The sequence below is a fragment of the Streptomyces sp. MRC013 genome (genome assembly GCF_023614235.1).
GTDB lineage: Bacteria > Actinomycetota > Actinomycetes > Streptomycetales > Streptomycetaceae > Streptomyces.
Map to the genome: position 1 here is coordinate 2,740,040 of NZ_CP094264.1, position 56,666 is coordinate 2,796,705.

The following is a 56,666-nucleotide window of genomic DNA, read 5'->3' on the forward strand; positions in this document are numbered from 1 at the left end:
GAGCCGGATGCCGACGCGCAGCACCGGGTCCTCACCGGGGCCGGCGGCGCGCGAGCAGATCGAGTACGTGCGCCGGATCTCCTCGCCTTCGGCGGAGGTCCGGCGCATCGTCAGGTGCTGGCCGGGGACGTGGCGGAACGCCTCCCGCAGCTCTGGCGGGACGGCGAAGGTGACGGCCACCGAATCGTCCGTGAGCCGCTCGACCTCGCTCACCCGGAGCGGATGGAACATCTACAACTCCTTGAAGTGGTCGAAGGGTTCGCGGCAGGAGGCGCAACGGCGCAGCGACTTGCACGCGGTCGAGGAGAACCTGCTCAGCAGCTCGGTGTCGGTCGAGCCGCAGTGCGGGCAGCGGATGGCGAGGGTGAGCGGCACGGGTCCGTCGGACCGCTGCCGTCGGGGTGGTGCTATGCCGAACTCGGCGAGCTTGCGACGCCCCTCGTCGCTGATGTCGTCCGTGGACCAGGCGGGGGAGAGGACGGTGACGACCGAGACCTCCTCGACGCCCCGGTCGTGGAGGATCCGCTCGATGTCCGAGGACATCGCCTCGATCGCCGGGCAGCCCGTGTACGTCGGGGTCAGCTCGACCTCCACCCTGCCGGGACCGAGGACCCGCACGCCTCTCAGCACACCCAGGTCCTCCAGGGTGAGCACGGGCATTTCGGGGTCCGGTACCGAACCGGCAAGCCGGCTCAGCTCCTCCTCGAGCGGCGTCATGGTCACCATGACGCTCCCGGGTGGCTGCGGTGCAGGTGCTGCATCTCGGCGAGCATCCGCCCGAACGACTCGGTGTGCACGCCCTGTCGGCCGGCGCCGGCGCTCCACGCGGTCGTCCGGGGTCCTTCGGGAAGGGGGGAGGGTGGCCCGGGTCAGCACGGCGGAGACCGAGGTCAGCCAGTCGGACTCCAGCTCCCGCCAGTCGATGTCGAGGCCCTCGACGGGCCGGAACATCTCCCCGGTGAAGCGCCACAGCGCGTCGCAGGCCGTTCGCATCCGGCCGTGGCTCTCGGGGGTGCCGTCACCGAGGCGGAGCGTCCACTGCTCGGCGTGGTCCTGGTGGTAGGTGACTTCCTTGACGGCTTTCGCGGCCAGGCCGCGCAGGGCCTCGTGGACCTCGTCGTCCGGGCGCGCGTCGGCGGCGGCGAGGCGCCCGTACAGCAGGCGCTGGTAGGTGGAGAAGTACAGCTGGCGGGTGATCGTGTGCGCGAAGTCGCCGTTCGGCTGTTCGACGAGCTGGGTGTTGCGGAACGACCGCTCCTCGCGGAGGAAGGCCAGCTCGTCCTCGTCACCGACGAGGGAGAGCAGGAAGCGGGCCTGACCGAGCAGGTCCAACGCGATGTTGGCGAGGGCGACCTCCTCCTCCAGCACGGGCGCGTGGCCCGCCCACTCCCCCAGCCGGTGCGACAGCACCAGTGCGTCGTCGCCGAGCGCGAGGGCGGCGGTGTTCAGGGAGGTCGTCACAGGTGCTGCACCCCCTCGGGGATCTCGTAGAAGGTCGGGTGCCGGTAGGGCTTGTCGGCGGACGGCTCGAAGAACGGGTCCTTCTCGTCCGGTGACGACGCGGTGATCGCGGTGGCCGGGACGACCCAGATGGACACGCCCTCGTTGCGCCGGGTGTAGAGGTCCCGGGCGTTGCGCAGAGCCATCTCGGCGTCCGGGGCGTGCAGGCTCCCCGCGTGGGTGTGGGACAGCCCGCGGCGCGAGCGCACGAACACCTCCCACAGCGGCCAGTCGCTGGTCGTCATGCCGTCGCCTCCCCGGTGTCGCCGGACTCGTCGCCCTCGTTCCGATCGGTGTGCTTCGCGGCGTACGCGGCCGCGGCCTCCCTGACCCAGGCGCCCTCTTCGTGAGCACGGCGGCGCTGGGTGATCCGCTGTTCGTTGCAGGGGCCGTTGCCCTTGAGGACCTCGCGGAACTCCGTCCAGTCGATCACGCCGAAGTCGTAGTGGCCCCGCTCCTCGTTCCACCGGAGGTCCGGGTCGGGGAGGGTCAGGCCCAGGGACTCGGCCTGCGGGACGCAGATGTCGACGAAGCGCTGGCGCAGTTCGTCGTTGGAGTGCCGCTTGATCTTCCAGGCCATGGACTGCGCAGAGTGCGCCGACTCGTCGTCGGGCGGGCCGAACATCATCAGCGACGGCCACCACCAGCGGTTGACGGCGTCCTGCGCCATCTCATGCTGGGCCGGCGTGCCCCGCGAGAGGGCGAGCAGCGCCTCGTACCCCTGGCGCTGGTGGAAGGACTCCTCCTTGCAGACCCGGACCATCGCGCGGGCGTACGGCCCGTAGGAGCAGCGGCACAGCGGCACCTGGTTGGTGATCGCGGCGCCGTCCACGAGCCAGCCGATCGCGCCGACGTCGGCCCAGGTCAGCGTCGGGTAGTTGAAGATCGAGGAGTACTTCTGGCGGCCCGAGTGGAGCTTGTCCAGCAGTTCGTCCCGGCTGACGCCCAGGGTCTCGGCGGCGCTGTACAGGTACAGGCCGTGGCCGGCCTCGTCCTGCACCTTGGCCATCAGGATCGCCTTGCGGCGCAGCGAGGGCGCGCGGGTGATCCAGTTCGCCTCGGGCTGCATGCCGATGATCTCGGAGTGCGCGTGCTGGGCGATCTGCCGCACCAGGGTGGCGCGGTACGCCTCCGGCATCCAGTCGCGCGGTTCGATGCGCTCGTCGGCGGCCACGGCGGCGTTGAACACCGCCTCGTAAGCCTCCTGCGAGTCCGCAGTCACTGCCGTCATCGGGCCCCCTACCGACCGATCGTTCGGTTGAATGGCTTCAATGGTGAGTCGACGGCCCGTATGGTGTCAACCCTGTGGATAACAGGGGCGGAGAGACGCGGAGCGGGGCGGGATGGAGTCGTACGACAAGTGGCGCGGACGCGCCCGGGGCGATGCCGGCGGTGAGAGCCCCGACCGCACCGGACTGGCGGCGCTCTCCCTGCCGTACCAGGTGGTGGGAGCCGTCGCCCTGGCGGTGATCGGACTGGTCGCCTGCTTCCACGTGGGTGTGGTGTTCCTGCACGTCGCACCGTCGAACACGCTGTCGAAGCGGTACGGCGGAACCGTCGACGACTGGGTCATGCCGGAGTTCGAGCAGAACTGGAAGCTCTTCGCCCCCAACCCGCTCCAGCAGAACGTCGCGGTCCAGGTCCGCGCCGAGGTGGCCCGCGACGGCACCCGCGAGGTCACCCCGTGGATCGACCTGACCGCCGAGGACGCCGCGGCGATCCGCGGCAACCCCTTCCCGAGCCACGTGCAGCAGAACGAGCTGCGCCGCGCCTGGGACTTCTACGCCAACCAGCACGACGGCGACCGGGTGGACGCCCTGCGCGCGGGCCTCTCCGAACGCTACGTACGGCGCATCGCGATGATGCGGCTGGAGGAACACCGGCTGGGCGGGAGGATCGAGCGGATACAGGTGCGCTCGTCGACCACGAGAGTGGCCGCTCCGCCCTGGAGCCGGGAGGAGACCGACACGCGGCCGTACTACCGGGTCCAGCCCTGGTGGACGGTGACCGCCGCCGACCTGCCCGGTGGCGTGACCGGTGGCCGCACGGTGGAGGGGGTCCGGTGAATCCGGGCAGCGCACTCCCGTCCGCGGGCCGCCGCGAGCGCCCCGACCGGCGTCTCGCCAGGGCCGTCCAGCGGCTCACCGGGACCGTCCTCGGCCCGTACCAGAGCGCCGTCGTCCGGATCGGCTTCGCCGCGACCTGGCTGGTCTTCCTCCTCCGCGAGTTCCCCCACCGCCACGAGCTGTACGGGCCCGAGGGCCCGTGGGGCTGGCACATGGCGCGGCAGCTGATCGCGGACAACCACTCCTTCAGCGTCTTGATGTGGACGGACTCCGTCCTGTGGTTCGAGGCCGTCTACGCGGCCGCCGTGCTGTCCGGCGCGCTGCTGCTGGTCGGCTGGCGCACCCGGGCCACGTCGGCGCTGTTCATGGTGGGGGTCCTCTCGCTGCAGAACCGCTCCGTCTTCATGGGCGACGGCGGCGACAACGTCATCCACCTCATGGCGATCTACCTCGTCCTCACCCGCTGCGGACGCGTCTGGTCGCTGGACGCGCGCCGCCGGGCCCACCGTCCCGCCGGGACGGGGGCCGACCCGGCCGGGGTGGTGCTGTGGACGGTGACGGGCTTCGGTCTCGTGGCGGTGCTGCTGTTCCGCGACAGGAGCGGCGAACCGTGGATCGTCGTCCTGCTGTGGCTGCTGTGGCTCGCCCAGGGCGCGTGGTGGCTGGTGTGCCGCCTCGCCCCCGGCCAGCCGCGCGTCCTGCTCGACGTCCTCGCCAACCTGCTGCACAACGCCACCCTCGCGGTGATCATGGCCGAGGTGTGCCTGATCTACGCGACGGCCGGCTGGTACAAGATCCAGGGTTCGCGCTGGCAGGACGGCACCGCCCTGTACTACCCCCTGAAGCTGGACTACTTCAGCCCCTGGCCCGCCCTGTCCGGCCTGCTGGCCAGTGCCAGCCTGGTGGTCATGGCCATCACCTACGGCACGGTGATCGTGCAGGTGGCCTTCCCGTTCACCCTCTTCAACCGCCGGGTCAAGAACGTCCTGCTCGCGGTGATGATGATGGAGCACGCGGGGATCGCGGTGCTGCTCGGGCTCCCCGCCTTCTCCCTCGCCATGATCACCGCGGACGCCGTCTTCCTGCCGACGGTCTTCCTGCTGTGGCTGGAGGGCCGGGTCCGCCGCCTCGGGACGCGGCTGCGCCCCGGCCGGACGGCGGCGGGACGGGACCCGGCACCGGACGCGCCGGCCCCCCGTACCCTCGTCGGGTGAGCAGCGATCCCCGGACGGACGTCCCCCTCCAGTACGACGACGGCTACGGCCCCGGGGTCGGGGTCGGGCCGCACCCCCGGCCCTGGCCGCAGGACGAGCGCTACGACCCCGAGCTGCTCGCCGGGGGCGACCGGCGCAACGTCGTCGACCGCTACCGGTACTGGACGCGTGAGGCGATCGTCGCCGACCTGGACACCCGCCGCCACGACTTCCACGTCGCCGTGGAGAACTGGGGCCACGACTTCAACATCGGGTCGGTCGTCCGGACGGCCAACGCCTTCCTGGCCAAGGAGGTGCACATCGTCGGGCGCCGCCGCTGGAACCGGCGCGGCGCGATGGTCACCGACCGGTACCAGCACGTGCGCCACCACCCCGACACCGCTTCGCTGACGGCTTGGGCGGAGGCCGAGGACCTGCCGATCATCGGCATCGACAACTTGCCGGGCGCGGTGCCGCTGGAGCGTACGGAACTGCCCCGCCGCTGCGTGCTGCTGTTCGGGCAGGAGGGGCCGGGCCTCCTCGGTGAGGCCCGGAAGCACGCCCGGGCGGTGTGCTCCATCGCCCAGTTCGGCTCGACCCGCTCCATCAACGCGGGAGCGGCCGCCGCGATCGCCATGCACGCCTGGGTGCAGCGGTACGCCCGGATCGAGGACTCCCCCGCCTGAGCGCGGAGGAGCGGGGGCGCCCGGTGCGGCCCCGCCGCCCGGGTCACACCGAACGGAACGCCGGGGCCGCATGCGGGGGCCGCCGCGGGCGGCGGGTCACGCCGCCCGCCGCAGGATCACGCCGGGCGGCGGACCTCCACCACCCGGAAGCGGTTCGCCACGAAGGCGCCGTCGCACAGGGCGGCGTTCGCGGCGGGGTTGCCGCCCGAACCGTGGAAGTCGGAGAACGCGGCGGTCTGATTGACGTAGACGCCACCCGTCAGGTTCAGCGACAGCTGCGCCGACTCCTCCAGGCAGACCTCCTCGACCGCGCGCTCCACGTCCGGGGAGGTCGTGTACGCGCCGACCGTCATCGCGCCCTTCTCGCGGACCGTGCGCCGCAGCAGCTCCAGCGCGCCGGCGGTGGAGTCCACGGCCACGGCGAAGGAGACGGGGCCGAAGCACTCCGACATGTAGGCGGCCTCCGCGTCCGGCTTGGAACCGTCCAGCTTGACCACGAGCGGAGTGCGCACGACGGCGTCCGGGAAGTCCGGGTTGACGACCTCGCGGGAGGGCAGGGCGACCTCGCCCAGACCGGCGGCCGCCTCCAGGCGGGCCTTCACGTCCGGGTTGACCAACGCGCCCAGCAGGCCGTTCGCCCGGGCGTCGTCGCCCAGCAGGCCCTCCACGGCGGCGGCGAGGTCGGCGACCACCTCGTCGTACGACTTCGGGCCGGCGTCGGTGGCGATGCCGTCGCGGGGGATCAGCAGGTTCTGCGGGGTCGTGCACATCTGGCCGCTGTACAGGGACAGGGAGAAGGCCAGGTTGGCCAGCATGCCCTTGTAGTCGTCGGTGGAGTCGACGACGACCGTGTTGACGCCGGCCTTCTCGGTGTAGACCTGCGCCTGGCGGGCGTTGGCCTCCAGCCAGTCGCCGAACGACGTCGAACCCGTGTAGTCGATGATCCGGATCTCCGGGCGGACGGCCAGCGTCTTGGCGATGCCCTCACCGGGGCGCTCGACGGCCAGCGCCACCAGGTTCGGGTCGAAGCCCGCCTCGGCCAGCACGTCACGCGCGATCCGCACCGTCAGCGCCAGCGGCAGGACCGCGCGCGGGTGCGGCTTGACCAGGACGGCGTTGCCGGTCGCCAGGGAGGCGAACAGGCCCGGGTAGCCGTTCCACGTCGGGAAGGTGTTGCAGCCGATCATCAGGGAGACGCCGCGGCCGACCGGGGTGAAGGTCTTGCGGAGCTCCAGCGGGTCCCGCTTGCCCTGCGGCTTGGACCACCCGGCCTCCTGCGGCGTCCGGGTCTGCTCCGCGTACGCGTACGCCACCGCTTCCAGGCCGCGGTCCTGCGCGTGGGGGCCGCCCGCCTGGAACGCCATCATGAACGCCTGCCCGCTGGTGTGCATCACCGCGTGCGCGAACTCGTGCGTGCGGGCGCTGATGCGGGCGAGGATCTCCAGGCAGACCAGGGCGCGCGTCTCCGGGCCGGCATCCCGCCAGGCTCCCAGGCCGGCGCGCATCGCCGGCAGCAGCACGTCCGCGTCGGCGTGCGGGTACTCCACGCCGAGCGCCGGGCCGTACGGGGAGACCTCCCCGCCGGTCCAGCCGTCCGTACCGGGCTGGTCCAGGTCGAAGCGGGAGCCGAGGACCGCCCGGTGGGCGGCGAGGCCGTCCGCGGCGCTCAGCGAGCCGTTCTCCCCGTAGGCCTTCGGGTGCTCCGGGTGCGGGGACCAGTAGGCGCGCGTACGGATCGCCTCGAGCGCCTGGTCGAGCGTGGGACGGTGCCTCTCGGACAGGTGGGCGGGGGTCAGCTGCGCGGCGGCCATGGCGGACCAACTCCTCGATGAGCTGGGCAGGGATAGGCGGACAGAGCTAGAGTAACCGAACGATCGGTCGGGACAAGGGGGTCTCTCCGACCTGTGGAGGACCCATCGGGGAGGATCACTGACATGACCGGCACCGAGGCCAACGCACAGACGGCCGGCACCGCCGTCGGCCGCGACCGGGCCGTCGCCGTCGTCGGCACGGGCACCATGGGCCAGGGCATCGCGCAGGTCGCGCTCGTCGCAGGTCACCCCGTGCGCCTCTACGACGCCGTGCCGGGCCGTGCCGGGCAGGCCGCCGAGTCCGTCCTCGCACGGCTGGACCGGCTGGTCGCCAAGGGCCGCCTCACCCGGGAGGAGCGGGACGCCGCCGCCGCACGCCTCCACCCGGCCGCCGCCCTCGGCGAGCTGGCCGACGCCGCGCTCGTCGTCGAGGCGGTCGTGGAGCGCCTCGCGGTCAAGCAGGAACTCTTCGCCGCCCTGGAGGAGGTCGTCGGCGACGACTGCCTGCTCGCCACCAACACCTCCTCGCTCTCCGTCACCGCCGTGGGCGGGGCGCTGCGCCTCCCCGGCCGCTTCGTCGGCATGCACTTCTTCAACCCGGCGCCGCTGCTCCCCTCGTCGAGATCGTCAGAGGCTTCGCGACGGACGCCGCCTCCGCCGCGCGCGCCCGCGAGACGGCCCGCGCCTGGGGCAAGACCCCGGTCGCCTGCGCCGACACCCCGGGCTTCATCGTCAACCGCCTCGCCCGCCCCTTCTACGCCGAGGCGTTCGCGGTGTACGAGGAGCAGGGCGCCGATCCGGCCACCATCGACGCGGTCCTGCGCGAGTCCGGCGGCTTCCGCATGGGCGCCTTCGAGCTGACCGACCTCATCGGCCACGACGTCAACGAGGCGGTGACCACGTCGGTCTGGGAGGCGTTCTTCCAGGACCCCCGGTTCCGCCCCTCGCTCGCCCAGCGGCGCCTGGTCGAGGCCGGGATGCTCGGCCGCAAGTCCGGCCGCGGCTGGTACGCCTACGACGAGGGGGGCGCCCACCGCCCCGAGCCGCACACCGCCGAGCCGGCCGACCCGCCCGCGTACGTCGTCGCCGAGGGGGACCTCGCCCCCTGCGGCGAGCTGCTCGACATGATCCGCGAGGCCGGGATACCCCTCCGCGAGGAGGAGGAGGACCGGGGCACGCGCCTGGAGCTGCCCAGCGGGGGCCAGCTGGCGCCGGCCGACGGCCAGACCTCCGTCGAGTTCCGCGACGTCGTCTACTTCGACCTCGCCCTCGACTACCGCGAGGCGACCCGCATCGCGCTCGCCGCCGGCCCGGACACGTCACGGGAGACCCTCGACCAGGCGACCGGCCTCTTCCAGGCACTCGGCAAGAAGGTCAGCGTCATCGGTGACGTACCGGGCATGATCGTCGCCCGGACCGTGGCGCGCCTCATCGACCTCGCGCACGACGCGGTCGCCAAGGGCGTCGCCACCGAGGAGGACGTCGACACCGCGATGCGGCTCGGCGTCAACTACCCGCTCGGTCCGATCGAGTGGAGCCGCAGGCTCGGCAGGAACTGGGCGTACGGCCTCCTGGAGGAGCTCCACCAGCGCGACCCCTCGGGACGGTACGCCCCCTCCCTGGCGCTCTACCGCCACTCCTACGCGGACGGGGAGGGGGAGAGCGGGCGATGACGACCGTCAGGCGCGACACCTACACCCCCGAGACCCTCCTCTCGGTCGCCGTCCGGGTCTTCAACGAGCGCGGTTACGACGGCACGTCCATGGAGCACCTCTCCCGGGCAGCCGGGATCTCCAAGTCCTCGATCTACCACCACGTCGCCGGCAAGGAGGAGTTGCTGCGGCGGGCGGTCAGCCGTGCCCTGGACGGGCTGTTCGCCGTGCTCGACGAGGGGCCCGCCACCCGCGGCCGGGCCGTCGAGCGGGTCGAGTACGTCACCCGGCGCACGGTCGAGGTGCTGGTCGACGAACTGCCGTACGTGACGCTGCTGCTACGGGTGCGCGGCAACACCCGGACCGAGCGCTGGGCCCTGGAGCGGCGCCGCGAGTTCGACCACCGCATAGCCGATCTGATGAAGGCGGCCGCGGCGGACGGGGACCTCCGCTCCGACATGGACATAAAGATCGCGACCAGGCTGCTGTTCGGCATGGTGAACTCGCTCGTCGAGTGGTACCGCCCGCAGCCCGGCGACGGGGCCGGCCGCCGGCAGGTGGCGGACACGCTGGTCCGCATGGCCTTCGAGGGCCTGCGCACCGGCCACTGACCCCCCGCGGCGCAGCGGGCCCCGCCCGGGGCGGGGCCCGCTGCGCCGCGCCCCTACACCCCGTCGGCCGTGAGCCTGCGGTTGAGGTCCGTCTCCTCGAACACCAGCAGCGTGCGCGTGGACAGCACCTCCGGGATCGCCTGCAGCCTGGTCAGGACCAGCTCGCGCAGGGTGCGGTTGTCCGGTGTGTGCACCAGCAGCAGCACGTCGAAGTCTCCGCTGACCAGGGCGATGTGCGCCGCGCCCGGAAGCGTCTGCAACTGCTCGCGGACGGTGCGCCACGAGTTCTGCACGATCTTGAGCGTGATGTACGCGGAGGCTCCCTGGCCCGCCCGCTCGTGGTTGACGCGTGCGCTGAAGCCGCGGATCACCCCGTCGTCGATGAGCCGGTTGATGCGCGCGTAGGCGTTCGCGCGCGACACGTGGACCCGCTCGGCCACCGACCGTATCGACGCCCGCCCGTCCGCCTGGAGGATCCGCAGGATGGCGCGGTCGACGGCGTCGAGCGGGCGGGGCGCCGGAGCGCCCTCGCCACCCTGCGAATCCTGACCCCGACCGTTGGCCATTTGTTCAGCGTCCATATCCCCCCACCTTTCCTTCGTGGACGAGATGCCCTGTCCCCGGGCTGTGCAAAACCGTTTGTCCACAGGATCGGGGGCCCTGTAGCCAGAATGGCTCCACGACCGAACAATCGGTAGGTGAGGCGTGCCACATTCGCGCCGTCCCCGGGGCTTACGCCCACTCCCACGAGGAGGTGCTGTCATGACGGTCCAAGAGCTGCCCGGCGCGGCCTCTTACCGTCCCGGTCCGCCGCCGGCGTGGAAGCCGCGCACGGACCCCGCGCCGCTGCTCCCGGACCCCGAGCCGTACCGGGTGCTGGGCACGGACGCCGCCGCCGACTTCGCGCCCGACGTCCTGCGCCGGCTCTACGCCGAGCTGGTGCGCGGCCGCCGGTACAACACGCAGGCGACCGCGCTCACCAAGCAGGGACGGCTGGCCGTGTACCCGTCCAGCACGGGTCAGGAGGCCTGCGAGGTGGCCGCCGCGCTCGTCCTGGAGGAGCGGGACTGGCTGTTCCCGTCGTACCGGGACACCCTGGCCGCCGTGGCGCGCGGACTGGACCCCGTCGAGGCGCTGACGCTGCTGCGGGGCGACTGGCACACCGGATACGACCCGCGCGAGTGCCGCATCGCCCCCCTGTGCACCCCGCTCGCCACGCAGCTCCCGCACGCCGTGGGCCTGGCCCACGCCGCACGCCTCAAGGGCGACGACGTCGTGGCGCTGGCCATGATCGGCGACGGCGGCACCAGCGAGGGCGACTTCCACGAGGCGCTGAACTTCGCCGCCGTGTGGCAGACCCCCGTCGTCTTCCTCGTGCAGAACAACGGCTTCGCGATCTCCGTGCCGCTCCACAAGCAGACCGCTGCCCCGTCGCTCGCCCACAAGGCGGTCGGTTACGGCATGCCGGGCCGGCTCGTCGACGGCAACGACGCGGCCGCCGTCCACCAGGTCCTCTCCGAGGCGGTGGCCCGCGCCCGGCGCGGCGGCGGCCCCACGCTCGTCGAGGCCGTGACGTACCGCCTCGACGCCCACACCAACGCCGACGACGCGACCCGGTACCGCGGGGACGCCGAGGTCGAGGCGTGGCGGCGGCACGACCCGGTCGAGCTCCTGGAGCGGGAGCTGACGGAGCGCGGCCTCATCGACGAGGAGGGCATCCGGGAAGCGGCCGAAGAGGCCGAGACGATGGCCGCGCGGCTGCGCGAGCGGATGAACGCCGACGCCCGGCTCGACCCCGTGGACCTGTTCACCCACGTCTACGCGGAGCAGACCGCGCAGCTGAGGGAGCAGGCCGCGCAGCTGCGGGCCGAGCTGGACGCCGAAGCGGAAGGCGACGACCGATGACCACCGTGGCAGCCAAGCGGGCGGCCAAGCCCGCCACCATGGCGCAGGCCCTCCAGCGGGCCATGCGCGACGCGATGGCCGAGGACCCGACGGTGTACGTCATGGGCGAGGACGTCGGCACGCTGGGCGGCGTCTTCCGCGTCACCGACGGACTCGCCGAGGAGTTCGGCGAGGACCGCTGCGCGGACACGCCGCTCGCCGAGGCCGGCATCCTCGGCACGGCCGTCGGCATGGCGATGTACGGGCTGCGGCCGGTCGTCGAAATGCAGTTCGACGCCTTCGCCTACCCCGCCTTCGAGCAGCTCCTCAGCCATGTCGCCAAGATGCGGAACCGCACGCGCGGCGCGATGCCGATGCCGCTGGTCGTCCGCGTCCCGTACGGCGGCGGGATCGGCGGTGTCGAGCACCACAGCGACTCCTCCGAGGTGTACTACATGGCGACCCCGGGGCTCCACGTCGTCACCCCCGCGACGGTCGAGGACGCCTACGGACTGCTCCGCGCCGCCATCGCCTCCGACGACCCGGTCGTCTTCCTGGAGCCGAAGCGGCTGTACTGGTCGAAGTCCGACTGGTCGCCCGAGAGCCCGGCCGCGGTGGAGCCGATCGGCCGCGCCGTGGTGCGCCGCAGCGGCCGCAGCGCCACGCTGATCACGTACGGCCCGTCCGTACCGGTCTGCCTGGAGGCGGCCGAGGCGGCACAGGCGGAGGGCTGGGACCTGGAGGTCGTGGACCTGCGCTCGCTGGTGCCGTTCGACGACGAGACCGTCTGCGCGTCGGTGCGGCGCACGGGACGCGCGATCGTCGTGCACGAGGCCACCGGCTTCGCCGGGCCGGGTGCGGAGATCGCCGCCCGGGTCACCGAGCGGTGCTTCCACCACCTGGAGGCCCCGGTGCTGCGGGTGGCCGGGTTCGACATCCCGTACCCGCCGCCCATGCTGGAGCGGCATCACCTGCCGGGTGTGGACCGGGTCCTGGACGCGGTCGCCCGGCTCCAGTGGGAGGCGGCGAGCTGATGACCCAGGTGCTGGAGTTCAGGTTGCCGGACCTCGGTGAGGGGCTCACCGAGGCCGAGATCGTGCGGTGGCTCGTCTCGGTCGGGGACGTCGTCGCCATCGACCAGCCGGTCGTGGAGGTCGAGACGGCCAAGGCGATGGTGGAGGTCCCCTGCCCGTACGGCGGCGTCGTCACCGCCCGCTTCGGCGAGGAGGGCGAGGAACTGCCGGTCGGCGCTCCGCTGCTGACCGTCGCCGTCGGTGCCGCGGAGGCACCGGCCGCCTCCGGGGAGCCTAGGCAGCCGGATGCGACCCCGGAGGCGGAGACCGTCGGGGGGTGCGCCGCACCCGCCGACGAGGGCTCGGGGAACGTGCTGGTCGGCTACGGCACCAGCGCGGCGTCCGCCCGCAGGCGGCGCGTCCGCCCGGCGGCGCCGATCGCCGCGTCCGCGCCCCGGGCCGCCGTTCCCGCACCGGCGCCCGCCGCGCCTGCGGAGGGACCGGTCCCGGTGGTCTCGCCGCTCGTGCGGAAGCTCGCCCGGGAGCGCGGGGTCGACCTGCGGCGGCTGCACGGTTCCGGCCCGGACGGGCTGATCCTGCGGGCCGACGTCGAACGGGCCTCGGCCGCCGCCGCGGCCCCGGCGGAGACCGCCCCGGCGCGGCCCGTGCCGACCGCCTCCGCCGCGGGGGCGGCCGTCGCCGAGCGGATTCCGCTGCGCGGGGTGCGTGGAGCCGTCGCCGACAAGCTGACCCGCAGCCGCCAGGAGATCCCCGACGCCACCTGCTGGGTCGACGCCGACGCGACGGAACTCATGGCGGCGCGAGCCGCGATGAACGCCGCCGGGGGACCGAAGATCTCCCTACTGGCGCTGATGGCCCGGATCTGCACGGCCGCACTCGCCCGCTACCCGGAGCTGAACTCCCGCGTCGACCTCGACTCCCGTGAGATCGTCCGGCTGCCCGAGGTGCACCTGGGCTTCGCGGCCCAGACCGACCGCGGCCTGGTCGTGCCCGTCGTCCGCGACGCTCACACCCGCTCCGCCGAGGACCTCACGGCGGAGTTCGCCCGCCTCACCGAGGTGGCGCGCGCGGGCACCCTGTCCCCGGCCGACCTGACGGGCGGCACGTTCACGCTGAACAACTACGGCGTGTTCGGCGTCGACGGCTCCACGCCGATCATCAACCACCCCGAGGCGGCGATGCTCGGCGTCGGCCGGATCATTCCGAAGCCGTGGGTGCACAACGGCGGGCTGGCCGTCCGTCAGGTCGTGCAGCTGTCCCTCGCGTTCGACCACCGGGTGTGCGACGGCGGTACGGCGGGCGGCTTCCTACGGTACGTCGCCGACTGCGTCGAGCACCCCGCGGTGCTGCTGCGCACCCTGTAGGCCCGGGGCCCGGCCGTCCTCTCCCGGAGGCCGGGCCCCGTCAGGACGCCGGGGCGCTGTCCGCTCCGCCACGGCGGCGACCATACTGGGCACGTGACCCGATTCGACGCCGTCGTGCTGGCGGGAGGAGCCGCGAGGCGGCTCGGTGGCGCGGACAAGCCCGGCCTGAGCGTCGGTGGACGCACCCTGCTCGACCGGGTGCTGCACGCCTGCCGCGACGCCGGGCGGGCCGTGGTGGTCGGCGGCCGGCGGCCGACCGCCCGGCCCGTCGTCTGGGCCCGGGAGGAACCACCGGGGGGCGGACCCGTCGCCGCCCTGGCCGCCGGGGTGCGGCACGTCGACGCCGACGCGCTCGTCGTCCTCGGTGGCGACCTTCCGTTCCTGGACCGCGCGGCCGTACGGCACCTCGTCGGCGCTCTCGCCGCGTCGACCGCCGAGGCCGTCCTGGCCGTCGACGAGGACGGCCGCGACCAGCCCCTCGTCGCCGCCTACCGAACCGAACCGCTGCGCCGCGAGATCGCCCTCCTCGCCACCGAGCACGGTCCCCTCTCCGGGTTGCCCCTGCGTCTGCTGACACAGGAACTGGACCTCGCCCGGGTTCCCGCCCGGCCGCTCGCCGCCTTCGACTGCGACACCTGGGAAGATCTCGCCGCGGCCCGGGCCCGCATCAGGGAGCATGGGAACGTGCTGGACGAATGGATGACCACGGTCAAGGCCGAGCTCGGCATCGAACTCGACGTCGACACCACCCTGCTGCTCGACCTGGCCCGCGACGCCGCCCACGGCGTCGCCCGGCCCGCCGCGCCGCTCACCACCTTCCTCGTGGGGTACGCGGCGGCCAAGGCGGAGGGCGACGGACCGCAGGCCGTGGCGGAGGCGGCCCGGAAGGCGGCCGCGCTGGCGGACCGCTGGGCGAGCGAGGCCGACGCGGGATGACCGAGCCGGACGTCGACGGCGTCGACGAAGCCCTCGCCCTGGTCGGCAGAGCGCAGACCCGCCCCGCCGGGCCCCCTCCGCCCGGGCCCCGCGACACGCCGTGGAACCAGGCCCGCGCCGTCGCCGCCCGGGCCGGCCGCCACACGGCCCTCCGCACCCGCCGCGTCCCCCTCCACGAGGCGCTCGGACGGGTCCTCGCCGCGCCGCTGACCGCCCTCACCGACCTGCCGCCGTTCGACACCTCCGCCATGGACGGCTGGGCGGTCGCCGGTCCCGGGCCGTGGGAGGTCCGCACGGACGACTCGGTCCTCGCCGGCCGCGGCGGGATCCCCGTGCTGCCCGACGGCGTCGCGGTGCGCATCGCGACGGGCGCCCGCGTCCCCGCCGACACCACCGCCGTCATCCGCTCCGAACACGCCCGCGCCGAAGCGGCGCGCGGCGACCGCTCCGGCACCGGGCCGGGCGGCCACCTGCACGCGCGGTACGAGGTGGTGCCCGGCCAGGACATCCGCCCGCGCGGCCAGGAGTGCCGCAGGGGCGACGAACTGCTTCCCGCCGCCACGGTCGTCACCCCGGCCGCGCTCGGCCTGGCGGCCGCCGCCGGGTACGACGAGCTGGCCACCGTCGAACCACCCCGCACCGAAGTCCTCGTCCTCGGCGACGAGTTGCTCGCCTCGGGCATCCCGCGCGACGGGCTCATCCGGGACGTGCTCGGGCCCATGCTCGGCCCCTGGCTGCGCTCCCTGGGCGCCGAGATCGTCGCCGTGCGGCGCGTCGGTGACGACGAGGAGGCGCTGCACGAGGCCGTCGCCGGAACGAGCGCCGACCTCGTCGTCACCACCGGGGGCACCGCCGCCGGGCCGGTCGACCACGTCCGCCCCGTCCTGCTCAAGACGGGTGCCGAGCTCCTCGTCGACGGCGTACGGGTGCGGCCGGGGCACCCCATGCTGCTGGCCCGCCTCGCCGCCTCCCGGTACCTCGTCGGCCTGCCCGGCAATCCGCTGGCGGCCGTCTCCGCGCTGCTCACCCTCGCCGAGCCGCTGCTGTGCGGCCTCTCAGGGAGGGTCGCCCTGGAGCCACTCTGGGCACCCGTGCGCGACGAGGCGCGCGGCCACCCCCGCGACACCCGCCTGGTGCCCGTCGCCTTCCGCGCCGGGGAGGCCGTACCCCTCCGCTACACCGGTCCCGCCATGCTGCGCGGGCTCGCCGCCGCCGACGGGCTCGCCGTCGTACCGCCGGGCGGCGCCCGGCCCGGCGACGAACTGGAAGTCCTCGACCTCCCGTGGACGGCGTCCACCCCGACCCCGGCCCAAGGGGGGCGTTTCACGTGAAACATCCCAGCAGGGAAGCCCGCGCTAGCCAGGAGGAGGACCAGCTGGCCACCGGCCGGATCAGTCTGCCGAGGAGGATCGTCGAGCATCCGCTGAGGCAGGTGGGCCAGCGGCTGGCCCTCGCCCTGCTCGTCCTGCTCGTGACGGTCCTGATCGTCGTGGCCGACCGCAGCGGGTACAAGGACAACGTCGACGGGCAGGTCGGTCTGCTCGACGCCGTCTACTACGCCACGGTGACGCTCTCGACGACCGGGTACGGCGACATCGTGCCGGCGAGCGACGCCGCCCGGCTGGTCAACGTGCTGGTCGTGACCCCGCTGCGCGTGCTCTTCCTGATCATCCTGGTCGGCACCACCCTGGAGGTACTGGCCGAGCGCACCCGTGAGGAGTGGCGCCAGAAGCGTTGGAGGTTGGCCTTGCGAGACCACACGGTCGTCGTCGGATTCGGTACGAAGGGGCGCTCCGCGCTGGAGACCCTGATGGCCACGGGGCTGAAGAAGCAGCAGGTCGTGGTGGTCGACCCGAGCAGCAAAGTGATCGAAATGGTCAACGCGGAGGGGTTGACCGGCGTCGTCGGCGACGGCACCCGCAGCGATGTGCTCCTCCGTGCCGAGGCCCAGAGGGCCCGCCAGATCATCGTCGCCACCCAGCGGGACGACACCGCCGTCCTCGTCACCCTCACGGCACGTCAGCTCAACAGGGGCGTCAAGATCATCGCCGCGGTGCGTGAGGAGGAGAACGCCCCGCTGCTGCGCCAGTCCGGGGCGGACGCCGTCATCACCAGCGCCAGCGCCGCGGGACGGCTGCTCGGTCTGTCCGTGCTGAGTCCCAGCGCGGGAACGGTGCTGGAGGACCTGATCCACCAGGGCACCGGCCTCGACATCGTCGAGCGGCCGGTGACCAGGGCGGAGGCCGGCCGGAGCGTCCGGGACACCGAGGACCTGGTGGTGAGCGTACTGCGCGGCCACCGTCTGATCGGCTATGACGATCCGGAGGCCAGTCCGCTCCAGCTGACCGACCGGGTCATCGCGATCAAACGGTCGAAGGGGGCCAACGGCGTGGCGGCCCCGCTGAAGGGCGCGGCGTGGAACGGCTCCTCGACGGCCACACCGGCGGAGTAGCCTCGCGGCCATGCGTGCGATCACGATTCCCGAACCCGGCGGCCCCGAGGTGCTCGTCTGGACCGAGGTGCCCGACCCCGTCCCCGGAGAGGGCGAGGTCCTCGTCGACGTGGTGGCCGGAGCCGTCAACCGCGCCGACCTGCTCCAGCGGCGGGGCTTCTACGACCCTCCGCCGGGCGCGTCCCCGTACCCCGGCCTCGAGTGCTCGGGGCGGATCGCCGCGCTGGGGCCCGGCGTCTCCGGCTGGACCGTCGGCGACGAGGTGTGCGCGCTGCTCGCGGGCGGCGGGTACGCCGAGAGGGTGGCCGTCCCGGTCGGCCAGCTGCTTCCGGTGCCGAAGGGCCTCGACCCGGTGACGGCGGCGGCGCTGCCGGAGGTCACCGCGACCGTCTGGTCGAACGTCTTCATGGCGGCCCGCCTGCGGCCCGGCGAGACCCTGCTGGTGCATGGCGGTGCCAGCGGCATCGGGACGATGGCGATCCAGCTCGGCAAGGCGGTCGGCGCCCGGGTCGCGGTGACCGCCGGCGGTCCGGAGAAGCTGGCCCGCTGCGCCGAGCTGGGCGCGGACATCCTGATCGACTACCGTACCCAGGACTTCGTCGACGAACTGCGCCGGGCCACGGACGGAGCGGGTGCGGACGTCATCCTCGACATCATGGGCGCCAAGTATCTGGAGCCGAACGTCAGGGCGCTCGCGGTGAACGGCCGACTCGCCGTCATCGGCCTCCAGGGCGGCGTCAAGGGCGAGTTGAACCTCGGGGCGCTGCTCGCCAAGCGGGCCGCCGTGACGGCGACCTCGCTGCGCCAGCGGCCGCCGGAGGAGAAGGCGGCCATCGTCGCCGCCGTACGGGAGCACGTCTGGCCGCTCGTCGAGGCGGGCACGGTCCGCCCCGTCGTGCACCGCACGCTTCCGCTGGCGAAGGCGGCGGAGGCCCACCGGGTGCTGGAGGACGGCGCCCACGTCGGCAAGGTGCTGCTGATCAGGGACGCGGACGCCTGACGGCCGTTCGGCGGGCGGCCCGGCACACATGCCGTGTGCCGGGCCGCCCGTGATGCCGTGGGCTCACAGGTAGGGGCCGCCCGACCGGGCGCGGCCGTGCCCCTCGTCGTCCTGCGACACGGCCATGCCCGGGGGAAGGGCCCGACGCATCTGCTCCAACTGGGCGCGGGCCGCCATCTGCTGGGCGAACAGCGCCGTCTGGATGCCGTGGAAGAGGCCCTCCAGCCAGCCGACCAACTGGGCCTGGGCGATCCGCAGTTCCGCCTCGGACGGGATCGCCTCGTCGGTGAACGGGAGGGACAGCCGCTCCAGTTCCGCGACGAGCTCCGGAGCCAGCCCCTCCTCCAGCTCCTTCACCGAACTGTGGTGGATCTCCTTCAACCGGACACGGCTGGCCTCGTCGAGGGGGGCCGCCCGCACCTCCTCCAGCAGCTGCTTGATCATGCTGCCGATCCGCATGACCTTGGCCGGCTGCTCGACCATCTCCGTCACCGGGGTCTCGCGCGCCTCGTCGTCACCCTCGCCGCCCCCGCCGAGCGCCATACCGTCCTGCCCGACGATGAGGACCTGCGGAGTCTCCTGCGACCGTTCATTCCTCGGCATCTCCATGCCGCCATTCTCTCGTACGGACACGCCACCACACGGTGTGCCCCCGGGCGCGGACGATCCACCCCGCACAGGGGGCGCGAACCGGCGCGATCCGCACCGCACGGCCGCGCATCGGCCCGGGACGGCCGCGTACGGGGCCGAGGCGGTCGTACACCGGCCCGGGGTGGCCGCGATCCGGGCTGAGGCGGCCGCGATCCGGGCCGGAGCGGCGCCGCGCCCCCCCGCCGCCGGGAGGCCCGGCGCGGCGGGACGAACCCGCCACCGCGCCCCGGGGGCCGGCCCGGCGCTGGCCGGGACGTCAGACGTGGCGGACGCGGAGGCCGATGAAGCCCAGGCCGATGCCCATCAGGGTGAGTCCCGCTCCGAGCGTCAGGACGGGGACGCGCCGGTCGACACCGGTCTCGGCGGCCCGGCCGTGCGGCTCCCAGGCAGCCGTGGAGGGGCTGTCGTACGGCGGCACGGCGGCGGGGGAGCCGCCGTCCGATACGCCTTCCGGCCCCGGGTCCCAGCCGTCGTGGTGGCCGTGGTCCGTCGCCGTCCCGTCGCGCGTGCGGTCGGCGGCCGGGGAGGCGGACGGGGCGGAGGTGGGATCCGGCGACGGGGACTCGGGCCGACCGGGCCGCTCCCGTCCGGCTGCGGCGGGCCGTCCCGCGAGCGAGGGCCGCGGGCTGCCGGTGCCCGGCCGGGACGGGGACCCGGCTTCGGGGCCGCCGGGGCCGGGGGGAGGAGGGACCGGCCGGGGGGCTCGACGGGGAACCGGTCGGGGAGCCGGTGGGAGGACCCGGCGGGGTGGAGGCCCCCGGACCGGGCCGGCCCTGCGGACCGGACGCGGTGGGTGTCGGAGCCGTCCCCGTCCCCGGCGTGGGGACGGTCATCGCGGTGGGCCCGCCCGCCGTGCTCGACCGCGACGGGGACGCGCCGCCGTCCGCGTGTGCGGCGGGGACCAGGCAGCCCGCCGCGCACAGGAGGAGGGAGACCAGTGCGAGCGCCCGTCCGGCATGGACCCGTGGAGCCATCGGACGACTCCCTTCGCGCGGCGTTTCCCGTTCCCGCCCACGATCACACACGGCACCGCACCGGGGCCTCCCGAAACGGCCGAATGGACCAGTGCGCGCGGACGAACGCGGAACGAACGGCGGGGAAACCCCGCAGCGGCCCCGTCCGCCGGCCGCGGTCCCGCCCCCGCGGCTCCGCTACCGCCGGCCGCGGTCCCGTCGCGGTCGGCCGTGGCCCGTCCGCCGGCCGCGGTCCCGTCCCCGTGGGCCGCGGCTCCGCTACCGCTGGCCGCGGCCCGTGGAGACCTCCAGCGTGAAGCCGGCCTCGTCCGCGTTGATCTCGGTGTCCTGCGGCGGGTACTGGGTGAGGACCGTCCCGTCGCCGTAGACGTTCTCGTCCACCCGGATCTCCTTGGTGATCTTCCAGCCGGCCGCCTGGATGCACTCCTTGACCGAGGTGATGTTCCGGTACCGGAAGTCCGGGACCTTGAACTTCTCCGGGTCGTCGCCCTCGCCGGGATCCGTGCACTCCTTGGTCTCGATGCGCTTGCTGAGGTCGGGGCCCTTGTAGTCGGCGCCCTCGGTACCGGTACCGGCGCCGGCGCTCGGCTGCGTACCCGCCACCGTCGTGCCCGACGGGTCCTCCTTGTCGAAGGCGAGCGCGGTGATCGTCCCGCCGACCGCCACCAGCGCGGCCACGATCGCGCCCACGAGCAGCGGCGTGTTCCGACGGCCGCCCCCGTCCCCGGCACCGCCGGTCGCCGCCGGCTGGTAGGGGGCGGACGTCTGGTAGGCGGGCGCCGGGGCCGTCGGCTGGTGCGGGTAGCCGTACGCCGCCGGCGCCGGCGCGGGGGCCGGGGTCGGCGGCCCGTACGGGCTCGGCGCCGGTGCCTGGTACGGCGTCCGGACGCCCTGCGCCGCAGGGTCCGCGTGCGACTGGTCCAGCGGCGGGAACACCGTCGAGCCGACGCCCGCGCCGCTGCTGACCGGGGCGCCCGGGACGATCACCGGCGCGCCGGCCCGCCCGGCGGACAGCACGCGCAGGCACTCGTCGCGCATGGCGGCGGCGCTGGGGAACCGCTCGTTCGGGTTCTTCTTCAGCGCCCGCGCGACGAGCGCGTCCATCGCCGGCGTGATCGACCGGTTGACGGAGGACGGCGCGACCGGCTCCTCCTGCACGTGCGCGTACGCGATGGCCAGCGGCGAGTCGGCGTCGAACGGCAGCCGCCCGGTCAGCAGCTGGAACAGCATGATGCCGACCGAGTACAGGTCGGAGCGGGCGTCGACGCCGCGGCCGAGGGCCTGCTCGGGCGACAGGTACTGCGGCGTGCCGACGACCATGCCGGTCTGCGTCATCGACGTGACGCCCGACTGCATGGCGCGGGCGATGCCGAAGTCCATGACCTTGACGACGCCGCGCTTGGTCACCATCACGTTGCCCGGCTTGATGTCGCGGTGGACTAGGCCCATCTCGTGGCTGGTCTCCAGCGCGGCCAGCACGTCCGCGGTCACCTTCAGGGCCTTGTCGGCGGGCATCGCGCCGTACTGCCGGACGTCGTCCGCCAGCACCGAGCCGAGCGGCCGGCCCTCCACGTACTCCATGACGATGTACGGCATGACGCCGCCCTCGCCCATCGAGGGGTCGCTGAAGACGACCGTGTCCTCGCCGGTGTCGAAGACCGACACGATGTTGGTGTGCTGGAGCTTCGCGACGGCCTGGGCCTCGCGCCGGAACCGCTCGCGGAACGACTGCTCTCGGCCGAGTTCCGTGTGGAGGGTCTTGATGGCGACCTGCCGGTCCAGGGCGCTGTCGTACGCCAGGTACACCGAGGCCATGCCGCCTTCACCGAGCAGGTCGCGCAGCTGGTAGCGACCGTTCGCCACCGAACCGCCCGCATAGCGGCCCTGTGCGCCGTCCTGGCTCATCGTGCTTCCCCCTACGCGCGCGTGTCCGCGGTGATCCCGGATTTACGGGCCAAGTCTGCCCCAGGCCGCGGACACGTCAAGCCGGGCACCCGTTCCGTGACCGTACGCGTCGGAAGCGTCCCGGAAGCGTTACGCGGGCCCCGCCGAATTTGCACAGGCGCACGGGAAGCCGATTGGATGGCCGGTCCATCCCGAACCGGCGCGTCACCCGGAGGCTGTAGCGTGACGTGGCGAAGTACCCCTGAAAAGACGGCGGCACACCGCTCGCGGGCACAGCGCGCGGACAGCAACGGAAATGACGGCGAGGACGATGGCACCCGGATCCGAAGCAGGTGGTGGCGGAGTGTCGGACGACGGAGCGTCGGGGCGCGGTGACGCCGTCGAGTTCGGTGCCGGCGGCCTGGTCGGCGACGGCCGCTACCGCCTGACCCACCGTCTCGGCCGCGGCGGCATGGCCGAGGTGTTCGCCGCGGAGGACGTGCGGCTGGGCCGGACGGTCGCCGTGAAGCTGCTCCGCGCCGACCTGGCGGAGGACCCGGTCTCCAAGGCCCGCTTCACGCGCGAGGCGCAGTCCGTCGCGGGGCTGAACCACCACGCGATCGTGGCGGTGTACGACTCCGGCGAGGACGAGGTGAACGGCCAGGCCGTGCCGTACATCGTCATGGAGCTGGTCGAGGGCCGCACCATCCGGGAGCTGCTGGTCAGCGCGGAGGCGCCGCCGCCCGAGCAGGCGCTCATCATCGTGTCGGGCGTGCTGGAGGCGCTGGCCTACTCGCACCAGCACGGCATCGTGCACCGCGACATCAAGCCGGCGAACGTCATCATCACCGGCAGCGGCGCCGTCAAGGTCATGGACTTCGGCATCGCCCGGGCCCTGCACGGGGCGTCCACGACGATGACGCAGACCGGCATGGTCATGGGCACGCCCCAGTACCTGTCGCCCGAGCAGGCCCTCGGCAAGGCCGTCGACCACCGTTCCGACCTGTACGCCACGGGCTGCCTGCTGTACGAGCTGCTGGCGCTGCGGCCCCCGTTCGTCGGCGAGACGCCGCTGTCCGTCGTGTACCAGCACGTGCAGGACACGCCGGTGCCGCCGTCCCGGGTGTCCGACGGGGCCCCGCCGGAGCTGGACGGGCTGGCGATGCGGGCGCTGGCGAAGGACCCGGACGACCGGTTCCAGAGCGCCGAGGAGATGCGCGGGCTGATCCAGTACGGGCTGCGCATGCTCCAGGAGGAGGGCGGCCACACCGGTACGTGGAACACCGGCCCGATCGGCCCGCACGAGGACGGCCACACCCCCGCACGGCGGCGTCGCGGCGACCGCCGTGATGGGCGCGGCGGGCACCGGCGGCCCCTCGACGCCGCCCCGGCCGATGCCGCTGCACGGCGACACCTCGCAGGCCCCGATCCTGCCCCCGGTGAACCCCGACGACGGCGCCTACACGGGGGGGCACGACCGGGGGCGCGGGGGCGGCGGCCGCGGCAGGGTGCTGCTGTTCGTCGCGTTCGCGCTGGTCGCGGTCGTGGCCGGGATCGTGTACGCGGTCAAGGCGAGCGAGACGCCGACGGGCACGGAGATAAGGCCGAGCACCAGCCCGACGCCGTCCGTCTCGAGCAGCACCACGCCCTCGCCGTCCGCCTCGGAGTCCGAGGGGGAGACGCGGCGGCCCGACACGTCGACCGGCGGGAGCGGCGGCTGGACCCCCCCGTCGCAGAACCCGGCGCCGCCGTCGTACAGCCAGGACCCGACGCCCTCCACGAGCGGCGACACCGGCGACGCGGGCACGACCGGCGGCTCCGCCGACGGCGGGACGACCGGCTCGACCGACACGGGCGGCGGTACGACGGGCGGCTCCGCCGACGGCGGGACGACCGGCTCGACCGACACGGGCGGCGGTACGACGGGCGGCTCCGCCGACGGCGGGACGACCGGCTCGACCGACACGGGCGGCGGCGACAGCACCGGGACGACCGGCTCCGGCCAGCAGGGCGGGACCACGATGGGGACCGCGTCCGGCGGCGGCGGCTTCACCAGCGGCTGAGGCGCCGGCGCCCCCTCAGCCCGCGAACGCGTCGCACACCGCGTCGTACTCGCGGGTCCACCAGACCGCCAGGGCCGACGCCGCGGGGAACTGCGGGTCGGCCCTGGCGTCGTGCAGCTGGTAGTGCCACCGCAGTATCCAGAAGTCGTTGAGCCGCTCCCACCACACCCGGTGCACCGCGGCGGCCATCTCCGCCGCGTCGGCCCCGGCGGCCCGCCGGTAGGCGCGCGCGTAGGCCCGGACCTTCGCCAGGTCCAGCCTGCCCGCCGGCTGGACGTAGAAGATCATCGCGGCCCGGACCGCCTCCTCGGCGCGCGGCTGCACCCCCAGCCGGTCCCAGTCGACGATCGCGGCCGGCTCGGCCCCCCGGTACAGCAGGTTCAGAGGGTGGAAGTCGCCGTGCACCCAGCCGCCCGCCGCGGGCGCGGCCGGACGCCGGTGCGCGTGTGCGGCCAGCAGGCGGCGGCGCTCCAGGAGCCGGTGCTCGGCCAGCTCGTCGAAGGCGACCCGGCGGTGCCGCCTCCCGGCCAGCTCCAGCAGCTCGTCGATCAGCCGGAACGTGTCCTCGGGGTCGGCGCTGCCGTACGCGCGCGCCGGCGTCCGGGGCGAGCCGAGGACGCGTTCCAGGCAGGTGTGGACGAAGCCGAGCAGGGCGCCGAGCCGCCGTGAGCCGGACGCCGTGAGCCGGGCGCCGTCGAGGTGGTGCCCGTCCACCCAGGGGTGCAGGGCGTAGCAGCGGCCGCCGAGCCGGAAGACGGTGCGGCCCTCGGCGTCCGGCAGCGCGGGCGCGACCGGGACGCCGAGGGCGTGCAGCAGCGCGGTCGCGCGGTGCTGACGGGCGATGGTGGCCCGGTCGGAGGTGGGGGCGTCCAGGTGCTGCTTGAGGAAGAAGGTGCCGCGCGTGGTGGTGAGGCGGTAGCCGCGGTTGAGGAGGCCCTGGGCGACCGGCGTGCAGGAGAGCGGCTCGCCGTACCCGCGGTAGTGGCGCAGCAGCGCGGACACCGGAGGGAGGGGCGGGGCCAGCGGTGCCCGGGGGGCGCGGGGCGCGTCCGCAGCGGCGGGCGGAGCCGTTACACGTGAGCGCGGCACTTTTCGGATGTTAGGTCACTATGAGATGACCCGGGTCACATCACGGTCCCGTGAACTCTTCCCGACGACGGGGTGGGCGGGATAACGTGCCGGTGTCCCGGCAGCCTGTGAGGCTGTTACCAGTGAGTTGCCCGAGCCGCGTCGCCGACGAGACCGGGCACGGCCCCGGCATTGCCCGACTTACTTGGAAATCCAAGGAAAATCGCAGGTCAATAGGGGTTCGCGGATTGCCGCCCACTGGGTAACGTGCTCACCACAGGGCGCTCGCCGGGACACTGTCACGCCTGTCTCCGGCCGAGGGCACCCACCCCGTGCACCGCGCACGGACCAGGCGAGCCGCTTTCCCGAGCTCCACAGGAGCGGGGAACCCCAGGCCACCCGGCGGATCCCGGGAGCCCGGACAGACGGAGGAGCACGCACGTGACCGTGGACAGCACTGCCGCGCGCCAGCCGCGACGCAGCAGCGGCACCAGCAGCGGCGCCAAAGCCGCTGCGGGCGGTGCCACCAAGCGCGCCGCGCGCGCGAAGAAGCCGCGGAGTTCCGACTCCGAGCCGCCGCTCGTACAGCTGCTGACGCCCGAGGGCGAACGCGTCCAGCATCCCGAGTACGACGTCGACCTGACCGCCGAGGAGCTGCGCGGCCTGTACCGCGACATGCTGATGACCCGCCGTTTCGACGGCGAGGCCACGGCGCTCCAGCGCCAGGGCGAGCTGGGCCTGTGGGCCTCGCTGCTCGGCCAGGAGGCGGCGCAGATCGGCTCCGGCCGGGCCCTGCGCGACGACGACTACGTCTTCCCGACCTACCGCGAGCACGGCGTCGCCTGGTGCCGCGGGGTCGACCCGACGAACCTCCTCGGAATGTTCCGCGGGGTGAACAACGGCGGCTGGGACCCCAACGGCAACAATTTCCACCTGTACACGATCGTCCTCGGCTCGCAGACCCTGCACGCCACCGGTTACGCCATGGGCATCGCCAAGGACGGCGCGGACTCCGCCGTGATCGCGTACTTCGGGGACGGCGCCTCCAGCCAGGGCGACGTCAACGAGTCGTTCGTCTTCTCCGCCGTCTACAACGCCCCGGTCGTGTTCTTCTGCCAGAACAACCAGTGGGCCATCTCCGAACCCATCGAGAAGCAGACCCGCGTCCCGCTCTACCAGCGCGCCCACGGCTTCGGCTTCCCCGGCGTCCGCGTCGACGGCAACGACGTCCTGGCCTGTCTCGCGGTCACCCGCTCCGCCCTGGAGCGCGCCCGCCGCGGCGAGGGCCCGACGCTCATCGAGGCGTTCACCTACCGCATGGCCGCCCACACCACCTCCGACGACCCGACCCGCTACCGGCACGACGACGAGCGGGCCGCCTGGGAGGCGAAGGACCCGATCCTGCGCCTGCGCCGCCACCTGGAGGCCCAGGGCCACGCCGACGCGTCCTGGTTCGAGGAGCTGGAGGCGGAGAGCGAGGCCCTCGGCAGGCACGTCCGCGAGGTCGTCCGCGCCATGCCCGTGCCGGAGCACATGGCGATGTTCGACAACGTGTACGCGGACGGGCACGCGCTCGTCGACGAGGAGCGCGCGCAGTTCGCCGCCTACCAGGCGTCCTTCGCGAACGGAGAGGGCGAGTAGTCATGGCTGTCCAGAAGCTTCCCCTCGCGAAGGCGCTCAACGAGTCGCTGCGCACGGCCCTGGAGGCCGACCCCAAGGTCGTCGTCATGGGCCTGGACGTCGGCAAGCTCGGCGGCGTCTTCCGGATCACCGACGGTCTGCAGAAGGACTTCGGCGAGGACCGGGTCATCGACACCCCGCTCGCCGAGTCCGGCATCGTGGGCACCGCCATCGGCCTCGCGCTGCGCGGCTACCGGCCGGTCGTGGAGATCCAGTTCGACGGATTCGTCTTCCCGGCGTACGACCAGATCGTCACGCAGCTCGCGAAGATGCGGGCCCGCTCGCTCGGCACGGTGAAGGTGCCGGTCGTCGTCCGCATCCCGTACGGCGGCGGCATCGGCGCCGTCGAGCACCACTCCGAGTCGCCCGAGTCGCTCTTCGCGCACGTCGCGGGCCTCAAGGTCGTCACCCCGGCGACCCCCTCCGACGCCTACTGGATGCTCCAGCAGGCGATCCAGAGCGACGACCCGGTCATCTTCTTCGAGCCCAAGCGCCGCTACTGGGACAAGGGCGAGGTCGACACCGAGGCCATCCCCGGCGAGCTGCACGAGGCCCGGGTCGCCCGCGAGGGCACGGACCTCACCCTCGTCGCCTACGGCCCGATGGTGAAGACCTGCCTGGAGGCGGCCGCGGCCGCCGCCGAGGAGGGCCGGTCGATCGAGGTCGTGGACCTGCGCTCGATCTCCCCGATCGACTTCGACACCCTCCAGGCCTCGGTCGAGAAGACCCGCCGCATGGTCGTCGTCCACGAGGCCCCGGTCTTCTTCGGCTCCGGCGCGGAGATCGCCGCCCGGATCACCGAGCGGTGCTTCTACCACCTGGAGGCCCCGGTGCTGCGGGTGGGCGGGTACCACGCGCCGTACCCGCCGGCCCGGCTGGAGGAGGAGTACCTGCCGGGTCTGGACCGGGTGCTCGACGCCGTCGACCGCGCGCTGGCGTACTGAGAGAGGACAACCCGTGATCCGCGAGTTCAAGATGCCGGACGTCGGCGAGGGTCTCACCGAGGCCGAGATCCTCAAGTGGTACGTCCAGCCCGGTGACACCGTCACGGACGGGCAGGCCGTCTGCGAGGTCGAGACGGCGAAGGCGGCCGTGGAACTGCCGTGCCCGTTCGACGGGGTGGTGCACGAGCTGCGCTTCCCCGAGGGCACGACGGTCGACGTCGGCGAGGTCATCATCTCCGTGAACGTGGGCGGGGACGCGCCGGAGGCCCCCGCCCCGGCCCCGGCCGCCGCCCCCGCCCCGGAGGAGGCCGGGGACGAGCCGCAGGGCCGCCAGCCGGTCCTGGTCGGCTACGGCGTGGCCGCGTCGTCCACCAGGCGGCGCCCGCGCCGGCAGGAGCCCGCCACCGCTCCCGCCCCCGCCGCCCGCGCGGCGGTCCAGGGCGAGCTGAACGGCCACGCCCCCGCCCCGGTGGCGCCCGCCCCGCAGGCCCGCCCGCTGGCCAAGCCGCCCGTCCGGAAGCTGGCCAGGGACCTGGGCGTGGACCTGGCGACGGTCGTCCCGACCGGCCCCGGCGGGATCGTCACGCGCGAGGACGTCCACAAGGCGGCCGCCCCCGCGCAGGCCCCGGCCCCCGCGGCGGCCGACGAGGCGCGGTCCGCGCCCGCCGCCGCCCCGGCGGACGCGCCGGCCGCGGCCGGCGCGCGGGAGACCCGCGTCCCGATCAAGGGCGTGCGGAAGGCCACGGCGCAGGCCATGGTCGGGTCGGCGTTCACCGCGCCGCACGTCACCGAGTTCATCACGGTCGACGTGACCCGCACCATGCGGCTCGTCGAGGAGCTGAAGACGGACAAGGACATGGCGGGGCTGCGGGTGAACCCGCTGCTGCTGGTCGCCAAGGCCCTGCTCGTCGCGATCCGCCGCAACCCGGAGATCAACGCCGCCTGGGACGAGGCTGCCCAGGAGATCGTGGTCAAGCACTACGTCAACCTGGGCATCGCCGCCGCCACCCCGCGCGGCCTGATCGTGCCGAACGTCAAGGACGCCCACGCCAAGACGCTCCCGGAGCTGGCGTCGGCGCTCGGCGAGCTGGTCGCCACCGCCCGCGAGGGCAGGACGACCCCGGCGGCCATGCAGGGCGGCACGGTGACCATCACCAACGTCGGCGTCTTCGGCGTCGACACCGGCACGCCGATCCTCAACCCCGGCGAGTCGGCGATCCTCGCGGTCGGCGCGATCAAGCTCCAGCCGTGGGTGCACAAGGGCAAGGTCAAGCCGCGCCACGTCACGACGCTGGCGCTCTCCTTCGACCACCGGCTCGTCGACGGCGAGCTGGGCTCGAAGGTCCTGGCCGACATCGCGGCCGTCCTGGAGGACCCCAGGCGCCTGATCACCTGGGGGTGACGCACACCCCGCCGCCCGAGGGGGCCCGGACGCGACCGAGCGTCCGGGCCCCCTCGGTCCGTCGGGACCGGTCCGCGTGCCGGACGCGCCCCCCGCCGCGTCCCGCCCGTATCTATCCTGTGCGCATGCCATCCGCCGCGCACCCGCCCCCGCCCGCCGCCGCACGGGTCCACACCCACGTCAGGGAAGCGGTCCTCGACCGCCGCTTCGAGGGCGGGACGCTCCTCACCGAGGGGCAGCTGGCGCAAGCCGTGGGGGTCTCCCGCACCCCCGTGCGCGAGGCGCTGCTGAGGCTGGAGACGGAGGGGCTGCTCAAGCTCTACCCCAAGAAGGGCGCCCTGGTCCTCGCCGTCTCCGCGCAGGAGGTCTCCGACGTCGTGGAGACGCGGCTGCTCGTCGAGGAGTTCGCCGTCCGCAGGGCCGTACCGGCGCCCGCGCCGCTCCTGGCGCGACTGGAGGAACTCCTCGCCGAGCAGCGGCGCCACGCGCGCGAGGGGGACCTCCGGTCGCTGGCCGCGTCGGACCGCCGCTTCCACGCGGAGATCGTCCGCCACGCCGGCAACCGGATCCTGTCGAACCTGTACGACCGGCTGAGGGACCGTCAGCTCCGCATGGGGGTCGCCGTGATGGAGGCCCACCCGGACCGCGTCGCGAAGAACATCGCCGAGCACGCCGGGATCCTGGCGGCGCTGCGCGACGGCGACGCCGAGGGCGCGGTGCGCCGCGTTCGCGCCCACACCGGCAGGGTGAGGACCCTGCTCCGGGGCGAGGACCGGTGAGCCCCCTCCCCTCCCCGGCCGCCGCACTCCCCGCCGATCCCCCCGGGGCCGCCGGGCGGTCCTCGTGTGGGGCGCCGGCGTCTGCGTGTACCTCGTCGCGGTGGTCTTCCGCACCTCGCTGGGCGTGGCCGGGCTCGACGCCGCCGACCGCTTCCACGTCAACGCCTCCGCGCTGTCGGCGTTCTCGATACTCCAGCTGCTCGTCTACGCGGGCATGCAGATACCCGTGGGCCTGCTGGTGGACCGGCTGGGCACGCGGAGGGTCCTGACGCTGGGCATCGTGCTGTTCACGGCCGGGCAGCTCGGCTTCGCGCTGTCCCCGTCGTACGGGACGGCGCTGGCGGCCCGTGCGCTGCTGGGCTGCGGCGACGCGATGACCTTCATCTCCGTGCTGCGGCTGGGCAGCCGCTGGTTCCCGGCGCGGCGCGGCCCCGTGGTCGCGCAGGTGGCGGCGTTGTTCGGGGTCGCCGGCAACCTGCTGTCGACGATCGTGCTGGCGCGGACCCTGGACGGGCTGGGCTGGACGGCGACGTTCGCCGGCAGCTCCCTGGCCGGGCTGGTCGTCCTGGTGCTGGTCACCGTCTTCCTGAAGGACCATCCCGAGGGCTTCGAGCCGGAGCCCGTGCCGCACGCGGGGGCCGCGTACGTACGGCACCAGATCGCCTGTGCCTGGCGGGAGCCGGGCACCCGGCTCGGCATGTGGGTGCACTTCACGACGCAGTTCCCCGCCATGGTGTTCCTGCTGCTGTGGGGGATGCCGTTCCTGGTCGAGGCGCAGGGCCTGTCCCGGGGGCGGGCCGGCGAGCTGCTGACGGTGGTGGTGCTCTCGAACATGGTGGTGGGCCTCGCCTACGGGCAGCTGATCGCCCGCCGCCACGCGGCGCGCGCCCCCCTGGCGCTGGGCACCGTGGGCGCGACGGCCCTCGCGTGGGCGGCCACCCTGGCGTACCCGGGGGACGACGGGGCGCCGATGTGGCTCCTGGTCTCGCTGTGCGCCGTCCTCGGCGCGTGCGGACCGGCGTCGATGATCGGCTTCGACTTCGCACGGCCCGCCAACCCGCCGCAGCGGCAGGGCACGGCCTCGGGGATCGTCAACATCGGCGGGTTCACCGCCTCGATGGCGGCGCTCCTGGCGATCGGCGTCCTGCTGGACGCGACCGGCGGCAGCTACCGGGCGGCGTTCTCGTCGGTCTTCGTCCTGCAGGCGCTGGGCGTCACCCAGATCCTCCGGCTCCGCGCCCGCACGGCGCGCCGGGAACGCGAACGGCCGGCCGCCGACCGCGTGGAGGCGGCCCGCGTCCCGGCGTGAGGCCCGGACGCGCCCCGCGGGGACGCTACGGCGTGACGGCGAAGTGGGCCAGGATGGCGCCGGCCAGGTCCTCGTCGCCCTCCACCTTGACGCGGTCGGCGACCGCGGCGGGACGCACCCGGCCGCAGGCGAGGCGCACGTACGTCTCCCAGTCCGTCGCCAGCGTCACGGCCGGGCCCAGCGACGGCGCCCCGTCGACCCTGCCGCGCCCCTCCGCGTCGACGCGGACCGTCCGCAGGAACTCGACGGGGCCGCTCACGTCGAAGACCACGGCCGTGTTCGGCGGGGCTCCCGCGTCCTTCGCGACGACCTTCGGCAGGATGGCCAGCAGGTTGTCCCGCGCGACGTACGCGCCGGGGGAGTCGAGGTTGCCGGGCTCGCCGAGCGCCGCGCGCAGGTCCTGCTCGTGCACCCACACGTCGAAGGCCCGCATCCGGTACGCCACTTCGAGGCTCTGCTCGGCACCCAGCGGGGCGCGCACCAGCGCGTCGGGGGAGCGGTTCTCGTTGCGCAGCATGCGGGCGCGGCGGATCATGACGTACTCCAGCTCGGCCGTCATCTCCGGCGCCGTGTGGTGCCGCCGCACGTCGACCGGCACCTCCATGTAGCGCGCGAAGTCGCCGCGCACGTGGTACAGGTCGCGGGGCAGGGAGTGAATCGGGCGCGGATCGCCCAGCATCTCGCACTCCATGCCGATGATGTGGGAGACGATGTCCCGGACCGACCAGCCGGGACACGGGGTGGCGCGGTTCCACTCGCCCTCGACGAGCGGCTGCACCAGCTCGGCCACGGCCTCGATGGAGTGGGTCCAGGCGTCGGCGTAGGTCTGGAGGCTGGGATGGACGGTCACGGGACCCCTCGTGCGGCTTGGTACGCGGGCTGGTTGCAGCGGCGTCCGCCGGAGGGCCCCGGAGGCCTCCCCTGGACGCGGTCCTCGGGGGAGAGATCCCCCGGGAGAGAACAGTACGCCCCCTTCGGCCCCTCGGCAGTGCTTTCGTGTGACGATCGTAGGCCTGTATGGACGGCCTCAACGCCAGGACGGTGGTAGTGTGCGCGCCTCTCTGATCCAGATTGCGGTCAACCCGGACGAAACGGCGGACGCGCGCCGACGGCGCGCCGCCGCGCTCGTACGGGAGGAGTCGGCGTCGGACCTGGTGGTCCTGCCGGAGCTGTGGCCGGTCGGCGCCTTCGCCTACGAGGCGTTCGCGGCGGACGCGGAACCGCTGCGGGGGCCGACGTACGAGGCGATGGCGGCCGCGGCCGCGGAGGCGCGGGTGTGGCTGCACGCCGGCTCCCTCGTCGAGCGCGACGGGGACGCGCTCTACAACACGTCGCTGGTCTTCTCCCCCGACGGGGGGCTCGCGCGGACGTACCGCAAGATCCACCGGTTCGGGTTCGACCAGGGCGAGGCGGTGCTGATGTCGGCGGGCCGCGAGCTCGCCGTCGCGCCGTTCCCGGAACTGCCGTTCGGGTTGGCGACCTGCTACGACCTGCGGTTCCCCGAGCTGTTCCGGGGGCTGGTGGACGCGGGGGCCGCGGCGTTCGTCGTCCCGGCGGGGTGGCCCGCCCGGCGGCGCGGGCACTGGTCGCTGCTGGCGCGGGCCCGGGCGGTGGAGAACCAGGCGTACGTGCTGGCGTGCGGGACGGCCGGGACGCACGCGGGGGTCGAGCAGGCGGGGCACAGCGTGGTCGTGGACCCCTGGGGCGAGGTCCTGGCGGAGGCGGGCCCCGGGGAGGAGGTCCTGGTCGTGGACCTCGACCCCGCGCGGGTCGCGGCGACCAGGGAGCAGTTCCCCGCCCTGAGGGACCGCGTGCTGGGCGTCACGGCACCGGGCCGGCCGGAGGGCGGGAGCCGGTAGGGGCGCCGTCCGCCGGCGCCCCGGCCCCCGGCCGGCCCGACCCGGGGAACGCGCGCCCGCCGCCGGGGCGGACGCCGCGGGGTGGCACCCTTGAGGGATGAACGAAAGCGTTTCCGCGTCTCGGCGCGTTCGGGTACGAGCTCCTGAGCTGGTGGGCGAGGGGGGCTGGCTCAACACGGGCGGGGCCTCGTACCGCCTCGCCGACCTGCGGGGGCGTATCGTCATCCTCGACTTCTGGACCTTCTGCTGCATCAACTGCCTGCACGTCCTGGATGAACTGCGGGAGCTGGAGGAGAGGCACCGCGACACCGTGGTGGTCATCGGCGTGCACTCGCCGAAGTTCGTGCACGAGGCCGACCACCGGGCCGTCGTCGACGCCGTCGAGCGGTACGGGGTCGAGCACCCCGTGCTGGACGACCCGGGGCTGGTGACCTGGAAGCAGTACGCCGTGCGGGCCTGGCCGACCCTGGTCGTGATCGACCCGGAGGGGTACGTCGTCGCCCAGCACGCCGGCGAGGGCCACGCGAAGGCCATCGGGACGCTGGTCGCCGAGCTGGAGGCCGAGCACGGGGCGAAGGGCACACTGCGGCGCGGTGACGGCCCGTACGTGCCGCCGGAGCCGGTCGCCACGCACCTGCGCTTCCCCGGCAAGGCCCTCGTCCTGGACTCCGGCAACCTCCTGGTCTCCGACACCACCCGGCACCGCCTCGTCGAGCTGGCCCCGGACGGCGAGACGGTGGTGCGCCGGTACGGCGACGGGCGGCGCGGCCTGGCCGACGGCCCGGCGGAGTCGGCCCGGTTCAGCGAGCCGCAGGGGATGTGCGCGCTGCCGGACGGGCGGATCGCCGTCGCGGACACCGTCAACCACGCGCTGCGCGCCCTGGACCCGGCGACCGGCGAGGTGTCGACGCTCGCGGGGACCGGCGCCCAGTGGATGCAGGGCTCCCCCACCTCGGGTCCGGCCCGCGAGGTCGCCCTGTCCTCGCCGTGGGACGTGGCGTGGTGGCGGGACCGCGTGTGGATCGCGATGGCCGGCGTCCACCAGCTGTGGGCCTACGACCCGGAGGCGGGGACCGTGGAGGTCGCCGCCGGGACGACCAACGAGGGCCTGGTCGACGGCCCGGCCGGCGAGGCGTGGTTCGCGCAGCCGTCCGGACTGGCGGCGGCCGGGGACCGGCTGTGGGTCGCGGACTCGGAGACCAGCGCCGTGCGCTGGGTCGACCCCGGGGGCGCCGTCCACACGGCCGTCGGCACCGGCCTGTTCGACTTCGGGCACCGGGACGGCGCCGCCGGCCAGGCGCTGCTGCAGCACCCGCTGGGCGTCACCGCCCTGCCGGACGGCTCGGTCGCGGTCTGCGACACGTACAACCACGCGCTGCGCCGCTACGACCCGGGGACCGGCGAGGTCACGACCCTCGCGACGGACCTGCGGGAGCCGAGCGACGCGGTCCTCGTCGGCGAGGACCTGGTGGTCGTGGAGTCGGCGCGGCACCGGTTGACGCGGCTTCGGCTGCCGGAGGAGGCGGTGCAGGTCGACGCGGTGGCGCACCGCACCCAGCGGGAGGCGACGGTGATCGCGCCCGGCACGCTCCGGCTGGACGTGGTGTTCCGCGCGCCGACCGGGCAGAAGCTGGACGACCGGTACGGGCCGTCGACGCGGCTGCTGGTCTCCTCGACGCCGCCGGAGCTGCTGGCGGACGGCGCGGGCGGCGGCACGGACCTGTTCCGGGAACTGAAGCTGGACCCGTCGGTGACCGAGGGCGTCCTGCACGTCTCGGCGATGGCCGCCTCCTGCGACGACGACCCGGAGAACGCGTACCCCGCGTGCCACGTGCACCAGCAGGACTGGGGCGTCCCGGTGCGGGTCGAGGAGGGCGGCGCCGCGCGCCTGCCCCTCATCCTGGCCGGACTCGACGAGGCGTAGCCCGGCCCGGGGCGGCGGCAGCGGTTCCGCGGCGGCCCGGGAGCGGTTTCGGGGCGGCCCGTACGGCTCGTGTGACGGGTGACCGGTGCCGGGGGCGTCCCGGCGCGGCGTCCGGCGCGGTGGCCCGGGTCCCCGGCGGGGCGCGCCCCCGGACCCGGCGCCGTCAGCGCGCCGGCCGTGCGGAGGGGCCGGCCGTGCGCGTCGACGGGGCCGCCGGGGACCACCGGCGGCCCCGTCCGCGTACGGCAGGAACCGCTCCCCGGCGGGAAGCGCGCCGGCCGCCGTCTCCACCGGCCGGCGCGGACGCCGGTGTCAGAGCATGCGCCCGTCGTCGCGCAGGGGGTCGGGCTCCGCCACCGGGGCCACGGGTGGAACCACCGCCCTGCGCCGACGCGCGATGCTCGTGTACGCGGCCACGCCGATCAGGCCGACCGCCATCATGATCAGCCCGGCCACGTCCAGGTTGAATCCGCTGATCTGCCAGTCGGCCGCGAACGCGAGGATCGCGCCTCCCGCGATGAGCAGCAGGCATCCGCCCAGGCCCATGGTGTGCCTCCTCGTGTGTGAACTCGTCCCGAAGTCCTGCGTCTTGCGGGTACCCGCTGCCGCCCCCGCAACGCCTACGGGAACGCGGTCACTTGAGGAAGGCGGTCAGGGCGTTGGCGAGGTGGTGCGGGTCGTCGGCGCCGCACAGCTCGCGCGCGCTGTGCATGGACAGGCAGGCGACGCCGATGTCGATGGTGCGGATGCCGTGCCGGGCGGCGGTGATCGGACCGATCGTCGTGCCGCACGGCAGGTCGTTGTTGGAGACGAACGACTGCCACGGCACGCCCGCCTCCTCGCACGCCGCGGTGAACACGGCCCGCCCCTCGCCGTCCGTCGCGTACCGCTGGTTGACGTTCACCTTGAGGATGGGGCCGCCGTTGGGGCGCGGGCGGTGCGTCGGGTCGTGCCGCTCCGCGTAGTTGGGGTGGACGGCGTGGCCCACGTCGGAGGAGAGGCAGACGGTGCCGGCGAAGGCGCGGGCGCGGTCCTCGTAGGTGCCCCCGCGGGCGTAGACGGATCGTTCCAGCACCGTGCCGAGGAGGGGCCCCTGCGCGCCGGTGTCGGACTCGGAGCCGTTCTCCTCGTGGTCGAAAGCGGCCATGACGGGGATGTGGGAGGTCGGGCCGGCGGTGGCGACGGCGGCGAGCGCGGCGGTGCAGGCGTGCACGGACAGCAGGTTGTCCAGGCGCGGCGCGGCGAGCAGCTCGCGGTCGCGGCCCAGGTAGGCGGGGGGCTCCACGGAGTGGACCATGAGGTCCCAGCCGGCGACGTCCTCCGCGTCGAGTCCGGCCTCCTCGGCGAGGAAGCCGATCAGGTCGCCCTCGTGGACGTCGTCGCCGAGACCCCAGACGGGCTGCATGTGGCGCTGGCGGTCCAGCTTCAGGCCCTCGTTGACGCCCCGGTCGAGGTGGATGGCGAGCTGGGGGACGCGCAGCAGCGGCCGGCCGACGTCGACCAGGCGGTGGCTGCCGTCGCGGAGGGTGAGCCGGCCGGCGAGGCCGAGGTCGCGGTCGAGCCAGGAGTTCAGCAGGGGCCCGCCGTAGATCTCGACGGCGACCTGCCGCCAGCCGTGGGCGCCGCTGTCGGGCTGCGGCTTGACGCGCAGGTTGGGGGAGTCGGTGTGGGCGCCCACGATCCTGAACGGCGTGTGGGCGGCGGCGCCCTCCGGCACGTGCCACGCGACGATCGCGCCGCCCCGGACCACGTACCTGCCGCCGGCCGCGCCGTCCCACGCGGCGGTCTCCTCCACCTGGCGGAAGCCGGCCTTCTCCAGCCGCTCGGCGGCGGTCGCCACGGCGTGGTACGGGGACGGCGAGGCCGTGAGGAACGTCATCAGGTCGTCGGTGTGGCCGCGGTCGAAGCGGGTGGGAGAGCTGCTCATGCCCACACCATACGGGCGGGCACCGGGGCGGGCGCAGGGGTTGGGGGGCGCGGCGCTGTCAGTGGTGGCTGCGAGTATCGACGGGGAGGACACACCGTTGACCGACGCGTGACCGGAGGTGCACTGGTGGAGACGACGACTTCGGCCGCCCCGCCCGGGGCCGGGCCCGCCCGTCCTGCGGCGCCCGTCTGCGCGGCCTGCGAGGCCCCCGGCGCGCAGTGGAGCGCCCCGCTGATGATGCCGCTGTGCCCGGCCTGCACCAGGGCGGGCACGGGTTCGGCGGACCGCGACCCGGTGCGGCTGGGCGACGTGCTGCGGGTGACGGAGGCGGCGCTGCGCGCGTCCGGCCGCGGCCCGGGGCGGGTCCCCTCGCCGCGCACGGGCTCGCCCATGACGTGCCGGTACTGCGGGGGCGGGGCGCTGTGGCACCGCACGGTGAACGACCGGTGGGTGGCGATCGAGCCGGGGGTGCGCCCGGTGGCCGGGGTGCCGCGCGGCAGGCGCTGGTACATAGCCGGGGACGGCACGGCGGTGAACCTGCACGGCGCCGCCCCGGTGGACACCTGCCGGGTGAGCCACTTCGACGTGTGCCCGGGGCGCGCCCGGGGCTGAGGCGCCGGGGGCGGGCGGGGCGGGAAGGGGCGCGGCCCGCCCCCGGACCGGGCCGTCCGGGGGGCGGGCCGCGAGGTCGCGGTCGGGGCGCCGGTCAGAAGGCGGCCTCGTCCAGCTCCATCAGGGAGTTGTCGACGCCCTCGGCGACCAGGCGCTCGGCGGAGACGCCCGGCAGGATCGTGGCGGCGAAGAACTTCGCCGCGGCGATCTTGCCCTGGTAGAAGGGGACGTCCTTCGCGGAGGCGCCGGCGGCCAGCTTCTCGGCGGCGACGGCGGCGCCGCGCAGCAGCAGGTAGCCGACGACGACGTCACCGGAGGCCATGAGCAGGCGCGTGGTGTTCAGGCCGACCTTGTAGATGTTCCTGACGTCCTCGCCGGTCGCGGTGAGGTCGGTGAGCATCCTGCCGACGATCGCCTCCAGGTCGACGGCCGCCTTGGCGAGCGCCTCGCGGGCGCCGGCCAGCTCGTCGCCTCCGGTGCCGACCGCCAGGAACTTCTTGATCTCCTCGGAGAGCGCGTTCAGGGAGGCGCCCTGGTCGCGGACGATCTTCCGGAAGAAGAAGTCCTGGCCCTGGATGGCCGTGGTGCCCTCGTAGAGGGTGTCGATCTTAGCGTCCCGGATGTACTGCTCGACCGGGTACTCCTGGAGGTACCCGGAGCCGCCGAACGTCTGGAGCGACTGGGCGAGCTGCTCGTAGGACTTCTCGGAGCCGTACCCCTTCACGATCGGCAGGAGCAGGTCGTTCAGGCCGTGCAGCGCCCCGGCGTCCTCGCCGGCCGCCTCCTTGACCTGGATCTCGTCCTGGATCGCGGCGGTGTACATGACGAGGGCGCGCATGCCCTCCGCGTACGCCTTCTGCGTCATCAGCGAGCGGCGCACGTCGGGGTGGTGGGTGATGGTGACCTTCGGCGCGGTCTTGTCCATGAAGTTCGCCAGGTCGGGGCCCTGCACGCGCTCCCTGGCGTACTCCAGCGCGTTGAGGTAGCCGGTCGACAGGGTGGCGATGGCCTTCGTGCCGACCATCATGCGGGCGAACTCGATGACGCGGAACATCTGGCGGATGCCGTCGTGCTTGTCGCCGACGAGCCAGCCCTTGGCGGGGTGCCTGTCGCCGAAGGTCATCTCGCACGTGTTGGACGCCTTGAGGCCCATCTTGTGCTCGACGTTGGTCGCGTAGACGCCGTTGCGCTCGCCGAGCTCGCCGGTCTCCCAGTCGAAGTGGTACTTCGGGACGAGGAACAGCGACAGGCCCTTGGTGCCCGGACCGGCGCCCTCGGGGCGGGCCAGGACGTAGTGGAGGATGTTCTCCGACATGTCGTGCTCACCGGAGGTGATGAAGCGCTTCACGCCCTCGATGTGCCACGAGCCGTCCTCCTGCCGGACGGCCCTGGTGCGGCCGGCGCCCACGTCGGAGCCCGCGTCGGGCTCGGTCAGCACCATGGTGGAGCCCCACTGGCGCTCGACGGCGATCTCGGCGATCTTCTTCTGCGCCTCGTTGCCCTCCTCGAAGAGGACGCCGGCGAAGGCCGGGCCGGAGGAGTACATCCACACGGCCGGGTTCGAGCCGAGGATCAGCTCCGCGTACGCCCAGACCAGCGAGCGCGGCGACGTGGTGCCGCCGATCTCCTCGGGCAGGCCGAGCCGCCAGTACTCGGAGTCCATGAACGCCTTGTAGGACTTCTTGAAGGACTCCGGTACGGGCGCGGTGTTCGTCTCCGGGTCGAAGACCGGCGGGTTGCGGTCCGCGTCGGCGAAGGACTCGGCGAACTCGTTCTCCGCGAGGCGGCACAGCTCGTCCAGGACGCTCTTGGCGGTCTCGACGTCCATCTCCTCGAACGGACCGGTGCCGTACACCCTGTCGCGGCCGAGGACCTCGAAGAGGTTGAACTCGATGTCGCGGAGATTCGACTTGTAGTGCCCCATGGCGACGGCTCCGTAAGGATCGGGAGGCAGGTTCCTCGTACATCTACCAGCTGGTAGTCACGATGATGCTACCCGTGGGTAATAAGGGCAACCCCTGCCGCCCGAACTGTGACGGGCTCCGCGCCTACACCCGGCGCAAGGCGGCGGCGAGCGCCCGCGCGGTGGCCAGGTTGCAGTTGCCCAGCGTGATGAGCGGCGGGCTGCCGTAGTCCCGTCCGAGCGACGGCAGCTTGACGTCGTGCGACCCGAGCAGGATCCGCAGCTCGTTCACGAGGCCGCGGGCCTCCTCGTCCTGCTCCAGGTCGTGGTCGATGGCCATGGGACCTCACCCTTTCCGTGCGTGGTGTGACGAACCGGTCACACGATGCCGCGATCACCCCTACCGTCGGAAGGGGCCGGGACACCACGGCGCGAGGTGTGAAAGGTGATCTCCGATGGCGCGAGGGCAGCGGAAGGACATCGACGGGTCGGAGAGCGTCCCGTGCTTCTACGGCAAGGAGCTGCGCTTCCAGCGCGAGCGGTCGGTGCTCACCCTGGAGCAACTGGTCGAGGGCAGCTTCTACGGGGCGACGTACCTGAGCGAGATCGAACGCGGCCAGCGCCGCATGCCGGTGGACCTGGCCCGGCACGTGGACCGCGTCCTGAAGACGGACGGGTACTTCGAGCGGTGCTGCGAGGACGTGCGGCGGGCGCGGCGGCAGGGGCACGCCGAGTACTTCGAGCGCATCCTGGAGGCGGAGAAGCACGCGCTGACCATCGATGAGTGGTGCCCGACGGTCTTCCCGGGACTGCTTCAGACCCGGGAGTACGCCTGGGCGGTGGTGCGGGCGACGCATCCGCTGGAGACCGACGAGGAGACGCAGGCCAAGGTCGAAGCGCGACTGGAGCGTTCGCGTCTCTTCGAGGACGACCACAAGACACCCCAGTACTGGGTGGTGCTGCACGAGTCCCTGCTACGCCAGCCGGTGCTTCGGCCTGAGGGCATGGCGGAACAACTGGGCCGTGTCGTCGACCTGGTGAGGCGGAGGCGTGTCTTTACGCAGGTGCTTCCGCGGAGCGCGGGTGCGCACCCCTTCATGTTCGGTACCGCCATGGTCATGACTTTTGCCGATGCCCCGCCGCTGGTCTACACCGAGTCGCTGCACACAGGACACACAATCGACGATGCGGCTCTCGTGGCGGCGTATCGAAGGTCGTACGATCTGCTGAGGGCCGCCGCGCTTCCGCCGGAGGCGTCCCTCGCCATGATCGAATCAGCGGCCGAGGAATTCCGAAATGCCAAGCATCCAGGTTGACTTGAGGGCCGCCGTCTGGCGGAAGAGCAGCTACAGCAATGGATCGGGCGGGAACTGCGTCCAAGTGGCCGCCGGCTTCCCCGGCGCAGCCGCGTGGCGCAAGGGCAGCCACAGCAACGGAGACGGCGGCGACTGCCTCGAAGTCGCCGGCGACTTCCCCGGCCTCGTCCCCGTCCGGGACTCCAAGGTGCCGGACGGGGGCGTGGTCGTGGTGTCCGCGCGCGCCTGGGTGCCGTTCGTCGAGGCGCTGAGGGACTGAGCCCTACGCCGCCTCCGCCTTGCGGGTCGCGTCCTCCAGCCAGTTCAGGTACCACCCGGCGAAGGTGGTGCCCATCGGCTCCAGGTCGGCGTCGTCGCAGCGCGGGTCGTCCCACATGGTGCCGCGTTCGGGGCCGGACACGACCAGCCACTGGCGCTGGGCGCAGCCCACGGTGGACAGGCAGATCGCGCCGACCGTGATCTCGTCCGTCCGCAGGACGGCGCCCATGCGCTCCTCCCAGGCGTCGTTCGCCGCTTCGAACGCGTCCTCGTCGTCGTACTCCTCCTCGTCCGGCCGCTCGTCCACCAGGGCGTCGAGGACCCCGGGGGCCACCCGCTCCACCGGGAACGGCTCCGCGAGGCGCCGCGCCAGCGTCATGTCGCCGCCGTCGCCCTCCCACTCCCACGCCCCGTCCTCACCCCGGCGGACCGGGAAGACCCCGTACGCCGGGCCGGCGCCGCCCGCGCCGACGTGCAGCAGGAAGTCCCGGTACTCCTCCGGCAGCCGCACCCCGCAGTACTCCTCCAGGTCCGCCACCTCCGCCTCGGTCAGCGGGTCCTCCAACGGGCGGTCGCCGTGCGGGAGGCCGAACACCGCCTCGGCGCCCGGTGACTTCGCCAGCGCGAGGACCCGTTCGCGTACCCCCGTCCAGATGTGCGCGCTCATGAGGGTGAGGCTAGAACGCTCCACTGACAGACTGGGCCGATGCGGAAGTGGCTGGTGGTGGGGGCGGGGCTGAACCTGGCACTCGGGGTGCCCGGCCTCGTACCGGTGTGGCTGGTCTGGTACATGTTGTCGAACTGGCCGCTGGCGGACCTGGGTTGGACGCGGGGGGAGCCGACCGAGAACGACGGCGTGTGGCCGTGGTTCGTGATGTTCGGGCCCTTCGTGCTGCTGTTCGCGCTGGTCTGGTGGTTCGCGAACCGGCCCGTGCGGCGGCGGGCCGGGGGAGCGGCGCGCTGTACTGGTCGACGGCCGTGGCGGCGGTCTTCACGCCCACGGTCGCGCTGATCGTGGCGAGCCTCCTGTAGCCCGCGGGGGCGTCCGCGTACGGCCGGGCACCCGTCACGGGCGCGGCCCGCACTCAGTACCCTTGCGGGCATGTACGGCTACGAGCAGAACCCGGGCGCCCAGCAGCAGTACGCCCCGCCCCAGCAGGGGTACGGGCAGCAGCCGCCGCTGTACCCGGAGCCGTCCCCGCCATCCCTCACGGACGCCGTGCGCGCGTTCACCACGGGCTCGCTCTCCGCCGAGGACTTCCAGCAGATCTTCGCCACGTCGAGGGTGTACTGCCCGCGCGGCGACAACCCGGGCTTCCTCGCGCTGCACAACACGCAGCAGCCGGTCATCCCGATGTTCACGTCGCTCAAGCAGCTGCGCCGGTACGCCGGCAAGGAGTCCAAGTACTTCGTGATCACCGGCGCCGAGGTCCTGGACCTCCTCCCGACCGGGTACGGCTTCGTCCTCGACATGGAGGGCGACCACCGGATCGTCTTCGACGCGAAGGCCGTCGAGGAGATGGTCGACTTCGCGATGCGCCGCATGTACGGCTGAGAACGCGGTCCGGGCCCGGGCCGTCCTGTGCCCGACCCGTCCTGTGCCCGGGTCGTGCCGTGCCCGCGCAGCGTCGTGTCCCGGCCGCCCCGTCTCCCGGCCGCCCCGTCTCCGGGCCGTGGCCGCACTTCCCCTCCGCCACGCCGCGCGGACGCGGCGGACCTGGCACCGGGCGCCGGCGGACGCCCGGCGGGACGCTCCGGAGAATCGATTCCCCGCGGCCGGCGGGGCGGTCGGCGCCGTGACGGTGCCGTTCCCCCTCCGCCTCGGCCGGGTGCCGGAGCGTACCCGTCCGGTCGCACCGCGTGCCCTGCGACCGAACGGCCCCCTCCTGCGTCTCACCGGTGCGCGCCGGATCGGGAGCGGGGTCCAGGGCGCCCCACTGGCAAAAAGTTCAACATTCAACTAAAGTGGGAGTGCGCCGCTCCACCGACCCCCCGGAGGCCCGTCATGCCCGCCGTCACCGTCGAGAACCCGCTGACCCTGCCCCGCGTCGCCGCACCGTCGGATGCCGCCGCCCGCCCCGTACTGGGCGTGACCACCGCACCCAGCGGCTTCGAGGGCGAGGGCTTCCCGGTCCGCCGGGCGTTCGCGGGAATCGACTACCAGCACCTCGACCCGTTCATCATGATGGACCAGATGGGCGAGGTGGAGTACGCGCCGGGCGAGCCCAAGGGCACCCCCTGGCACCCGCACCGCGGCTTCGAGACCGTCACCTACATCATCGACGGGGCCTTCGACCACCAGGACTCCAACGGTGGCGGCGGCACCATCACCAACGGTGACACCCAGTGGATGACGGCCGGCTCGGGCCTGCTCCACATCGAGGCGCCGCCGGAGTCCCTCGTCGTGTCCGGCGGGCTCTTCCACGGCCTCCAGCTGTGGGTGAACCTCCCCGCCGCGGACAAGATGATGGCCCCGCGCTACCAGGACATCCGCGGTGGTTCCGTCCAGCTGCTCACCTCCCCGGACGGCGGCGCGCTGCTGCGGGTCATCGCCGGGGAGCTGGACGGCCACCGGGGCCCCGGCATCACGCACACGCCGATCACCATGGTCCACGCGACGCTGGCGCCGGGCGCGGAGGTCACGCTGCCGTGGCGGAACGACTTCAACGGCCTGGCGTACGTCCTCGCCGGGCGCGGTTCGGCCGGTGCGGAACGGCGTCCGATCCACCTGGGGCAGACGGCCGTGTTCGGCGCGGGCTCCTCGCTGACCGTCCGCGCCGACGGGAAGCAGGACTCCCGCACCCCCGCCCTGGAGGTCGTCCTCCTCGGCGGGCGGCCCATCCGGGAGCCCATGGCCCACTACGGCCCGTTCGTCATGAACACCCGCGAGGAGCTCCTGCAGGCGTTCGAGGACTTCCAGTCCGGCCGCTTCGGCCGCGTCCCCGCCGTCCACGGAATGGGCGAGGACCGGCCGCTCTGACCCCGGCTGACGGTACGTCACCCGTGCGGGCACCGCCGGAATGCGGGGCCCGCACGTCCGTGATGCGCTGGGGGAGTGCCACCGCCCCTGCTCCCCGAGCCCGTCCGCCGCCTCGCCGCCTGGTGCGTCGTCGTCCTCCTCGTCACGGGTGCCGCGGTCGTCGTCGTCCGCCTGTGCGTCACCTTCCGGACCGCCGTCACCCCCGTCCTCCTCGCCCTCCTCGGCACCGCCCTGCTCGGTCCCCTCCACCGCCGGCTCCTCGCGATGCGCGTCAACCGCTCCCTCGCGGCCGGGCTGACCTGCGCGGCCCTCGTCGCCGTCCTCGGCGGCGCGACCTACATCGTGGTCGCCGCGCTCGTCGACACCGGCGATCAGATCATCGTGTCCCTGCGCCGCGCCGCCCGGGACCTCGCCGGCCCCCTCGGCGCCGCGGGAACCTCTCTGGAGGACATCGCCGCCAACGCCAGGAACCTCCTCGGCCGGTTCGGCGGGACCGCCGCGTCCGGCGTGCTCAGCGGCATCAGCGTCGTCGGCGAGGTGATCGCCATGGCGATCCTCGCCCTGTTCCTCGTCTTCTTCTTCCTGCGGGACTCCGGCCGCGTGGTCGGCGCTCTGCGCTCGCTCGCCCCCGCGTCCACCGGCGACGTGGTGGAGGCCACCGCGCGGCGCGCGTTCGAGGCCGTCGAGGGGTTCATGCGCGGCACCACCCTGATCGCGCTGATCGACGCGGTCCTCATCACCGCCGGACTGCTGGTGCTGCGCGTGCCGGGCGCGGTGGGGCTGGGCGCGCTCGTCTTCGTCGGCGCCTACATCCCCTACCTCGGCGCGTTCCTCTCGGGGGCCGTCGCCGTGCTCGTCGCCTTCGCGGACCGGGGGCCGGTCATCGCCCTGTGGGCGCTCGGGGTCGTCCTCGCCGTGCAGGTGGTGGAGGGGAACCTGCTGCAGCCGCTCGTCCAGAGCCGTACCGTCCAGATGCACCCGGCCGCGATCCTGCTCGCGCTGACCGCGGGCGCGTCGGTCGCCGGCATCCTCGGCATGCTGCTCGCCGTGCCCCTCACCGCCGCCGCGTTCGGCGTCCTCGGCGAGGTGCGGCGGCACTACCGTCCGGCGGCCGGCTCCCCGTCCTCGTAGAGCTCGAACCAGATGGACTTGCCCTCGCCCCGCGGGTCCACTCCCCCAGGTGTGCGCCAGCCCCTCCATCAGCATCAGCCCCCGCCCCGACGAGGCCATCTCGCCCGGCCGGCGGCGGTGCGGCAGCTCGTCGCTCGCGTCCGCGACCTCCACCCGCAGCCGGCGTCTGCCGCGCTCCCCGCGCGCCTCCGCCACCAGCCGGGCGTCCCCGTCCGTGTGGAGCAGCACGTTCGTCACCATCTCCGACACCATCAGCACCGCCGAGTCGACCTGGTCCCCGTCCGCCCAGTCGTGCAGCAGCTCCCGCACCTGCCGCCGCGCCGTCGAGATCCGCTCCGGCTCCGCCTGCGCCACCGTCAGCACGGTGCGCCGCGGAGGGACGGGCCGCCCCGCCGTCCCGCCCTTGCGGGACAGCAGGAGCACCGCGATGTCGTCCTCCCGGCGGTCCGCGAGCGGGCCCGTCGTGTGGTGCGAGCCCGGCCCGTGCACCGCGTACACCAGGGAGTCCGCCAGGGTCTCCAGCGAGTCCCGGTACGGGTCGTGCTCCTCCAGGAGCCTGCGGACCCGCTGCCAGCCCGTCTCCATGTCGTGCCCACCGGTCTCCAGCAGACCGTCCGTGCAGATCATGAGCGTCTCACCCGGTTCCAGCGTCATCCGGGTCGTCGGGTAGTCCGTGTCCGGGACGATCCCCAGCGGCAGCCCGCCTTCCGTCGGCCGGATCACCACGGCGCCGTCCGGCATGACCACCGCCGGGTCCGGGTGTCCGGCGCGGGCGATGTCCAGCGTGCCCGTCACCGGGTCGACCTCCAGGTACAGGCAGGTCGCGAACCGCGCTCCGTCGGTGTCGCCGTCCGCGTCCTCCGTGATCCCGTGCAGGAACCGCGACGCCCGTGAGAGCACCGCGTCCGGCCGGTGCCCCTCCGAGGCGTACGCGCGCAGGGCGATCCGCAGCTGGCCCATCAGGCCCGCCGCGCGCACGTCGTGCCCCTGCACGTCACCGATCACGAACGCGGACCGTCCGCCGGGCAACTGGATCATGTCGTACCAGTCGCCGCCCACCTGCAGCCCGCCGCCCGTCGGCACGTACCGCGCGGCCACCTCCATGCCGGGGACCGCCGGGCCCAGCACCGGCATCATCGTCCGCTGCAGGTCCAGCGACAGCTCCCGCTCCGACTCCGCCACTCCCGCCCTGGTCAGCGCCTGCGCCAGCATCCGCGCCACGGTCGTCAGCACCGACCGCTCGTCCGGGGTGAACCCCACCTGGTGGGCGAAGGTCGCCATCCACGCGCCCATCGTCCGGCCGGCGACGACCAGGGGGAGGAACGCCCACGACCCCCGGCCGAGCCGTCGCGCCAGGGGCCACGTCGAGGGGAACCGCTCCCGGTACTCCTCCTGCGTCGACACGTACACCGCCCGTCCGGTGCGGACCACCTCCGCCGCCGGATCGTCCGAGTCCAGGGGCACCTCCGAGAACAGGTTCTCGTCGCCGGGCTCGTACCCGTGCTGCCCGATGACCGTCAGCCGGTCGCCCGTGACCCTGAAGACCGCGAGCCCGTTCGGGGAGAACCCCGGCATCGACAGCGACGCCGCCACCCGCAGCACCTCCGCCGTCGACCGCGCCTCCGCCAGCGCCCGGCCCGCGTCCAGCAGGAACGCCTCCCGCGACCGCCGCCAGTCACCCGTCACCGGCGTGTGCGCGGCACTCCCCGGATCCGGCTCCGCGACCTGCTGCAACGTACCGACGAACCGCAGCCCGGTCTCGTCCGACGTCGGCTTGGCCCGCGACCGCACCGTACGGACCACCTGGCCCTTCTCGTCCATCACCCGCAACCGTGCCTCGGCGAGGGTGTCCTCCGCGAGCGCCAGGCTGGCCACGGCGCCGAACTCGTTCCAGTCGACCGGGTGGACCCGGGAGCGCACGACGCCCTCCGCCACCGCCACGGGCTCGGCGGGCAGCCCGAGCAGCCGGGCCGCCTCGGCGTTGAGCTCGACGGCCCCGACCGCGTGATCCCACCGCCACAGACCGGTCAGGATCGCGGCCAGAAGCTCCTCGGTGCGCATTGTCCCACTTTAGGAAGATGAACCGAAGTGGCGCCACTGTGCGGAAGCCCGGAACCGGCCGCCCGGTACTCTGGTCCGTGTTTCACGGGAAACGGTCCGTGTTTCACGTGAAACACCGCCCCCGACCCGCGAAGACTGGATGAACGACGATGCATCGGTACAGGTCCCACACCTGCGGCGAGCTCCGCGCTTCTGACGTCGGCACCGACGTCCGGCTGAGCGGCTGGCTGCACAATCGGCGAGACCTGGGCGGCATCCTCTTCATCGATCTGCGCGACCACCACGGCATCACGCAGCTCGTCGCCCGGCCCGGCACCCCCGCGTACGAGGCCCTCGACAAGCAGACCAAGGAATCCGTCCTGCGGGTGGACGGCAAGGTCGTCTCGCGCGGCGCCGAGAACGTCAACACGGATCTGCCGACCGGTGAGATCGAGGTCGAGGTCTCCGAGGTGGAGGTGCTGGGCGCCGCCGGGCCGCTGCCGTTCACCATCAACACGGACGACGGCGTCAACGAGGAGCGCCGCCTGGAGTACCGCTTCCTCGACCTGCGTCGCGAGCGCATGCACCGCAACATCATGCTGCGCACCGCGGTGATCGCCGCGATCCGGCGGAAGATGGTCGCCCTCGGCTTCAACGAGATGGCCACCCCGATCCTCACCGCGACCTCCCCCGAGGGGGCCCGCGACTTCGTCGTGCCCTCCCGCCTCAACCCGGGCAGGTTCTACGCCCTGCCGCAGGCCCCGCAGCAGTTCAAGCAGCTGCTGATGGTCTCCGGTTTCGACCGCTACTTCCAGATCGCGCCCTGCTTCCGCGACGAGGACGCCCGCGCCGACCGCTCGCCGGGCGAGTTCTACCAGCTCGACGTGGAGATGTCCTTCGTCGAGCAGGAGGACGTCTTCCAGCCGATCGAGAAGCTCATGACCGAGCTGTTCGAGGAGTTCGGCGGCGGCCGCCACGTCACCTCGCCGTTCCCGAGGATCCCGTTCCGCGAGGCGATGTTGAAGTACGGCTCCGACAAGCCGGACCTGCGCGCGCGACTGGAGCTCGTCGACCTCACGGACGTCTTCGCGGACTCCGGGTTCAAGGCGTTCGCCGGCAAGCACGTCCGCGCCCTGCCGGTCCCGGCGGTGCAGGACCAGCCGCGCAAGTTCTTCGACTCGATGGGCGAGTTCGCCGTCGAACACGGTGCGAAGGGCCTCGCCTGGATCCGCGTCGGCGAGGACATGGCACTCAGCGGCCCGATCGCGAAGTTCCTCACCGAGGACGACGTCAAGACGCTCGTGGACCGCCTCGGCCTGAAGCCCGGGCACGCCGTGTTCTTCGGCGCCGGCGACTTCGACGAGGTCTCCAAGATCATGGGCGCGGTCCGCGTCGAGGCCGCCAAGCGCGCCGGCCACTTCGAGGAGAACGTCTTCCGCTTCTGCTGGATCGTCGACTTCCCGATGTACGAGAAGGACGAGGAGACCGGGAAGATCGACTTCTCCCACAACCCCTTCTCGATGCCGCAGGGCGGCATGAAGGACCTGGAGGAGAAGGACCCGCTGGATATCCTCGCCTGGCAGTACGACATCGTCTGCAACGGCGTCGAGCTGTCCTCCGGCGCGATCCGGAACCACGAGCCGGAAATCATGATCAAGGCGTTCGAGATCGCCGGGTACGACCGGGACACCGTGGAGCAGGAGTTCGCGGGCATGCTCCGGGCGTTCCGCTTCGGCGCCCCGCCGCACGGCGGCATCGCCCCCGGCGTCGACCGCATCGTCATGCTGCTGGCCGACGAGCCGAACATCCGGGAGACCATCGCGTTCCCGCTCAACGGCAACGCCCAGGACCTGATGATGGGCGCCCCCACGGAGCTGGACGAGGCGCGCCTGCGCGAACTGAACATCGCGCTGCGCAAGCCGGTGTCGGACAAGTAGGCCCGGCGCGGGCCCCGGGAACCCCGAAGGGATCCCGGGGCCCTTCGCATGCCCGCGGTGGCTCCGGGACCGGCCGCTGCCGGTTCGGAGCCGCCGCGGTGGGGCGGACCGGGGCGGCGGGCATCGGCTCGGGTGGGCGGCGGTGCGTCGGTCCTGCCGGAGGGACGGGTACCGGTCCGGGCGGCCCGGGGCCGGGGCGGCATCGGCCGTGTGGAGTCGTGCGTACGGGGGCGTTCCGGGGAGGGGGGCGTTCCGGGCGGGGCCTCCCGTGGGAGCTGTGAAGGGGAAGACCCCGCGCGACACCCGAAGCCCGCACACCGAAAGGCCCGACATGCCCGTCCTGCGACGCCTCCGCCTCCGCCCCCTCGCCGCGACGCTGCTGCTCGTGCTCCTGCCGCTGAGCGCCTGCGCCGACGGCGACGGCGGTGAACCCGACGGCGGCCTCGCCGGCGGGCCCGGCGAGGCCGCCGGGAGCCGGGGGGGCGCCTCCCCGCACGCCGCGCCGGGGCCGCCCGCCGCGCCCGCCGAGATCCCCGGCCTCGGCCCGGCCGTCCGTGCCGCCGTTCCGCCCGACAGCCGCCAGGCCGTCGTCGTCCGGGGGCACGGCCGCGACGTGAACACCGGTACGGTCACCCTGTACGAACGCCGGCCCGGCACCGGCTGGACCGCCGTCTCCGAACCGTGGCCCGCGCACAACGGCGTGCGGGGCTGGACCGACCACCACGTCCAGGACGACCTGCGCTCCCCGATCGGCGTCTTCGGCCTCACCGACGCGGGCGGCCTCCTGCCGAACCCGGGCGCGAAACTCCCGTACGACCAGGACGGCCGCTTCACCGCCACCGGCAGCGGCTCCCTGGGGGAACCGCTGGAGGGGTCGTTCGACCACGTCGTCGCCGTCAACTACAACCGCGTACCCGGCACGACGCCCCTCGACTGGACCCGCCCACTCGGCCAGGAGCGCGGCGGGGGCATCTGGATCCACGTCGACCACGAGGGTCCCACGCAGGGCTGCGTGTCCCTGGAACGCGCCCACATGCGGGAGCTGCTGAGGTGGCTGGACCCGGCGCACAGGCCGGTGGTGGTGATGGGCGACGTGCAGAGCCTGGGCCGCTGACCGGGATCCCGGCGTCCGGCCCCGTCCGGGCCGGCCGGTGACGGACGGGGGCACGGCGTCCGGGCCGGGACCCCCGGCCGCCGAGGGCCGGGTCGGGCGGCCGGGTCGGACGGGGCGGTCGCCGAACGCACGGGACCGCCGCCCCGGGGGCGGGGCGGCGGTCCCGGGGCGGTTCCGTCAGGCGTCCTTCTTCGGCTCCTCCAGGCGCGGGAAGAGGACCGCGCCCTTCGTCACCGTCGCGCCGGGCGGGAGCTGGCCCCAGGTGCCGGCCTCGGCGAGCGGCTGGTCGGCGAGGGCGCCCAGGGCGGGCTCCGCGCCGAGCGACTCCCACAGCTTCCCGGATGTCTCCGGCATGACCGGGTTCAGCAGGACGGCCACCGCGCGCAGCGACTCGGCCGCCGTGTAGAGGATCGTCGCCAGGCGCGCGCGGCCCTCCGGCGAGTCGTCCTTCGCGACCTTCCACGGCTCCTGCTCCGTGATGTAGCCGTTGACCTGCTTCACGAAGTCGAAGACCGCCAGGATGCCGCCCTGGAAGTCCAGCTCCTCGCCGATCCTCCGGTCGGCCTCGGCGACCGCCCCGGCCAGGCCGTCCCGGATCGCCCGCTCGGCGTCACCGGCGGCCGTGGCCTCCGGCAGGGCGCCGTCGAAGTACTTGCCGACCATCGCCGCGACGCGCGAGGCGAGGTTGCCGTAGTCGTTGGCCAGCTCAGAGGTGTACCGGGCGGTGAAGTCCTCCCAGGAGAACGAGCCGTCGCTGCCGAAGGCGATCGCCCGCAGGAAGTACCAGCGGTAGGCGTCCACACCGAAGTGCGAGGTCAGGTCCTGCGGCTTGATGCCGGTCAGGTTCGACTTCGACATCTTCTCGCCGCCGACCATCAGCCAGCCGTGCGCCGCGACCTTCTTCGGCAGGGGCAGGCCCTGTGCCATCAGCATCGCGGGCCAGATCACCGCGTGGAAGCGCAGGATGTCCTTGCCGACCAGGTGCACGTCGGCCGGGAACGTCGACTCGAACTTCGCCTGGTCGGAGCCGTAGCCGACGGCCGTCGCGTAGTTCAGCAGGGCGTCCACCCACACGTAGATGACGTGTTTCCGGTCCCACGGGATCGGGACGCCCCAGTCGAAGGCCGAACGGGAGATCGACAGGTCCTGCAGGCCCTGCTTGACGAAGTTCACGACCTCGTTGCGGGCCGACTCGGGCTGGATGAAGCCCGGGTTCGCCCCGTAGAACTCCAGGAGCTTCGGGCCGTACGCGGAGAGCTTGAAGAAGTAGTTCTCCTCCTTGAGGATCTCCACCGGCTTCCTGTGGACCGGGCAGAGCTTCACGCCCTGCTCGTCCTCGACCAGGTCGCCGAGGAGCTTGTACTCCTCGCAGCCCACGCAGTACGGGCCCTCGTAGCCGCCCTTGTAGATCTCGCCCTTGTCGTACAGGTCCTGCACGAACTCCTGGACGCGGTCCGTGTGGCGCCTCTCCGTGGTGCGGATGAAGTCGTCGTTCCCGATGCCCAGGTGCTCCCAGAGGGGCTTCCACGCCTCCTCGACGAGCTTGTCGCACCACTCCTGCGGGGTGACCCCGTTCGCGTCGGCCGTGCGCATGATCTTCTGACCGTGCTCGTCCGTGCCGGTGAGGTACCACACCTTCTCGCCGCGCTGACGGTGCCAGCGCGTGAGCACGTCGCCTGCGACGGTCGTGTAGGCGTGGCCCAGGTGAGGAGCGTCGTTGACGTAGTAGATGGGGGTCGATACGTAGAAGGCCTTCACGCCTTCGTCCCCCTGCTTCTCGGATCCAGTGGCCGCCATGCCGAAATCCTATCGGTCGGCCGAAGCGCCCTTCGCCTCCTTCCGCCCCGCCGTTCCCCCGAGGGCCGGGGGCGGACGGAGCGGGGGAGGGCCGGGGACACGGCGGGGGCGGGGGCCGGCCGCGCCGGCCGGCCCCCACCCCCGCCGGCGGCGCCTCAGACCGGCCAGGAGGCGAGGAGCTCCCGGTAGAAGCGGGCGTGCGGGATCTCGCGGGGGGCGGGGCCGGCGTGGAAGAAGGCGGCGTTGTCGACGTCCAGCCTGCGCAGGTAGTCGAACGCCTTGCCGTCCTCCTCGCCGAACGCGACGAACTGCCAGAACACCGGCCGTCCGGTCGCCGCGGCCTCGGCGAGGGCCTGGGTGGCGGCGGTCCTCGACTCGGGGGCGCCGTCCGTCTGGAAGACCACCAGCGCGGGCCGGCCGGGGTCGGCCCCCTCGTGGTGGGCGAGCACCTCGCGGACGGCGCGGTCGTAGTTGGTGCGGCCCATGCGGCCCAGGCCCTCGTGCAGGGCGTCGATCCGCCCCTCGACGTTGTCGAGGGTGAGGTCGCCGGTGCCGTCGACCTCGGTCGAGAAGAACACGACGGGTACGGTCGCGTCCTCGTCGAGGTGCGCGGCGAGCGCGAGCACCCGCTCGCCGAGCTGCTGGGCGCTGCCGTCCTTGTAGTACGGGCGCATCGACCCGGACCGGTCGAGCACCAGGTACACCGTGGCCCGCGTACCGGCGAGGCCCCGCTTGCGCAGCGCGGCACCGGCGGCCTTGTACGCCTCGACGACGCCCTCGGGCGCCACGGCCTTGACCCGCCGCAGCGCGACGGCGGGGTGCCCGGCCCTGTCCTCAGGCTCCGGGGCGGTGGCCTCCGGGGCGGTGGCCTCCGATTCCGGGGCGGCGGTCTCCTCCGGAGCGGTGGCGGCCGGTACGGCGTCGCCGTCCGCGCCGGGGGCGCCCAGGTCTCCGGGCTCCTGCGGCGCGGCCCCGGTGACGGTCCCGGACCGGGGAGCGGTCGTGTCGTCCACCACGGCCTGCTCCGCCAGGGCAGCGGTGTCGGCGTCGGCTGCCCCGGGGGTGTCGGCCGCCTCGGGGACGTCGGTGGTCTCCGCTCCGGAGGGGGCGGCTTCCCGGGTGCCGGCGGCTCCCTCCCCGGCCTCCTCGCCGTCGCTCCCGCCGGAGGCCCCGGTCCCCGTCTCGGTTTCGGCCCCGGTCCCGGCCCCCGTCTCGGCCCCGGCCTCCGTCTCGGCCCCGGCCCCCGTCTCGGCCTCGGCCCCGGCCTCCGTCTCGGTCTTGGCCCCGGCCTCGACTTCGCCCTTCGACCCGGTTTCGGCCCCGGCCCCGGCCCCGACCCCGGCCTCGACCTCGGGCTCCGGCCCGGCCACGGCGGCCTCCGGTTCGGCGGCCTCGGTCCCGGGCACCTGTGCGGGCGGTTCCCCAGCGGTGGGTACGGCCGGTTCCGGCGCCCCGGCGGCCCCCTCCTCCGCGGTCGGGGCCCCGGGTTCCCCGGCGGCCGGGGTCTCCTCGGAGTCGGTCCGGGCCGCCGGGACCGCGGACTTCGGGGCTGCGGGCTTCGGGTTGTCGAAGGAGGCCGCCACCAGTTCCGCCGCGACCTCTTCCGGGGTGGGGTCCTGGCGTTCCACCTGGGACGGGACCGCCGGCGGTTCGTCCTGGGACACCGTGCGTTCCGCCTGGGGCGGGACGGAGGGAGTGGCCGTCGACTCGTCGCGCCCCGCCTCGCGGTCGCGTCCGAACACCTTGCGCAACAAGCTCCGAATGCCCATGGGCCATGGCCTTTCGCATATTGGGTGCCGTGTATGTCCGTACTGCTGGGAATACCTAGAATCATCCCTGGCCAGGGCGGACACGTAAGGTTAGCCGTCCGGAGTGGCGCGTACGGGTGCCGTCCGCCCACGTCAAGACCACCCTCGACGCCTTCCGTTCACCGCGTGTTCACTCTCCTGCCCCCGCTCTGCTCAGGGGCGCGTCTAGCCTCGCCGCCGGACGACCACGACATCACGTCGGCGCGGTGCGCGCCGAAGGAGGAACATCGTGCGCAAGCTGCTGCCGCTGCTCACCGCGACCCCGCACGCCGGCGGCCGGTCCGCCCTGACCTGCCGCTACCGCTGCGGTGACGCTTGCTTCCACGAGGTGCCCAACACCAGCGACAACGAGTACGTCGGCGACGTCATAGCCGGGGCCCTCTCCCGCCGTTCGCTGGTGCGCGCCGCCGCCGTAGTGACCGCCGCCACCGCCGCGGGCGGCGCCGTCCTCGGCGCGGGCGCCCCGGAGGCCCACGCCGCGCAGGCGGCACAGGCGGCGCACCGCCGGGGCACGTCGCCGGGCGCGCGCGGCCTGCGCTTCGCGCCCGTCGCGCCGAACACCGCCGACCAGGTCACCGTTCCGCGCGGCTACAGCCAGAGCGTCGTCATCCGCTGGGGCGAGCCGATCCTGCGCGGCGCACCCGCCTTCGACCCGGACAGGCAGTCCGCCAAGGCGCAGGCCGGACAGTTCGGCTACAACAACGACTTCCTCTCCCTCCTCCCCCTGCGGGGCGAGCCGGGCCGCCAGGTCCTCGTGGCGAACCACGAGTACACCGACGAGGTCCTGATGTTCCGCGGGTACGACCCGCAGAACCCCACCCGCGAGCAGGTCGAGATCGCCTGGGCCGCGCACGGCCTGTCCGTCGTGGTCGTGCAGGAGGAGTACCGCACCGGCAGGCTCACCCCGGTCACCCGGCACCCGCTCAACCGCCGCCTCACCGCGACCAGCGTGTTCGAGCTGACCGGCCCCGCCGCCGGCAGCGACCTGCTGAAGACGTCCGCCGACCCGTCGGGCCGCAAGGTCCTCGGCACCCTCAACAACTGCGCCGGCGGCACCACCCCGTGGGGCACCACCCTCCACGGCGAGGAGAACTTCAACCAGTACTTCGCGAACGGCTCCACCGCCACCGACAAGCGCTACGGCCTCAACACCGGTGCCACCGAGCGCAAGTGGGAGCGGTTCGACAAGCGCTTCGACGCCGCGCAGGAGCCCAACGAGTCGCACCGCTTCGGCTGGGTCGTCGAACTCGACCCGTACGACCCCGACTCCACGCCCCGCAAGCGCACCGCGCTCGGCCGGTTCAAGCACGAGGCCGCGCAGCCCCGGCTGACCCGGGACGGCCGCCCGGTCGTGTACATGGGCGACGACGAGCGGTTCGACTACTTCTACAAGTTCGTCTCCGCCAAGCGCATGATGAAGGGCGACTCCCGCGCCGCCCGCGAGCACAACCTGACCCTCCTCGACGAGGGCACCCTCTACGTCGCGAAGCTGACCGGCGACTCGCCCGCCGCCGAGGTCGACGGCACCGGCAAGCTCCCGAACGACGGCGAGTTCGACGGCTCCGGCGTGTGGATCCCGCTCGCCACGGGCGACGTGTCGCACGTCCCCGGCATGACCGCCGACGAGGTGTACGTCTTCACGCGCCTCGCCGCGGACAGGGTCGGCGCCACCAAGATGGACCGCCCCGAGGACGTCGAGCCCTCACCCCGCACGGGCCGCGTGTACGTCGCCCTGACGAACAACTCGCAGCGCGGCACGGACGGCAAGCCCGGCGTCGACGAGGCGAACCCGCGTGCCAGGAACAAGCACGGCCAGGTCCTGGAGCTCGCCGAGCACTGGGACGACCCGGCGGCGGACGGGTTCGCGTGGCGGCTCTTCCTCGTCGCGGGCGACCCGGAGGACCCCTCCACGTACTTCGCCGGGTACCCGAAGGAGGGGGTGTCGCCGATCTCCTGCCCCGACAACCTCGCCTTCGACGCGTACGGCAACCTGTGGATCTCCACGGACGGCAACGCGCTCGGCACCCACGACGGCCTGTTCGGCGTGGCCGTGCACGGCGAGCGGCGCGGTGAGCTGAAGCAGTTCCTGACCGTCCCGGTGGGCGCCGAGACGTGCGGACCGATCATCCAGAACCGCCGGGTGCTCGTCGCCGTGCAGCACCCGGGCGAGGTCGACGGCGCGTCCGTGGAGAAGCCGGCCTCGTCGTGGCCCGACGGGCCGGGCAGGCTGGTGCGCCCGGCCGTCGTCGCCGTCTACCGCGAGGACGGCCGCCCGATCGGCGTCTGACCGCGGCCCGGCGCCCGGCGGGCGCCGGGCCGGTTCCCGGACGGCCCTGACCGGTCCGGTCCGGTCCGGCCCTGACCGGTTCTGGCCGACTCCGTCCGGTCCCGTTCCGTCCGGTCCCGTTCCGCCCTGCCCTGCACCGGCCCACCCCCGTCGGCCCGCCCTGCCCGACAGCGGCCGGGCGGGCGGCGGGGCGGGCCGGGGCCGGGGCGGGCCTCCCGCGAGGACGCCCGCCCCACGGCGGGTCGCGGGCCGGGACCCTTGCGCGGCCGGGCCGCGGGCGCGCACCGAACCGGTTCGCACGCGTACGCCGAACCGTGCCGTGGGCGCGCACACCGGGCCGGATGCGTACGGCGGACCGGTCCCGTGTTCCGGGCCGGATGCGTACGGCGGACCGGTCCCGTGTACCGAATCGGCCCCGCGTGCCGGACCGGGGACCCTCCCCATGCCGGGCCGGCGGGGTTCACGAGGCGCTGCGGGCCTGCGCGCGCCACTTGGTGAACTGCTCCACGGGATCCCCCGTGTACGACCACGGCACCCGCGACACCCGTGTCCCCAGCAGCTCGAACAGGCCGTCCGCCACCTCCAGCCGCCCCGCGTGGCACGCCGCGTGGGCCAGGTAGTTCAGCAGCTCGACCTCCTCCGGCCGGACCGGTCCCGGCGCCCGGCCGCCGATCCAGCGCTCCCAGGTACGCTGCACCTCCGTCACCGCCAGCTCGTGCTTCCAGTGCTGGTCGAAGCCCCGCACCGACCCGGGACCCCGGCCGAGCGCCCCGTCCAGCACGTACCGGTACTCCTCGACGCGGGCGATCTGCACCAGCACCGGCAGCGGA

At 73.6% G+C, this 56,666-nt stretch carries 47 protein-coding genes and 5 pseudogenes (2 of these 52 running past the window's edge); 31 read left to right on the forward strand and 21 right to left on the reverse strand.

The annotated features are described in order from the left end of the window. The 5 genes and pseudogenes from LUW75_RS12610 to paaA form a co-directional block, all read right to left on the reverse strand. Positions 1-231 carry the 5' end (the start) of a 2Fe-2S iron-sulfur cluster-binding protein gene (locus tag LUW75_RS12610; protein ID WP_250335690.1) on the reverse strand. It extends 831 nt beyond the left edge of the window, so 231 of the gene's 1,062 nt are visible here — the first part of the coding sequence; it begins with the start codon at positions 229-231; its stop codon lies beyond the left edge, outside the window. Continuing rightward, positions 232-726: a 1,2-phenylacetyl-CoA epoxidase subunit PaaD gene (gene paaD / locus LUW75_RS12615; protein WP_250335691.1), complete on the reverse strand. Its 495-nt coding sequence runs from the start codon at positions 724-726 to the stop codon at positions 232-234. Continuing rightward, a pseudogene (gene paaC, locus LUW75_RS12620) lies at positions 720-1,461 on the reverse strand (1,2-phenylacetyl-CoA epoxidase subunit PaaC). Before paaC ends, paaD begins: the two are co-directional and overlap by 7 nt. Next, entirely contained in the window at positions 1,458-1,745 is a 288-nt protein-coding gene (gene paaB, locus LUW75_RS12625) for a 1,2-phenylacetyl-CoA epoxidase subunit PaaB (protein ID WP_168437187.1), read from the reverse strand. Before paaB ends, paaC begins: the two are co-directional and overlap by 4 nt. After that, a complete protein-coding gene (gene paaA / locus LUW75_RS12630; protein ID WP_250335692.1) occupies positions 1,742-2,731 on the reverse strand; it encodes a 1,2-phenylacetyl-CoA epoxidase subunit PaaA in 990 nt (329 codons plus the stop codon). The genes paaB and paaA overlap by 4 nt, the downstream gene beginning before the upstream one ends. 112 nt (positions 2,732-2,843) lie before the next feature. On the opposite strand from paaA, the gene LUW75_RS12635 reads away from it, so the two are divergent. Genes LUW75_RS12635 through LUW75_RS12645 form a run of 3 tightly spaced genes read left to right on the forward strand, consistent with a single transcriptional unit; the run spans position 2,844 to position 5,445 of the window. Then, positions 2,844-3,566, forward strand: coding sequence for a DUF5819 family protein (locus tag LUW75_RS12635; protein ID WP_250335693.1), 723 nt, complete (start codon positions 2,844-2,846; stop codon positions 3,564-3,566). Then, complete coding sequence (locus LUW75_RS12640) at positions 3,563-4,780, forward strand: HTTM domain-containing protein (RefSeq protein ID WP_250335694.1); 1,218 nt, start codon at positions 3,563-3,565, stop codon at positions 4,778-4,780. The genes LUW75_RS12635 and LUW75_RS12640 overlap by 4 nt, the downstream gene beginning before the upstream one ends. Further along, positions 4,777-5,445: a TrmH family RNA methyltransferase gene (locus tag LUW75_RS12645; protein ID WP_250335695.1), complete on the forward strand. Its 669-nt coding sequence runs from the start codon at positions 4,777-4,779 to the stop codon at positions 5,443-5,445. The genes LUW75_RS12640 and LUW75_RS12645 overlap by 4 nt, the downstream gene beginning before the upstream one ends. A gap of 116 nt (positions 5,446-5,561) precedes the next feature. On the opposite strand, the gene paaN is transcribed toward LUW75_RS12645, so the two are convergent. Then, entirely contained in the window at positions 5,562-7,256 is a 1,695-nt protein-coding gene (gene paaN / locus LUW75_RS12650) for a phenylacetic acid degradation protein PaaN (protein WP_250335696.1), read from the reverse strand. A gap of 207 nt (positions 7,257-7,463) precedes the next feature. On the opposite strand from paaN, the pseudogene LUW75_RS24655 reads away from it, so the two are divergent. The 3 genes and pseudogenes from LUW75_RS24655 to LUW75_RS12660 all read left to right on the forward strand — a co-directional run. Then, a pseudogene (locus LUW75_RS24655) lies at positions 7,464-7,912 on the forward strand (3-hydroxyacyl-CoA dehydrogenase NAD-binding domain-containing protein); the annotation flags it as partial. Positions 7,913-8,029: 117 nt separating this feature from the next. Next, complete coding sequence (locus tag LUW75_RS24660) at positions 8,030-8,929, forward strand: 3-hydroxyacyl-CoA dehydrogenase family protein (RefSeq protein WP_349816466.1); 900 nt, start codon at positions 8,030-8,032, stop codon at positions 8,927-8,929. Continuing rightward, positions 8,926-9,519 carry a TetR/AcrR family transcriptional regulator gene (locus tag LUW75_RS12660; protein WP_250335697.1) on the forward strand — a complete coding sequence of 198 codons (594 nt, stop codon included), beginning with the start codon at positions 8,926-8,928 and terminating at the stop codon, positions 9,517-9,519. The genes LUW75_RS24660 and LUW75_RS12660 overlap by 4 nt, the downstream gene beginning before the upstream one ends. Positions 9,520-9,572: 53 nt before the next feature. Here the strand turns inward: LUW75_RS12660 and LUW75_RS12665 are convergent, their stop codons facing one another. Continuing rightward, positions 9,573-10,100, reverse strand: a complete 528-nt coding sequence (locus LUW75_RS12665; protein ID WP_462933727.1) for an Lrp/AsnC family transcriptional regulator — start codon at positions 10,098-10,100, stop codon at positions 9,573-9,575. A 181-nt stretch (positions 10,101-10,281) separates the two neighbouring features. Between LUW75_RS12665 and pdhA (LUW75_RS12670) the strand changes: the two genes are divergently transcribed. The 7 genes from pdhA (LUW75_RS12670) (at position 10,282) to LUW75_RS12700 (ending at position 18,189) form a co-directional block, all read left to right on the forward strand. After that, a complete protein-coding gene (gene pdhA / locus LUW75_RS12670) occupies positions 10,282-11,424 on the forward strand; it encodes a pyruvate dehydrogenase (acetyl-transferring) E1 component subunit alpha (RefSeq protein ID WP_250335698.1) in 1,143 nt (380 codons plus the stop codon). Continuing rightward, entirely contained in the window at positions 11,421-12,437 is a 1,017-nt protein-coding gene (locus tag LUW75_RS12675; RefSeq protein ID WP_250335699.1) for an alpha-ketoacid dehydrogenase subunit beta, read from the forward strand. The genes pdhA (LUW75_RS12670) and LUW75_RS12675 overlap by 4 nt, the downstream gene beginning before the upstream one ends. Then, entirely contained in the window at positions 12,437-13,801 is a 1,365-nt protein-coding gene (locus tag LUW75_RS12680; RefSeq protein ID WP_250335700.1) for a dihydrolipoamide acetyltransferase family protein, read from the forward strand. Before LUW75_RS12675 ends, LUW75_RS12680 begins: the two co-directional genes overlap by 1 nt. Before the next feature lie 93 nt (positions 13,802-13,894). Then, the gene (locus tag LUW75_RS12685; protein ID WP_250335701.1) at positions 13,895-14,737 is read left to right on the forward strand and encodes an NTP transferase domain-containing protein; all 843 of its coding nucleotides are present in this window, start codon (positions 13,895-13,897) and stop codon (positions 14,735-14,737) included. Then, on the forward strand, positions 14,734-16,068 hold the full coding sequence (locus LUW75_RS12690; protein ID WP_250335702.1) for a molybdopterin molybdotransferase MoeA: 1,335 nt from the start codon (positions 14,734-14,736) through the stop codon (positions 16,066-16,068). Before LUW75_RS12685 ends, LUW75_RS12690 begins: the two co-directional genes overlap by 4 nt. After that, on the forward strand, positions 16,065-17,189 hold the full coding sequence (locus LUW75_RS12695) for a potassium channel family protein (RefSeq protein ID WP_250335703.1): 1,125 nt from the start codon (positions 16,065-16,067) through the stop codon (positions 17,187-17,189). Before LUW75_RS12690 ends, LUW75_RS12695 begins: the two co-directional genes overlap by 4 nt. A 10-nt stretch (positions 17,190-17,199) precedes the next feature. Beyond that, the gene (locus LUW75_RS12700; protein ID WP_250335704.1) at positions 17,200-18,189 is read left to right on the forward strand and encodes an NAD(P)H-quinone oxidoreductase; all 990 of its coding nucleotides are present in this window, start codon (positions 17,200-17,202) and stop codon (positions 18,187-18,189) included. Between the two features lie 63 nt (positions 18,190-18,252). Here LUW75_RS12700 and LUW75_RS12705 read toward each other — a convergent pair whose 3' ends face one another. The 3 genes from LUW75_RS12705 to LUW75_RS12720 all read right to left on the reverse strand — a co-directional run bounded on the left by LUW75_RS12705 (position 18,253) and on the right by LUW75_RS12720 (position 21,719). Then, the gene (locus LUW75_RS12705; protein ID WP_284453831.1) at positions 18,253-18,798 is read right to left on the reverse strand and encodes a bacterial proteasome activator family protein; all 546 of its coding nucleotides are present in this window, start codon (positions 18,796-18,798) and stop codon (positions 18,253-18,255) included. A gap of 298 nt (positions 18,799-19,096) precedes the next feature. Beyond that, positions 19,097-19,258: a hypothetical protein gene (locus LUW75_RS12710; RefSeq protein ID WP_250337796.1), complete on the reverse strand. Its 162-nt coding sequence runs from the start codon at positions 19,256-19,258 to the stop codon at positions 19,097-19,099. 814 nt (positions 19,259-20,072) lie between these two features. Next, positions 20,073-21,719 carry a protein kinase domain-containing protein gene (locus LUW75_RS12720; protein ID WP_250335705.1) on the reverse strand — a complete coding sequence of 549 codons (1,647 nt, stop codon included), beginning with the start codon at positions 21,717-21,719 and terminating at the stop codon, positions 20,073-20,075. 310 nt (positions 21,720-22,029) lie between these two features. Here LUW75_RS12720 and LUW75_RS12725 point away from each other — a divergent pair. Then, a pseudogene (locus LUW75_RS12725) lies at positions 22,030-23,761 on the forward strand (protein kinase domain-containing protein). 15 nt (positions 23,762-23,776) lie between these two features. Here LUW75_RS12725 and LUW75_RS12730 read toward each other — a convergent pair. Further along, positions 23,777-24,850 (reverse strand): phosphotransferase, encoded by a 1,074-nt coding sequence (locus tag LUW75_RS12730; protein WP_462933728.1) that lies wholly within the window; start codon positions 24,848-24,850, stop codon positions 23,777-23,779. A gap of 420 nt (positions 24,851-25,270) precedes the next feature. On the opposite strand from LUW75_RS12730, the gene pdhA (LUW75_RS12735) reads away from it, so the two are divergent. The 5 genes and pseudogenes from pdhA (LUW75_RS12735) to LUW75_RS12755 all read left to right on the forward strand — a co-directional run bounded on the left by pdhA (LUW75_RS12735) (position 25,271) and on the right by LUW75_RS12755 (position 30,943). Continuing rightward, positions 25,271-26,470 carry a pyruvate dehydrogenase (acetyl-transferring) E1 component subunit alpha gene (gene pdhA, locus LUW75_RS12735; protein WP_250335706.1) on the forward strand — a complete coding sequence of 400 codons (1,200 nt, stop codon included), beginning with the start codon at positions 25,271-25,273 and terminating at the stop codon, positions 26,468-26,470. A gap of 2 nt (positions 26,471-26,472) precedes the next feature. After that, entirely contained in the window at positions 26,473-27,453 is a 981-nt protein-coding gene (locus LUW75_RS12740; protein WP_250335707.1) for an alpha-ketoacid dehydrogenase subunit beta, read from the forward strand. Positions 27,454-27,484: 31 nt separating this feature from the next. Next, positions 27,485-28,855 carry a dihydrolipoamide acetyltransferase family protein gene (locus LUW75_RS12745; protein ID WP_250337648.1) on the forward strand — a complete coding sequence of 457 codons (1,371 nt, stop codon included), beginning with the start codon at positions 27,485-27,487 and terminating at the stop codon, positions 28,853-28,855. Between the two features lie 125 nt (positions 28,856-28,980). Then, complete coding sequence (locus LUW75_RS12750) at positions 28,981-29,634, forward strand: GntR family transcriptional regulator (RefSeq protein WP_250335708.1); 654 nt, start codon at positions 28,981-28,983, stop codon at positions 29,632-29,634. Continuing rightward, positions 29,631-30,943: pseudogene (locus LUW75_RS12755) on the forward strand (MFS transporter). The gene LUW75_RS12750 and the pseudogene LUW75_RS12755 overlap by 4 nt, the downstream one beginning before the upstream one ends. Before the next feature lie 25 nt (positions 30,944-30,968). Here LUW75_RS12755 and LUW75_RS12760 read toward each other — a convergent pair. After that, positions 30,969-31,793, reverse strand: coding sequence for a maleylpyruvate isomerase family mycothiol-dependent enzyme (locus LUW75_RS12760; protein WP_250335710.1), 825 nt, complete (start codon positions 31,791-31,793; stop codon positions 30,969-30,971). Positions 31,794-31,992: 199 nt separating this feature from the next. Here LUW75_RS12760 and LUW75_RS12765 point away from each other — a divergent pair, with 199 nt between their 5' ends. Then, complete coding sequence (locus LUW75_RS12765) at positions 31,993-32,802, forward strand: carbon-nitrogen family hydrolase (protein ID WP_250335711.1); 810 nt, start codon at positions 31,993-31,995, stop codon at positions 32,800-32,802. A gap of 97 nt (positions 32,803-32,899) precedes the next feature. Continuing rightward, positions 32,900-34,726 (forward strand): NHL domain-containing thioredoxin family protein, encoded by a 1,827-nt coding sequence (locus tag LUW75_RS12770; RefSeq protein ID WP_250335712.1) that lies wholly within the window; start codon positions 32,900-32,902, stop codon positions 34,724-34,726. 312 nt (positions 34,727-35,038) lie between these two features. Here the strand turns inward: LUW75_RS12770 and LUW75_RS12775 are convergent, their stop codons facing one another. Continuing rightward, positions 35,039-35,272, reverse strand: coding sequence for a hypothetical protein (locus LUW75_RS12775; protein WP_250335713.1), 234 nt, complete (start codon positions 35,270-35,272; stop codon positions 35,039-35,041). 88 nt (positions 35,273-35,360) lie between these two features. Continuing rightward, entirely contained in the window at positions 35,361-36,653 is a 1,293-nt protein-coding gene (locus LUW75_RS12780) for a M18 family aminopeptidase (protein ID WP_250335714.1), read from the reverse strand. Between the two features lie 108 nt (positions 36,654-36,761). Here LUW75_RS12780 and LUW75_RS12785 point away from each other — a divergent pair, with 108 nt between their 5' ends. Next, a complete protein-coding gene (locus LUW75_RS12785) occupies positions 36,762-37,265 on the forward strand; it encodes a DUF6083 domain-containing protein (RefSeq protein WP_250335715.1) in 504 nt (167 codons plus the stop codon). 94 nt (positions 37,266-37,359) lie between these two features. On the opposite strand, the gene LUW75_RS12790 is transcribed toward LUW75_RS12785, so the two are convergent. Both LUW75_RS12790 and LUW75_RS12795 read right to left on the reverse strand, forming a co-directional pair. Beyond that, positions 37,360-39,189, reverse strand: coding sequence for an acyl-CoA dehydrogenase (locus LUW75_RS12790; RefSeq protein WP_250335716.1), 1,830 nt, complete (start codon positions 39,187-39,189; stop codon positions 37,360-37,362). A gap of 124 nt (positions 39,190-39,313) precedes the next feature. After that, a complete protein-coding gene (locus tag LUW75_RS12795) occupies positions 39,314-39,508 on the reverse strand; it encodes a hypothetical protein (protein ID WP_250335717.1) in 195 nt (64 codons plus the stop codon). A 115-nt stretch (positions 39,509-39,623) separates the two neighbouring features. Here LUW75_RS12795 and LUW75_RS12800 point away from each other — a divergent pair, with 115 nt between their 5' ends. Then, on the forward strand, positions 39,624-40,484 hold the full coding sequence (locus LUW75_RS12800; protein ID WP_250335718.1) for a helix-turn-helix domain-containing protein: 861 nt from the start codon (positions 39,624-39,626) through the stop codon (positions 40,482-40,484). After that, complete coding sequence (locus LUW75_RS12805) at positions 40,465-40,743, forward strand: DUF397 domain-containing protein (RefSeq protein ID WP_250335719.1); 279 nt, start codon at positions 40,465-40,467, stop codon at positions 40,741-40,743. The genes LUW75_RS12800 and LUW75_RS12805 overlap by 20 nt, the downstream gene beginning before the upstream one ends. A 3-nt stretch (positions 40,744-40,746) precedes the next feature. Here LUW75_RS12805 and LUW75_RS12810 read toward each other — a convergent pair whose 3' ends face one another. After that, the gene (locus tag LUW75_RS12810; protein ID WP_250335720.1) at positions 40,747-41,409 is read right to left on the reverse strand and encodes an SMI1/KNR4 family protein; all 663 of its coding nucleotides are present in this window, start codon (positions 41,407-41,409) and stop codon (positions 40,747-40,749) included. Between the two features lie 39 nt (positions 41,410-41,448). Here LUW75_RS12810 and LUW75_RS12815 point away from each other — a divergent pair, with 39 nt between their 5' ends. The 4 genes from LUW75_RS12815 to LUW75_RS12830 all read left to right on the forward strand — a co-directional run bounded on the left by LUW75_RS12815 (position 41,449) and on the right by LUW75_RS12830 (position 44,853). Continuing rightward, positions 41,449-41,754, forward strand: coding sequence for a hypothetical protein (locus LUW75_RS12815; RefSeq protein WP_250335721.1), 306 nt, complete (start codon positions 41,449-41,451; stop codon positions 41,752-41,754). A gap of 90 nt (positions 41,755-41,844) precedes the next feature. Then, complete coding sequence (locus tag LUW75_RS12820) at positions 41,845-42,297, forward strand: SseB family protein (protein ID WP_168438415.1); 453 nt, start codon at positions 41,845-41,847, stop codon at positions 42,295-42,297. A gap of 450 nt (positions 42,298-42,747) precedes the next feature. Continuing rightward, positions 42,748-43,722, forward strand: a complete 975-nt coding sequence (locus tag LUW75_RS12825) for a pirin family protein (RefSeq protein WP_250335722.1) — start codon at positions 42,748-42,750, stop codon at positions 43,720-43,722. A 75-nt stretch (positions 43,723-43,797) separates the two neighbouring features. Beyond that, complete coding sequence (locus tag LUW75_RS12830) at positions 43,798-44,853, forward strand: AI-2E family transporter (RefSeq protein WP_250335723.1); 1,056 nt, start codon at positions 43,798-43,800, stop codon at positions 44,851-44,853. Here the strand turns inward: LUW75_RS12830 and LUW75_RS12835 are convergent. Next, a pseudogene (locus tag LUW75_RS12835) lies at positions 44,820-46,914 on the reverse strand (ATP-binding SpoIIE family protein phosphatase). The gene LUW75_RS12830 and the pseudogene LUW75_RS12835 overlap by 34 nt on opposite strands. A 149-nt stretch (positions 46,915-47,063) precedes the next feature. On the opposite strand from LUW75_RS12835, the gene aspS reads away from it, so the two are divergent. After that, positions 47,064-48,830 carry an aspartate--tRNA ligase gene (aspS, locus tag LUW75_RS12840; protein ID WP_250335724.1) on the forward strand — a complete coding sequence of 589 codons (1,767 nt, stop codon included), beginning with the start codon at positions 47,064-47,066 and terminating at the stop codon, positions 48,828-48,830. 331 nt (positions 48,831-49,161) lie between these two features. Next, positions 49,162-49,944, forward strand: coding sequence for a L,D-transpeptidase family protein (locus tag LUW75_RS12845; protein WP_250335725.1), 783 nt, complete (start codon positions 49,162-49,164; stop codon positions 49,942-49,944). Positions 49,945-50,121: 177 nt separating this feature from the next. Here the strand turns inward: LUW75_RS12845 and metG are convergent, their stop codons facing one another. Further along, complete coding sequence (gene metG, locus LUW75_RS12850; RefSeq protein ID WP_250335726.1) at positions 50,122-51,741, reverse strand: methionine--tRNA ligase; 1,620 nt, start codon at positions 51,739-51,741, stop codon at positions 50,122-50,124. A gap of 155 nt (positions 51,742-51,896) precedes the next feature. Continuing rightward, positions 51,897-53,510 (reverse strand): VWA domain-containing protein, encoded by a 1,614-nt coding sequence (locus tag LUW75_RS12855; protein ID WP_250335727.1) that lies wholly within the window; start codon positions 53,508-53,510, stop codon positions 51,897-51,899. 268 nt (positions 53,511-53,778) lie between these two features. Here LUW75_RS12855 and LUW75_RS12860 point away from each other — a divergent pair, with 268 nt between their 5' ends. Further along, positions 53,779-55,836: a PhoX family protein gene (locus LUW75_RS12860; RefSeq protein WP_250335728.1), complete on the forward strand. Its 2,058-nt coding sequence runs from the start codon at positions 53,779-53,781 to the stop codon at positions 55,834-55,836. Between the two features lie 460 nt (positions 55,837-56,296). On the opposite strand, the gene LUW75_RS12865 is transcribed toward LUW75_RS12860, so the two are convergent. Continuing rightward, on the reverse strand, positions 56,297-56,666 hold the end of the coding sequence (locus tag LUW75_RS12865; protein ID WP_250337649.1) for a hypothetical protein. Its footprint extends 617 nt past the window's final position; the window shows 370 of its 987 coding nt (coding positions 618-987); the start codon falls outside the window, past its right edge; it ends in the stop codon at positions 56,297-56,299.

Bases quoted from the DNA above. Each gene is read 5' to 3' on its own strand.
- LUW75_RS12700 (WP_250335704.1), top strand. From the start codon at position 17,200: ATGCGTGCGATCACGATTCCCGAACCCGGCGGCCCCGAGGTGCTCGTC.
- LUW75_RS12795 (WP_250335717.1), bottom strand. From the start codon at position 39,508: ATGGCCATCGACCACGACCTGGAGCAGGACGAGGAGGCCCGCGGCCTC.
- LUW75_RS12750 (WP_250335708.1), top strand. From the start codon at position 28,981: ATGCCATCCGCCGCGCACCCGCCCCCGCCCGCCGCCGCACGGGTCCAC.
- LUW75_RS12825 (WP_250335722.1), top strand. From the start codon at position 42,748: ATGCCCGCCGTCACCGTCGAGAACCCGCTGACCCTGCCCCGCGTCGCC.
- LUW75_RS12775 (WP_250335713.1), bottom strand. From the start codon at position 35,272: ATGGGCCTGGGCGGATGCCTGCTGCTCATCGCGGGAGGCGCGATCCTC.
- LUW75_RS12800 (WP_250335718.1), top strand. From the start codon at position 39,624: ATGGCGCGAGGGCAGCGGAAGGACATCGACGGGTCGGAGAGCGTCCCG.
- LUW75_RS12855 (WP_250335727.1), bottom strand. From the start codon at position 53,510: ATGGGCATTCGGAGCTTGTTGCGCAAGGTGTTCGGACGCGACCGCGAG.
- LUW75_RS12720 (WP_250335705.1), bottom strand. From the start codon at position 21,719: ATGAGCCAGGACGGCGCACAGGGCCGCTATGCGGGCGGTTCGGTGGCG.
- metG (WP_250335726.1), bottom strand. From the start codon at position 51,741: ATGGCGGCCACTGGATCCGAGAAGCAGGGGGACGAAGGCGTGAAGGCC.
- LUW75_RS12745 (WP_250337648.1), top strand. From the start codon at position 27,485: ATGCCGGACGTCGGCGAGGGTCTCACCGAGGCCGAGATCCTCAAGTGG.
- pdhA (WP_250335698.1), top strand. From the start codon at position 10,282: ATGACGGTCCAAGAGCTGCCCGGCGCGGCCTCTTACCGTCCCGGTCCG.
- paaD (WP_250335691.1), bottom strand. From the start codon at position 726: ATGGTGACCATGACGCCGCTCGAGGAGGAGCTGAGCCGGCTTGCCGGT.
- LUW75_RS12820 (WP_168438415.1), top strand. From the start codon at position 41,845: ATGTACGGCTACGAGCAGAACCCGGGCGCCCAGCAGCAGTACGCCCCG.
- LUW75_RS12660 (WP_250335697.1), top strand. From the start codon at position 8,926: ATGACGACCGTCAGGCGCGACACCTACACCCCCGAGACCCTCCTCTCG.
- LUW75_RS12675 (WP_250335699.1), top strand. From the start codon at position 11,421: ATGACCACCGTGGCAGCCAAGCGGGCGGCCAAGCCCGCCACCATGGCG.
- LUW75_RS12680 (WP_250335700.1), top strand. From the start codon at position 12,437: ATGACCCAGGTGCTGGAGTTCAGGTTGCCGGACCTCGGTGAGGGGCTC.
- LUW75_RS12665 (WP_462933727.1), bottom strand. From the start codon at position 10,100: ATGGACGCTGAACAAATGGCCAACGGTCGGGGTCAGGATTCGCAGGGT.
- LUW75_RS12705 (WP_284453831.1), bottom strand. From the start codon at position 18,798: ATGGAGATGCCGAGGAATGAACGGTCGCAGGAGACTCCGCAGGTCCTC.
- LUW75_RS12635 (WP_250335693.1), top strand. From the start codon at position 2,844: ATGGAGTCGTACGACAAGTGGCGCGGACGCGCCCGGGGCGATGCCGGC.
- LUW75_RS12845 (WP_250335725.1), top strand. From the start codon at position 49,162: ATGCCCGTCCTGCGACGCCTCCGCCTCCGCCCCCTCGCCGCGACGCTG.
- paaA (WP_250335692.1), bottom strand. From the start codon at position 2,731: ATGACGGCAGTGACTGCGGACTCGCAGGAGGCTTACGAGGCGGTGTTC.
- LUW75_RS12690 (WP_250335702.1), top strand. From the start codon at position 14,734: ATGACCGAGCCGGACGTCGACGGCGTCGACGAAGCCCTCGCCCTGGTC.
- LUW75_RS12770 (WP_250335712.1), top strand. From the start codon at position 32,900: ATGAACGAAAGCGTTTCCGCGTCTCGGCGCGTTCGGGTACGAGCTCCT.
- LUW75_RS12810 (WP_250335720.1), bottom strand. From the start codon at position 41,409: ATGAGCGCGCACATCTGGACGGGGGTACGCGAACGGGTCCTCGCGCTG.
- paaB (WP_168437187.1), bottom strand. From the start codon at position 1,745: ATGACGACCAGCGACTGGCCGCTGTGGGAGGTGTTCGTGCGCTCGCGC.
- LUW75_RS12815 (WP_250335721.1), top strand. From the start codon at position 41,449: ATGCGGAAGTGGCTGGTGGTGGGGGCGGGGCTGAACCTGGCACTCGGG.
- aspS (WP_250335724.1), top strand. From the start codon at position 47,064: ATGCATCGGTACAGGTCCCACACCTGCGGCGAGCTCCGCGCTTCTGAC.
- LUW75_RS12805 (WP_250335719.1), top strand. From the start codon at position 40,465: ATGCCAAGCATCCAGGTTGACTTGAGGGCCGCCGTCTGGCGGAAGAGC.
- paaN (WP_250335696.1), bottom strand. From the start codon at position 7,256: ATGGCCGCCGCGCAGCTGACCCCCGCCCACCTGTCCGAGAGGCACCGT.
- LUW75_RS12740 (WP_250335707.1), top strand. From the start codon at position 26,473: ATGGCTGTCCAGAAGCTTCCCCTCGCGAAGGCGCTCAACGAGTCGCTG.
- LUW75_RS12790 (WP_250335716.1), bottom strand. From the start codon at position 39,189: ATGGGGCACTACAAGTCGAATCTCCGCGACATCGAGTTCAACCTCTTC.
- LUW75_RS12780 (WP_250335714.1), bottom strand. From the start codon at position 36,653: ATGAGCAGCTCTCCCACCCGCTTCGACCGCGGCCACACCGACGACCTG.